Below are 55,195 nucleotides of genomic sequence, written 5' to 3'. Positions count from 1 at the left end.
CCGCGATGAAGGCTGTCCAAAAATCAACAGGTCAAAAGGGGAAAAACCTGTTTATGCCAATACGAGCAGCTGTTACCGGGCAAACCCATGGACCAGATTTGCCAAAATCGATTGAACTTTTAGGCCGCGAGAAAGTTCAAAATAGAATTAAGCAAATTATTAGTTAACATTCAAGAAAAAATGTAATATAGTATAAGTATTATAAAACGAGCTAAAGCTTTGATGAGGAAAAGTAGAAAAATGATGCTTGAAAGAGAGAACCATCACCGGCTGAAAGTGGTTTAAGCCGCTCATTTTTTGAAAATGCACCTCTGAGCCCCGCTTCGAAACAGATTGCCTCTGGAGTAGATTTGGGCGGAACCTTTCCGTTAACAGGTAGAGTGAGGCCATATAAAATGCGCACACAGTTTCTGTGTTAGTATTCATTGTGACCTAATCAGAGTGGAACCACGTTAAAATCAAGCGTCTCTGTCTTTATGACAGAGGCGTTTTTTATTTTATAAAAAGGGGTATAAAACAAAGGGGGGAATATCAATGTTCAAAACATTGAAGGAGGATATTGATGTAATATTTGACCAGGATCCGGCAGCAAGAAGCTATTTGGAAGTAATTCTAACTTATTCAGGTCTGCATGCCATTTGGGCTCACCGCTTGGCGCATGGGTTCTATAAGAGAAAATTGTTTTTCATTGCTCGAGTTATTTCACAAGTAAGCCGCTTCTTCACAGGAATTGAAATTCATCCAGGGGCAAAAATAGGCAGGAGATTTTTTATCGACCATGGAATGGGTGTTGTTGTTGGGGAAACCTGTGAAATTGGCGATAATGTTACGATTTATCAAGGGGTCACACTAGGCGGTACAGGGAAAGAAAAAGGAAAGCGTCATCCGACTATTAAGGATAATGTTCTCATCTCCACTGGTGCCAAGGTTTTAGGCTCGATTACCATCGGCGAAAATTCCAAAATCGGCGGCGGATCGGTAGTTTTAAAGGAAGTTCCGCCAAACTCCACGGTCGTGGGAATTCCGGGAAGAGTTGTCATGAAGGACGGCATTCGTGTTGGTAAAGATTTAAACCACTCCGACTTGCCAGACCCGGTTGCGGATCGCTTTAAAGATTTGCAAATGGAACTGGATCATATGAAAAAGGAACTGGCAGAATTAAAAGAGGAAAGGACAAAAGTCAATGGCCATTCAACTGTATAATACACTTACCCGCAAGAAAGAGAACTTTGTACCGCTTGAAGAAGGCAAGGTCAAAATGTATGTTTGCGGGCCAACTGTCTATAATTATATCCATATCGGAAATGCGCGCCCGGCAATTGTATTTGATACGGTCCGCCGTTATTTAGAATACCGCGGTTACGACGTCAAATATGTATCCAACTTTACGGATGTCGATGATAAATTGATCCGCGCTGCTAATCAGCTCGGAGAAGATGTTCCAACGATTGCGAATCGGTTTATCGAGGCCTATTTTGAAGATGTTTTGGCACTAGGCTGCAAAAAGGCAGATGTCCATCCGCGTGTCATGGAAAACATGGATATCATTATCGACTTTATCAGCCAATTAATTAAGAAGGGCTACGCCTATGAGTCTGAGGGGGATGTTTATTACCGGACGCGCCACTTTGAGGAGTACGGCAAGCTTTCCCACCAGCCAATTGATGAACTGCAGGCAGGGGCTAGAATTGAAGTAGGCGAGAAAAAAGAAGATAACCTGGACTTTGCTTTATGGAAAGCAGCCAAGGAAGGGGAAATTTTTTGGGAGAGCCCGTGGGGTCCGGGAAGACCGGGCTGGCATATCGAATGCTCAGCGATGGCGAAAAAATATCTTGGTGAGACCATTGATATCCACGCTGGCGGACAGGATTTAACCTTCCCGCACCATGAAAATGAAATTGCCCAATCCGAGGCATTAAGCGGAAAAACCTTTTCCCGTTATTGGATGCATAATGGCTATATTAATATTGATAATGAAAAAATGTCAAAGTCACTTGGCAACTTTGTGCTGGTCCATGACATTATTAAGCAAATAAATCCGCAGGTGTTGCGATTCTTTATGCTGTCCGTTCACTATCGCAATCCAATCAATTACAGTCAGGAGCTATTGGAGAGCACAACGGCAGCCCTTGAGCGGTTAACCACCTCCTATCAAAATTTAAAACACCGCCGTGAGAAAAGCGCAAACTTGACGGAAAATAATCAAGAGTGGCTTGATAAAATCAGCAGACACCGCGATGAATTCATCGAAGCGATGGACGATGATTTTAATACAGCCAAGGCCATTTCAGTTTTATTTGAGTTATCGAAACTGGCAAATTATTACCTCATGGAAAAAAATACAGCGGTAGAAGTCATTGATGCGTTTACAGCGCAATTCGAAGAGCTGTTTGCTGTTCTTGGTCTAACTTTTGAACAAGAAGAGTTACTGGATGAAGAAATTGATGCCCTAATTGAACAGCGGATTCAGGCCAGAAAGGACCGTAACTTCCAATTAGCTGACCAAATTCGTGACCAGTTAAAGGAAATGAATATCATTTTAGAGGATACCCCACAAGGTACAAGGTGGAAAAGAGGCTAATTTAAATGCTTGATTACGATAAAACAGTCGATGCCAGCCAATTGAATAGTCTCGCACTTGCTTACATGGGTGACGCTGTTTATGAAACATATGTAAGGCGTCACCTCTTGTTCAGCGGGCGAGTCCGGCCTCATCAGCTGCACAGAGAAGGGACGAGGTATGTTTCTGCAAAAGCACAATGCCAGATTCTTTTTCAAATGATGGATGAAGGGCTTTTGCTAGAGGAGGAGATGGCGGTTGTTATGCGCGGCAGAAATGCGAAATCAGGAACTGTCCCGAAAAATACCGATGTTCAAACCTACCGATATAGCACTGCCTTTGAAGCCTTAATCGGCTATTTATATTTAACAGGAAGGAAGGACCGCTTAGAAGAACTCGTCCGTCAGTCGTTTTTCTATGTGGAAAATAAGAAAGGAGGAACGCCAACATGAATCAGGAACTAGAATACATCGTAGGTAAAAATCCGGTGATTGAGGCGCTAAAATCAAAACGGGATATCAATAAAATTTTAATTGCAGAAGGGTCACAGCGCGGGCAAATGCAGCAGATTACCCAATTGGCCAAAGAAGGAAATGTCCTCGTGCAATTTGTCCCAAAGAAAAAAATTGACCAGATTAGTGACCAGAACCATCAGGGTGTCCTTGCCTATGTCGCAGCCTATCAGTATGCCGAATTGGATGATTTGTTTGCGGCAGCGGAAAAGAAAAACGAGCCTCCTTTCTTTTTACTGCTGGATGAGATTGAGGATCCTCATAACCTCGGCTCGATTATGAGAACTGCGGATGCAGTCGGAGCGCACGGAATCATTATTCCAAAGCGAAGGGCGGTTGGCTTAACGGCAACAGTCGCCAAAGCTTCGACAGGCGCCATTGAATATATACCGGTTGTCCGGGTAACAAACATGGCGCGTACTATTGATGAACTAAAGGAACGGGGAGTCTGGATTGCCGGGACAGATGCGAAGGGAAAACAGGATTACCGGCAAATGGACGGAACGCTTCCGCTTGGCCTTGTGATTGGCAGCGAAGGAAAAGGAATGGGGCGGTTAATCCGTGATAAGTGTGATTTTCTCATTCATCTGCCAATGGCGGGTCATGTTACATCCTTAAATGCTTCTGTTGCGGCGGCACTGCTGATGTATGAGGTATACCGGAAACGGCACACTTTAGAGGGATAGTATATGGATATCCTGCTAGTCGATGGCTATAACATTATCGGGGCGTGGCCGGAGCTTAAAGCATTAAAGGACCGGGACCTTCCGGCAGCAAGGGACCGATTGGTGGAAAAAATGGCCGAATACCAGGCCTTTTCCGGCTTTCGGGTAATCGTTGTCTTTGATGCCCATTATGTAAAAGGAACGGAAAAAAAGTATAAAAATCACATGGTCGAAGTCATTTTTACGAAGGAAAATGAATCAGCGGATGAACGGATTGAAAAAATGGCGATCAGCCTGAGTAATCGAAGAACACAAGTTCACGTGGCCACTTCTGATTTTACAGAGCAATGGCAAATTTTTGGACAGGGTGCTTTAAGAAAATCTGCCCGTGAATTAGAAATAGAAATGTCTTCCATTGAAAAAGGCATTGAGAAAAAGGTAAAAAAAATTCAAGAGAAAAAACCTTTCTACAAAATACCGATTAGCGAGGAAATGGCAGAAATTTTTGAAAAATGGCGTCGAGGACAGAAGTGAGCTCTCGACTTCAAAATTTTTCTAATGTATAATAATACTATCTATGCTTGTTCGGTGGAGGGGATCTTAAGTTGAGTGCGGACTTCGGGACAAATGTTAACGAGCAGTTTTTCGTAATGGAAGACGAGGAAATTGTCGATTTGGTTCACCAAGGCGACAGCGAAGCATTGGATTTTTTAATCCATAAGTATCGAAATTTTGTACGTGCGAAAGCAAGATCCTATTTTTTAATTGGCGCGGATAAGGAAGATATTGTTCAAGAAGGAATGATTGGTCTGTATAAGGCGATTCGCGATTTTAGGGAGGACAAGCTGACCTCCTTTAAAGCATTCGCCGAATTATGCATTACACGGCAAATCATCACAGCCATCAAAACGGCAACAAGGCAGAAGCATATTCCGTTAAATTCCTATGTTTCTTTGGACAAGCCTATTTACGATGAAGAATCAGACCGAACGTTGATGGATGTATTATCGGGTGCAAAGGTTCTCGACCCGGAAGAGCTAATCATTAACCAGGAAGAGTTTGACCATATAGAAGTAAAAATGACGGAATTACTAAGTGATTTAGAACGAAAGGTATTGGCCCTGTATTTGGACGGGCAATCGTACCAGGAAATTTCTGAAGAACTTAACCGTCATGTGAAATCGATCGATAATGCCCTGCAGCGTGTAAAAAGAAAGCTAGAGCGGTACCTGGAGTTTCGTGAATTTTCACTATAAAGTTTGTATGCGCTCCCAGAATTATGTCAGTTCATTGAATCTCCTGTCGAATGTTATTGACAATAAATAGGTGTCATGTTACATTTTTAAGGATATATTGAGGGTGTCTAAGAATGAGTAAAAAGAGAGTTCTTGCCTGCACAGTCTGCGGCTCAAGAAATTATTCCACTGTCAGTAAGGATACACAAACTGAGAGATTGGAATTAAATAAATATTGTAAAACCTGTGGTGAGCATACTGTCCATCGTGAAACGAAATAAAAGATTAACATTCTAGCATTGCTATTTACGATAGTTGGGGGTTTACTAAATGTCTCGCATAAAGAATTTCTTCAGTGACGTAGTTCGTGAAATGAGAAAGGTCAGCTGGCCAAAACGCGGAGAACTGACTCGCTCTACTGTTACCGTTATAACAACTGTTGCTTTTTTCGCCGTTTTCTTTGCTGTTTTAGATTTGGGAATTTCAAAATTGATTCGTTTAATTCTTGAATAATAACTTGTACTTCATGGTATAATGGAAAACACAAGGAATTTTTAGCAGAAAACCCGTCATTAGCGGGTTTTTTAATTTGCTCAAAAAAATAATTGAATTTAAATTAGGGAGGGACGGACGCACAAGTCCTCTTAAATGGAAAAGAATTGGTATGTTGTTCATACTTACTCAGGCTATGAGAATAAGGTAAAGGCTAATTTAGAAAAACGTGTGGAATCCATGGGCATGGCAGATAAAATCTTTCGTGTCGTAGTTCCGGAAGAAGAAGAAACAGAAATTAAAAACGGTAAGAAAAAGGTTGTCAAACGTAAGGTATTCCCTGGTTATGTGTTGGTTGAGCTAGTGATGACCGACGATTCTTGGTATGTCGTACGGAATACACCGGGTGTAACAGGGTTCGTTGGTTCTGCTGGATCAGGTTCAAAACCGACGCCGCTGCTTCCGGAAGAAGTGACCGGTTTGCTAAAACGTATGGGCGTAGAAGAAAAACGTGTTGACGTTAACTACGAAATCGGCGAAACCGTCAAAGTTAAAGAAGGCCCATTCGCCAACTTCACAGGAGTCGTCGAAGAAATGGACAAGGACAAAGCCAAACTTAAAGTACTAGTCAACATGTTCGGCCGCGACACCCCAGTAGAACTTGAATTCACACAAATTGATAAGCTTTAAATAAAAATAATAATAAAAAGTTGAAGATAGGTTTTCTCCCCTGTTGATTGGAGTGGAGGGCACGAAGACTCCTGCGGGAGTACGGTTCAGGGGAGACCCCGCAGGCGCGATAGCGCCGAGGAGGCTCCCCGAAACGCCCGCGGAAAGCGAAGTGCCCGGAGCTCCAATCAACAGCCCTTTTTCGGAGCAGTAAAAAGCCAATTTTAAAGAAATATTATCTGATATTGTAAAAAAACTTGAAATCAGTTTTAAAAAATGATAATATTTCATAGGTCAGTATGTCTAAGGAAAACTCCTTGGACAAGACTTTTGTCAAGCTCTTTGTATTCATATAAAGACTTCAGATGAGTGGGAGGGTTAATACCCTATTAACCACATCACGGACTTTAAGGAGGTGTGTCTCGTGGCTAAAAAAGTAATTAAAGTTGTTAAATTACAAATCCCTGCTGGTAAAGCAAACCCTGCGCCGCCAGTTGGTCCTGCACTAGGTCAAGCCGGTGTAAACATCATGGGATTCTGTAAGGAATTTAACGCTCGTACAGCAGATCAAGCTGGATTGATTATTCCTGTTGAAATCACGGTGTTTGAAGACCGTTCATTTACATTTATTACGAAAACTCCTCCTGCTGCCGTTCTTTTGAAAGTAGCAGCTGGAATCCAGTCTGGTTCAGGCCAGCCTAACCGTAATAAAGTAGCAACAGTAAAGCGTGATAAAGTACGCGAGATTGCGGAACAAAAAATGCCTGACCTAAACGCAGCTAGCGTTGAAGCAGCAATGCGCATGGTTGAAGGTACTGCACGCAGCATGGGTATCGTTATCGAAGACTAATCCATGTAAGTAACTGTTATGTTGTAATGAAGGGGTTGCGCAGTTTTAAAACACTCGCAACCTTTTTCGTGGGAGTTATACGACGTTAAAACCACAATTTAGGAGGAAATAAAAATGGCTAAAAAAGGTAAGAAGTACCTAGAAGCTGCAAAGCTTGTAGATCGCTCAAAAGCTTACCCAATTGCAGAAGCAATTGAACTTGCTAAGCAAACAAATTTTGCAAAATTCGATGCAACTCTTGAAGTTGCCTTCCGCTTAGGCGTAGATCCTAAGAAAGCTGACCAGCAAATCCGTGGAGCAGTTGTGCTTCCAAACGGAACTGGTAAAACTCAACGCGTATTAGTATTCGCGAAGGGTGAAAAAGTGAAAGAAGCAGAAGCAGCTGGCGCTGATTATGTTGGCGATGCAGAATACATCAACAAAATCCAACAAGGTTGGTTCGAGTTCGATGTAATCGTAGCAACACCTGACATGATGGGTGAAGTTGGTAAATTAGGTCGTACTTTAGGACCTAAAGGCTTAATGCCAAACCCTAAAACAGGCACAGTTACATTTGATGTAACAAAAGCAATCAATGAAATTAAAGCAGGTAAAGTTGAATACCGTGTTGACAAAGCTGGAAATATCCACGTGCCTATCGGTAAATCTTCTTTCGAAAACGAAAAGCTTGTTGAGAACTTCACTACTGTGTTCGAAACAATGTTAAAAGTAAAGCCATCTGCTGCTAAAGGTACTTACATGAAGAACGTAACTGTTACTTCAACAATGGGACCTGGAATCAAGGTAGATCCTTCTACTGTTGCAGCAAAATAAGGTAACTAATTTTACCAATTGACAATCGAAATTAGATTTTATATAATCAATTTTGTTGTTTAATATAACAAACATTTGTACCGTAGACAGCAGGGGCTTATGTGCTTAATAATCCTGCCGAGGTTATGCGATAAATTAAGCTATCTTTTTAGCTGATTATGCTGCCTCTATGTCTAATTTATGATATAGAGGCATTTTACTGACAGGTATAAATGTAGACATTCTACAGGAGGTGTTAAGATGAGCAGTGCAATCGAAGCTAAAAAACAGGTTGTCGAAGAAATTGCTGAAAAACTAAAAGCTAGCGTATCAACAATTGTTGTTGACTACCGTGGTCTTACAGTTGGTCAAGTGACTGAACTTCGTAAACAGCTTCGCGAAGCTGGCGTTGAGTTCAAGGTTTATAAAAACTCTATGACTCGCCGTGCGGCTGAAGAAGCAGGTCTTGCTGGCTTAAACGATGCATTAACAGGTCCTAACGCAATCGCGTTCAGTACTGAAGATGTAGTAGCACCAGCGAAAATCTTAAACGATTTTGCTAAAAAGAACGAAGCGTTAGAATTAAAAGCGGGTGTTATCGAAGGTAACGTCGCAACTGTTGAAGAGGTTAAAGCTCTTGCTGAACTTCCTTCACGCGAAGGCTTGCTTTCTATGTTACTCAGCGTGCTTCAAGCACCAATCCGCAACCTTGCTCTTGCAGCAAAAGCAGTTGCAGATCAAAAAGAAGAACAAGGCGCGTAAGTTAAAACTTATCGCTTAACCAATAACGGAATGAAAATTAAGGAGGAAAATTAAAATGACTAAAGAACAAATCATTGAAGCAGTTAAATCTATGACTGTTTTAGAACTTAACGATCTTGTAAAAGCAATCGAAGAAGAATTCGGCGTAACTGCTGCTGCTCCTGTAGCAATGGTTGGCGGCGCAGGTGCTGCTGCTGTTGAAGAGCAAACTGAGTTTGATGTAATCCTAGCTTCTGCTGGCGATCAAAAAATCAAAGTTATCAAAGTTGTTCGTGAAATCACTGGTCTTGGACTTAAAGAAGCAAAAGACCTTGTTGACAACACTCCAAAGCCTGTTAAAGAAGGCGTCTCTAAAGAAGAAGCTGAAGAAATCAAAGGCAAACTTGACGAAGTTGGAGCAAACGTTGAAGTTAAGTAATCTTAACGTTATAAAAAAGTCCGCTGCATAAGCGGGCTTTTTTTGGCTATCTTAAAAAAGGTCCTGGTACCTCATTGTCTTCTATCCTATATCCTCGGGAGGTGAGTCGTTTGACTGAACACTACTATTCTCGTACCCAAAAGGTTGAAAGTGACCCGAAATATTGGGACTTCACCTTAAAAAACCATCAATTTCGGTTTAAAACGGATAACGGAGTTTTTTCAAAAAGAGAGGTAGATTTTGGCTCACGTCTATTAATTGAATCTTTTACGATTCCGGAAATAAACGGTCCCATTCTAGATGTTGGCTGCGGATATGGCCCCATTGGTTTATCTATTGCAAAGGCCAACCCTGACCGGATTATTCATATGGTTGATGTGAATGAACGGGCTCTTGAATTGGCGGGGGAAAATGCCCTTCTCAACAAAATACAGAATGTAAAAATCTATGAAAGTGACCGGCTGCTTAGTGTAAAGGAAGATTCTTTTTCCGCTATTTTAACTAATCCCCCCATTCGTGCCGGGAAAAAGACTGTTCATGATATTTTTGAACAAGCTTATGAGCGTCTTGCGGTTGAAGGTGAATTATGGGTAGTCATTCAAAAGAAGCAGGGAGCTCCCTCAGCGATGGAGAAAATGAAAGAACTGTTTTCTAATGCTGAAGTAATTGACAAATCAAAAGGATATTTCATAATAAGGGCTAAAAAACAGTTGACTTGATATTGTCGTTGTGATAGCATTATAAAATGCCATCATAATATTTACCGAATTATTCCTATAAATACATTTTGTCAGTATAAAATAGGGATAAAAAGGAAATGATGACAAAATAATACTCAAAATGTGAAAATGTGGTTTTTGGGAAAAAACCCTTTTTCTTTTTGTCTTTTGGATAGGGCTTTAAAGCGCTGCTCAAAAGATGTGCATAGATTTTTAAATTACGCTTGATTTGAGGGGTGAATCAGTTGACAGGTCAACTAGTTCAGTATGGACGCCACCGGAAGCGGAGGAGTTACGCACGAATCAGTGAAGTTTTAGAGTTACCAAATCTTATTGAAATCCAAACCGCTTCTTATCAGTGGTTTCTTGATGAGGGATTGCGTGAAATGTTCCAGGATATTTCACCGATTGAAGATTTTACAGGTAACCTATCACTGGAATTTATTGATTACAGTCTTGGCGATCCAAAGTATTCTGTAGAAGAATCAAAAGAACGGGACGTTACATATTCTGCTCCATTGCGTGTCAAAGTACGTCTTGTAAACAAAGAAACAGGCGAAGTGAAGGATCAAGATGTATTCATGGGTGATTTTCCGTTAATGACGGAAACCGGCACGTTTGTTATTAATGGTGCAGAACGCGTTATTGTTTCGCAGCTGGTGCGCTCACCGAGCGTTTATTTCAGCGGAAAGACCGATAAAAACGGAAAAAAGGGCTACACAGCTACTGTCATTCCGAACCGCGGCGCATGGCTTGAATATGAAACAGATGCCAAGGATGTCGTATATGTCAGAATCGATCGTACTCGGAAACTGCCCGTTACGGTTCTTTTGCGTTCGCTTGGCTTCGGCTCTGATCAAGAAATTCTTGAATTGATTGGTGATAACGAATACCTCCGCAACACGCTTGAAAAAGATAATACGGAAGGTATTGATAAAGCGTTACTTGAGATTTACGAACGTCTTCGTCCAGGTGAACCTCCGACTGTTGAAAATGCGAAGAATTTATTAATTTCTCGTTTCTTTGATCCGAAACGATATGACCTGGCTAATGTAGGCCGATATAAAATTAATAAAAAGCTTCACATTAAAAACCGCCTTTTCAATCAGCGCTTGGCGGAAACGCTGGCAGACCCTGAAACAGGTGAAATTATTGCAGAAAAGGGAACTCTTTTGGACAGAAGAAACCTCGACAGGATCCTGCCTGCACTTGAGAAAAATGTCAATTTCAGAAGCTACAACCCTGTTGGTGGTGTGGTGGAAGAAGAAATCATTATGCAGGGCATCAAGATTTATGCTCCTGGCGATGAAAATGAAAAGGTTATTAATGTCTTAGGCAATGCCTATGTGGCAGAACCGATTAAAAATATCACTCCTGCCGATATTATTGCGTCAATCAGCTACTTCTTTGATTTGCTGCACGGAGTAGGCGATACAGATGATATCGACCATTTGGGGAACAGACGTCTTCGTTCTGTTGGTGAGCTTTTGCAGAACCAATTTCGAATTGGATTGTCCCGGATGGAGCGTGTTGTTCGTGAGAGAATGTCTATTCAAGACACAGCAACGATAACGCCGCAACAGTTAATCAATATTCGTCCAGTTATTGCTTCCATCAAAGAGTTCTTCGGAAGTTCACAGTTATCACAGTTCATGGATCAGACAAACCCGCTTGCGGAATTAACCCATAAGCGTCGTTTATCTGCGCTTGGACCAGGTGGTTTAACACGTGAACGTGCCGGTATGGAAGTTCGTGACGTTCACTACTCTCACTATGGCCGGATGTGTCCGATTGAAACACCGGAAGGTCCGAACATTGGCTTGATTAACTCATTATCAAGCTATGCAAAAGTTAATCGCTTTGGATTTATAGAAACACCTTACCGCCGTGTTGATCCTGATACAGGTAATGTGACAGACCGAATTGATTATTTAACAGCCGATGAAGAGGACAATTATGTTGTCGCTCAGGCGAATGCCCGTCTTGGTGATGATGGCTCCTTCCTTGATGAAGATGTTATTGCCCGCTTCCGTGGTGAGAACACGGTTGTTAGACGCGACCGGGTCGATTATATGGACGTATCACCAAAGCAGGTTGTTTCAGCTGCAACGGCATGTATTCCGTTCCTTGAAAATGACGACTCCAACCGTGCACTGATGGGTGCAAACATGCAGCGTCAGGCGGTCCCGTTAATGCAGCCTGAGGCGCCAAGAGTTGGTACCGGCATGGAATATGTCTCCGGAAAAGACTCCGGTGCAGCGGTTGTTTGTAAGCATGATGGTATTGTGGAACACGTTGAAGCCCGTCAGGTATGGGTGCGTCGTGTGAAAGAGATAGATGGTCAAGAGGTTAAAGGTGACCTCGATAAATACCGGATGTTGAAATTTATCCGTTCCAACCAAGGAACATGCTATAACCAGCGTCCGATTGTGGCTGTTGGCAACCGTGTCAAAAAAGGTGAAATTCTTGCTGATGGTCCATCTATGGAGCTTGGCGAATTAGCGTTAGGAAGAAACGTTCTTGTTGCATTCATAAATTGGGATGGATACAACTATGAAGATGCGATTATCATGAGTGAACGTCTTGTAAAAGACGATGTCTATACTTCTATTCATATCGAGGAATATGAATCTGAATCTCGTGATACAAAGCTTGGACCAGAGGAAATTACTCGTGATATTCCTAACGTTGGTGAAGATGCCCTTCGCAATCTTGATGAGCGCGGTATTATCCGCATTGGTGCAGAAGTAAAAGACGGAGACCTTTTAGTGGGTAAGGTTACACCAAAAGGGGTAACAGAATTGACCGCTGAAGAACGTCTCTTACATGCTATTTTCGGTGAAAAGGCTCGTGAAGTCCGTGATACTTCTCTTCGTGTTCCACACGGCGGAGGCGGTATTGTTCTGGATGTAAAAGTCTTTAACCGTGAAGATGGCGATGAACTGCCTCCAGGCGTTAATCAGTTAGTCCGTGTCTATATCGTTCAAAAGCGGAAAATCTCCGCAGGCGATAAAATGGCGGGACGCCACGGGAATAAAGGGGTTATCTCAAGAATTTTACCGGAAGAGGATATGCCATTCCTTCCAGATGGCACACCGGTTGATATTATGTTAAATCCATTAGGGGTACCTTCTCGGATGAATATCGGGCAGGTTCTTGAGCTTCACTTAGGTATGGCTGCCAGAGCTCTTGATATTCATGTTGCAACGCCAGTTTTTGACGGTGCACGTGAGGAAGATGTATGGGCAACGATTGAGGAAGCCGGCATGGCCCGCGATGCCAAAACGGTTCTTTATGACGGCCGTTCGGGTGAACCATTTGATAACCGTGTATCAGTCGGGGTCATGTATATGATCAAGCTTGCCCACATGGTTGACGATAAATTGCATGCACGTTCAACAGGTCCTTACTCACTTGTTACACAGCAGCCGCTTGGCGGTAAAGCCCAGTTTGGCGGACAGCGTTTCGGTGAGATGGAGGTATGGGCGCTTGAAGCATATGGTGCTGCATACACGCTGCAGGAAATTCTTACAGTTAAATCGGATGACGTGGTTGGCCGGGTAAAAACATATGAAGCCATTGTAAAAGGCGAAAATGTTCCAGAACCGGGCGTTCCTGAGTCATTTAAAGTATTAATCAAAGAACTTCAAAGTTTAGGTATGGATGTCAAAATCTTATCCGGTGATGAAGAAGAGATTGAAATGCGCGATATGGAAGATGAAGAGGACATACAACAAGTTGACACATTAAACATCGTTCCTGACGCACCAAGCTTTGAATCCGAAAAAGTAGGTTCAAAAGAGTAATCCATTCTTAGTTTAAGCGCACTTAAGAGAATAGCTCCTGCTGTGAACAAGCTATTGCTGTTCCTTGGTGCGCTTTTAAGCTTTTATATAAGGGTAAAACCTGGACATAAATAGGGAGGTAGGCCCCTTGCTGGACGTTAATAATTTTGAGTACATGAAAATAGGTCTTGCTTCACCGGATAAAATCCGTTCTTGGTCATTCGGTGAGGTTAAAAAACCTGAAACCATTAACTATCGTACGTTAAAGCCAGAAAAGGACGGTTTATTCTGTGAAAGAATTTTTGGTCCTACAAAGGATTGGGAATGTCATTGCGGAAAGTACAAGCGTGTCCGTTATAAAGGTGTTGTCTGTGACCGATGCGGTGTTGAAGTTACTCGTGCAAAGGTCCGCCGCGAACGAATGGGGCATATTGAACTTGCCGCACCTGTTTCGCATATCTGGTATTTTAAAGGCATTCCAAGCCGAATGGGGCTTGTTTTAGACATGTCTCCAAGGGCGCTTGAAGAAGTCATTTACTTTGCTTCATATGTAGTGACAGAATCAGGTGACACTGCACTTGAAAAGAAACAGCTTTTATCAGAAAAAGAATATCGTGCCTATCGTGAAAAGTACGGTAATAAATTCCAAGCATCTATGGGTGCAGAAGCCATCAAGAAGCTGCTATCAGATATCGATTTAGACAAAGATGTTGATGGTTTAAAAGAGGAGCTTAAAACAGCTCAAGGCCAACGCCGTACACGTGCGATTAAACGTCTTGAGGTTCTCGAAGCATTCCGTAATTCCGGGAACGAACCATCTTGGATGGTGTTAGACGTTCTTCCGGTCATTCCACCGGAGCTGCGTCCAATGGTTCAATTGGATGGCGGAAGATTTGCGACTTCTGACTTAAACGATTTATATCGCCGTGTGATTAACCGCAACAACCGTTTAAAGCGTTTATTAGACTTGGGTGCGCCTAGCATTATCGTTCAAAACGAAAAGCGGATGCTCCAGGAAGCAGTCGACGCTTTAATTGACAACGGCCGCCGCGGCCGCCCAGTTACAGGTCCTGGTAACCGTCCATTAAAGTCACTGTCCCATATGTTGAAAGGTAAGCAAGGGCGTTTCCGTCAAAACTTGCTTGGAAAACGGGTTGACTATTCCGGACGTTCGGTTATCGTCGTAGGTCCTAATCTAAAAATGTATCAATGCGGGCTTCCGAAAGAAATGGCACTTGAATTATTTAAGCCATTTGTGATGAAGGAGCTTGTTGAAAAGGGATTAGCCCATAATATTAAATCAGCTAAGCGCAAAATTGAAAGAGTGTCCCCAGATGTTTGGGATGTGCTTGAAGATGTCATTAGGGAGCATCCGGTTCTATTAAACCGCGCCCCAACTCTTCACCGTTTAGGGATTCAGGCGTTTGAGCCGACATTGGTTGAAGGACGCGCGATTCGTCTTCACCCGCTTGTATGTACTGCATACAATGCCGATTTTGACGGAGACCAAATGGCTGTGCACGTACCGCTTTCTTCAGAAGCGCAGGCGGAAGCCCGTCTTTTAATGCTTGCTGCACAAAACATTCTTAACCCGAAAGATGGTAAACCGGTTGTTACTCCTTCACAGGACATGGTATTAGGAAACTATTATCTAACTCTTGAAAGAGAAGGTGCCGTCGGTGAGGGCATGGTGTTTAATGATACGGACGAAGCCCTTCTTGCCTATCAAAACGGCTATGTTCACCTGCATACAAGGGTTGCTGTTAATGCCGGTAAATTAGGAAATGAGACTTTTACAGAAGAACAAAACAACAAGCTGTTAATCACAACCGTTGGTAAGCTTGTGTTTAATGAGATTCTTCCTAAATCATTCCCTTATATCAATGAACCAACTAAACACAATTTAGAGGTTGAAACTCCTGCTAAGTACTTTGTTGAAAAAGGCGAGGATATCAAAGAAAAGATTAAAAATATGCCTTTGATTGATCCGTTTAAGAAGAAAATTCTTGGTAATATCATTGCGGAAGTATTCAAGCGTTTCAAAATTACCGAAACATCCAAAATGCTCGACCGCATGAAGGATTTAGGTTTCAAATATTCAACTAAAGCCGGTATTACTGTTGGTGTTGCCGATATCGTCGTACTTAAAGAGAAAGAGCAAATTCTTCATGATGCGCAGGCTAAGGTTGATAATGTTACTAAACAGTTTAGACGTGGTTTAATTACAGAGGATGAGCGTTATGACCGTGTCATCTCTATTTGGAGCCAGGCGAAGGATACTATTCAAGGTAAATTGATGAAATCTTTGAATAAGACTAACCCAATTTTCATGATGAGTGACTCTGGTGCCCGTGGTAACGCCTCTAACTTTACACAGTTAGCTGGTATGCGTGGTCTGATGGCCAACCCGGCAGGACGTATCATCGAGTTGCCAATCAAATCAAGTTTCCGTGAAGGATTAACAGTATTAGAGTACTTTATCTCCACTCACGGTGCCCGTAAAGGTCTTGCTGATACGGCGCTTAAGACAGCTGACTCAGGTTACTTAACCCGTCGTCTCGTTGACGTTGCTCAGGACGTTATTGTCCGTGAAGATGACTGTGGAACAGACCGCGGCTTTACTATCAGCGCTTTAAAAGATGGTACAGAGGTTATTGAAACACTTGAAGAGCGTCTAATTGGCCGATATGCCCGTACGCCTATTAAACATCCTGAAACAAAGGAAATCCTTGTTCCGGAAAATGGCCTAATTACAGAAGACATTGCCACTGTCATTGTGGAGGCTGGAATCGAAGAGGTTAAAATCCGTTCGGCATTTACATGTAACACCCGCCATGGTGTTTGTAAAAAATGTTACGGCCGTAACCTAGCGACTGGTCAAGAGGTTGAAGTGGGTGAAGCGGTTGGTATTATTGCCGCCCAGTCTATCGGTGAGCCAGGAACTCAGTTAACGATGCGTACATTCCATACAGGCGGTGTTGCGGGGAACGATATTACGCAAGGTTTGCCACGTATTCAGGAAATTTTCGAAGCGCGTAACCCTAAAGGGCAGGCTGTTATTTCGGAAATTGATGGTGTGGTCATCAGCATTAACGAAGGCCGCGACCGCCAGCATGAAATTACTGTTCAAGGTGAAGTTGAGCAGCGCAATTACACTGCTCCGTATACTGGACGTCTGAAGGTTGCTGTCGGAGACCGGATTGAACGAGGTCAGGAATTAACCGAAGGATCAATTGATCCAAAAGAACTGATTAAGGTGAAAGATGTAATTTCCGTTCAGGAATACCTCCTTCGTGAAGTGCAAAAGGTTTACCGGATGCAAGGTGTTGAAATTGGCGATAAGCACGTTGAGGTTATGGTCCGCCAAATGCTCCGCAAAGTGCGTGTAAGTGAGGCTGGAGATACAGATGTATTACCGGGTACACTACTAGACATTCACCAGTTTACGGATGCCAATGAATCAGCTTTACTAAATGGCAAAATTCCGGCTACAGGGCGTCCTGTATTACTTGGTATTACCAAAGCATCTCTTGAAACTGATTCGTTCTTGTCTGCAGCATCCTTCCAAGAAACAACAAGAGTTCTTACCGATGCAGCAATTAAGGGCAAGCGCGATGAATTGCTTGGTTTAAAAGAGAATGTTATCATCGGGAAACTGGTTCCTGCCGGAACAGGTATGCAGCGCTACCGCAAAGCTGAGCCAGTCCTTCGGGATACAACTTCAGAAGAACCGGTAACAATTGATTAAATAAATGTCAGAGGCTGACCTTAGTCAGCCTCTATTTTAAGAAAAAATTTAAATGTTGTGTTGACATCTATTTTCTAAGATGTTACTATATCAAAGGTGCTCCTATACACCTGATACTTTGGAGGATAGCAATCATGTCTTATGAAAAAGTATTGCAGGCGAAGAGTTTTATTATAGGGACAAAACAAGCAGTGAAGGCACTAAAGGAAGGAAAAGTCGAAGAGCTGATTATCGCGGCAGATGCTGACCAAAAAGTTACGGCACTTGTGGTCACAACAGCTCAAGACTTAGATGTTCCTGTTCAGTATGTCGATTCCATGAAAAAACTTGGTAAAGCATGCGGAATACAAGTTGGTGCGGCCGCTGTTGCAATTATCCGTTAAAAACTGTTTTTGTAGATAGAGTAGTCTGCAAAAACTTTGTTTTTGCAAAAAAATGAACCACCTGGATGTGTGGGCTTACAATAAATGAAGGGAGGAAAATAACATGCCTACAATTAACCAATTAGTGCGCAAACCACGTCAGTCAACGACTGAGAAGTCAAAATCACCTGCGCTAAATAAAGGTTATAACAGCTTCAAAAAATCACAAACAAATGTATCTTCACCACAAAAACGCGGGGTATGTACTCGTGTTGGTACAATGACTCCAAAGAAACCAAACTCAGCGTTACGTAAATATGCTCGTGTACGCTTGACAAATGGTATCGAGGTGACTGCATACATTCCTGGTATCGGCCACAACCTTCAAGAGCACAGTGTTGTTCTTATCCGTGGCGGACGTGTAAAAGACTTACCAGGGGTACGTTATCACATCGTACGCGGAGCACTTGATACAGCTGGAGTTAACAACCGTATGCAAGGCCGCTCAAAATATGGTACTAAGAGACCAAAAGCAGCTAAGAAATAATCATACTAAATAGAAGCTTCTTTGAAAGGAGGAAAAAGCATGCCACGTAAAGGTCCTGTAGCAAAGAGAGACGTGTTACCAGATCCACTTTACAATTCAAAATTAGTTACTCGTCTTATCAACAAAATGATGATTGACGGTAAAAGAGGTAAATCTCAAGAAATTCTTTACTCTGCATTTAATACAATCCGTGAGCGTTCTGGGAAAGAACCTATGGAAGTATTCGAAGCAGCAATGAAAAATATCATGCCAGTTCTAGAAGTAAGAGCGCGCCGTGTCGGTGGTGCTAACTACCAAGTTCCAGTTGAGGTGCGTCCTGACCGCCGTACAACTCTTGGTCTTCGCTGGTTGGTAAACTATGCGCGTCTTCGCGGTGAAAAAACAATGGAAGAGCGCTTAGCGAATGAAATCATGGATGCAGCAAACAACAGTGGTGCGTCTGTTAAGAAACGTGAAGATACACACAAAATGGCTGAAGCAAACAAAGCGTTTGCTCACTATCGTTGGTAATCTAACCTTCAAATATAAAAACTTTCTACTAGGAAGGAGAAAGACCCAATGGCAAGAGAGTTCTCCTTAGAAAATACTCGTAATATCGGCATCATGGCTCACATCGATGCCGGTAAAACGACTACCACTGAGCGTGTCCTTTATTACACTGGTAAGATTCATAAAATCGGTGAAACACATGAAGGTGCGTCTCAGATGGACTGGATGGAGCAAGAACAAGAACGCGGAATCACAATCACTTCCGCTGCAACAACTGCACAATGGAAAGGCCACCGTGTTAACATCATCGACACTCCAGGACACGTAGACTTCACTGTTGAAGTAGAACGTTCCCTTCGTGTACTTGATGGTGCGGTAGCTGTACTGGATGCTCAGTCAGGTGTTGAACCACAAACTGAAACAGTTTGGCGTCAAGCAACTACTTACGGAGTACCACGTGTAGTATTCGTAAACAAGATGGACAAAATCGGCGCAGACTTCCTGTACTCTGTGAAAACATTACATGAGCGTCTGCAAGCGAATGCTCATCCAATTCAGTTACCAATCGGTGCTGAAGATCAATTCTCAGCCATCATTGACCTTGTGGAAATGAACGCTGTATTCTACGGAAACGACTTAGGAACTGATATTGAAGTTCGTGAGATTCCAGAAGAACACCGTGCACAAGCTGAAGAATATCGTGAAAAATTAGTTGAGGCAGTAGCTGAACTTGATGAAGAGTTAATGGAAAAATACCTTGGCGGAGAGGAAATCTCAAAAGAAGAGTTAAAAGCCGCAATCCGTAAAGGTACTGTTAACGTTGAATTCTACCCAGTTATCTGTGGATCAGCTTTCAAAAACAAAGGTGTTCAGTTAATGTTAGATGCAGTTATCGATTACCTTCCATCTCCATTAGATGTACCTGCCATCAAAGGTCATGCTGTGGATGATGAAGAGGAAATCGTTGAGCGTCACTCAAGTGACGAAGAGCCATTCTCAGCTCTTGCATTTAAAGTTATGACAGACCCTTATGTTGGTAAATTAACGTTCTTCCGCGTTTATTCTGGTACTTTAGAGTCTGGATCATATGTTCAGAACTCAACTAAAGGAAAACGCGAACGTATCGGACGTATCCTGCAAATGCACGCAAACAGCCGTCAAGAAATCTCAAAGGTTTATGCCGGTGATATTGCTGCTGCTGTAGGTTTGAAAGATACAACTACTGGTGATACTCTATGTGACGACAAAAACCCTGTTATCCTAGAGTCTATGCAATTCCCAGAGCCAGTAATCCAGCTTTCAGTTGAACCTAAATCAAAAGCTGACCAAGATAAAATGACAACTGCTCTACAAAAGCTGCAAGAAGAAGATCCGACTTTCCGTGCACATACTGACCAGGAAACTGGACAAGTAATCATCGCTGGTATGGGTGAGCTTCACCTAGATATCATCGTTGACCGTATGCGTCGTGAATTCAAAGTTGAAGCTAATGTAGGTGCACCGCAGGTTGCTTACCGTGAAACATTCCGTGCTTCTGCACAAGTTGAAGGTAAGTTCGCTCGTCAGTCTGGTGGACGCGGTCAATACGGACACGTTTGGATCGAATTCTCACCTAACGAAGAAGGAAAAGGATTCGAGTTCGAAAACGGTATCGTCGGTGGTGTTGTTCCTCGTGAATACATCGCTCCAGTCCAAGCTGGACTTGAAGATGCTCTACAACGCGGTGTTCTTGCTGGATATCCATTAGTTGATATTAAAGCAAGATTATTCGATGGATCTTACCATGATGTTGACTCCTCCGAAATGGCGTTTAAGATTGCCGCTTCACTGGCTCTTAAAAATGCTGCTTCTAAGTGTCAGCCTGTAATTCTTGAGCCTATGATGAGAGTTGAAGTTGTTATCCCTGAAGAATATCTAGGTGATATCATGGGACAAATTACTGCTCGTCGTGGACGCGTAGAGGGTATGGAAGCTCGTGGTAATGCACAAGTTGTTCGTGCTATGGTACCTCTATCAGAAATGTTTGGTTATGCAACTGCACTTCGTTCTAGCACACAAGGTCGTGGAGTATTCTCTATGCACTTTGATCACTACGAAGAAGTACCTAAATCAGTTTCTGAAGAAATCATCAAAAAAAATAAAGGTGAGTAATTGATTTTCACCTGTCTTTAAAGTATAACTACTTATGTAAGAATGGAAACTGTGAAATGAGGATAACCTCTTTACAGTTTCCGCTTAAATATACTTAATTTTTATAATCCAAAGGAGGATTTTCCAAATGGCAAAAGCTAAATTCGACCGTTCAAAGCCACACGTTAACATTGGTACAATCGGACACGTTGACCATGGTAAAACTACTTTAACTGCTGCAATCACTTCTGTACTTGCTAAACAAGGTAAAGCAGAAGCTCGTGCATACGATCAAATCGATGGTGCTCCAGAAGAAAGAGAACGTGGTATCACAATCTCTACTGCACACGTTGAGTATGAAACTGATGCACGTCACTATGCACACGTTGACTGCCCAGGACACGCTGACTATGTTAAAAACATGATCACTGGTGCTGCACAAATGGACGGCGGTATCTTAGTTGTATCTGCAACTGATGGTCCAATGCCACAAACTCGTGAGCACATCCTTCTTTCTCGTCAGGTAGGCGTACCTTACCTTGTTGTATTCATGAACAAGTGTGACATGGTTGACGACGAAGAATTACTTGAATTAGTAGAAATGGAAATTCGTGATCTTCTTTCTGAATATGATTTCCCTGGCGATGACACTCCAGTTATCAAAGGTTCTGCTCTTAAAGCATTAGAAGGCGATGCTGCATGGGAAGAAAAAATTATCGAACTTATGGATGCTGTTGACAGCTACATTCCAAACCCAACTCGTGACACTGACAAGCCATTCATGATGCCAGTTGAGGACGTATTCTCGATCACTGGTCGTGGTACAGTAGCTACAGGACGCGTTGAGCGTGGCGTAGTTAAAGTTGGTGACGTAGTTGAAATCGTTGGTTTCACTGAAGAGCCAAAATCTACAACTGTAACAGGTGTAGAAATGTTCCGTAAGCTTCTTGACTTTGCTGAAGCTGGTGACAACATTGGTGCCCTTCTTCGTGGTGTAGCACGTGAAGAAATCGAGCGTGGACAAGTTTTGGCTAAGCCAAAGTCCATCACTCCACACACAAAGTTCAAAGCACAAGTTTACGTATTATCTAAAGAAGAAGGTGGACGTCATACTCCATTCTTCTCAAACTATCGTCCACAATTCTATTTCCGTACTTCTGATATCACTGGTATCATCATTCTTCCAGAAGGTACTGAAATGATCATGCCTGGCGATAACACAGAAATGACTGTTGAGCTTATCGCTCCAGTTGCGATTGAAGAAGGAACTAAGTTCTCTATCCGTGAAGGTGGACGTACTGTAGGTTCAGGTTCAATCACTACAATCGTTGAGTAATCAAACAATAACGGAAGCAGCTGGGTGACGATCCAGCTGCTTTTTTATATTATTCATTTAAAAATATTCCGTGTTTCTTCTATATAATTATGAATGTCTAAATGTAATTAAATTAGGAGATTACTGGAGATTAATATTATGTGTTGAAATCATGTATATCAGCCGTTATAATAATAAAAGTGTTTAGGACATAAGACTAAAAAAAATCGTAATAAATGTTGCGTTTGCTTTATGTTTTATGTATAATAGACAATGTTGGTCTTTGACTGCGATGATGTGAGAGGTTGCTGACACACCCGGCCGCTTTGCCATGGCGCTGTGTTAGGGAAATTCTCACTGAGAAATGTCTATTTTAAAAATAGGCGAATAAAGGAGGGAAAATAATGGCAAAACAAAAAATTCGTATCCGCTTAAAAGCATATGATCACAGAATCCTTGATCAATCTGCAGAAAAAATCGTTGAAACAGCAAAACGTTCAGGTGCAGCAGTGTCTGGTCCGATTCCGCTTCCAACTGAAAAATCTGTATATACGATTCTTCGTGCGGTTCACAAGTACAAAGATTCTCGTGAGCAATTTGAAATGCGGACACATAAGCGTCTAATCGACATCGTTAATCCAACTCCACAAACAGTTGATGCATTAATGAGATTAGATTTACCATCCGGTGTAGATATCGAAATCAAATTATAATCAAATAAATTTATACAAAATTAGGAGGTGTGACTTACATGACCAAAGGAATCTTAGGAAGAAAGATTGGTATGACTCAAGTATTTGCTGAGAACGGAAACTTAATTCCTGTAACAGTAGTTGAGGTAGCTCCAAACGTTATTCTTCAAAAGAAATCTGCGGAAACTGATGGCTACGAGGCTATTCAGGTGGGTTTCGAAGATAAACGTGAAAAGTTAGCTAACAAACCTGAAAAGGGACATGTTGCAAAAGCGAATACTGCTCCTAAGCGCTTCGTTCGCGAATTCCGCGGAGATGACTTAGCAGGCTATGAAGTTGGTCAAGAAGTCAATGTTGATATTTTCGCTGCAGGCGATTTAGTAGATGTAACAGGAATCTCAAAGGGTAAAGGTTTCCAAGGCTCTATCAAGCGCCACGGACAATCTCGCGGCCCAATGGCTCACGGCTCTCGTTACCATCGTCGTCCTGGTTCAATGGGACCAGTTGCTCCAAACCGTGTATTCAAAGGTAAATTATTACCTGGACGTATGGGCGGAGAGCAAGTTACTGTTCAAAACCTTGAAGTCGTTAAGGTTGACACTGAGCGTAATCTTCTTTTAATCAAAGGTAACGTTCCAGGTGCGAAAAAAGCATTACTAAAAATCAAAGGTGCGGTTAAAGCATAATCACTTCATAAGAAAGGAGGAACATAGGAATGCCGAAAGTAGCATTATTTAACCAAAGCGGTTCACAAGTTGGTGAAATCGAGTTAAACGAATCCGTATTTGGTATTGAACCTAACCAACACGTATTATTTGAAGCGATCATTATGCAAAGAGCTTCTTTACGTCAGGGAACTCATAAAGTTAAAAATCGTTCTGAGGTAGCCGGCGGTGGTCGTAAACCATGGCGCCAAAAGGGAACAGGTCGTGCTCGTCAAGGGTCTATCCGTTCTCCACAATGGCGCGGAGGTGGTACTGTATTTGGTCCACAACCACGCAGCTACAGCTATAAATTACCGAAAAAAGTTCGTCGTTTAGCAATCAAATCTGCATTATCTTCTAAAGTTCTAGAAGAAAAAGTGTTAGTACTTGAAAGCTTAGCTTTCGATGCACCAAAAACAAAAGACTTCAAAGCTGTTTTAAATGGTCTTTCTGTTGAGAAAAAAGCATTAATCGTTACAGCTGACCTTGATGAAAACGTAGCATTATCTGCTCGCAACATTCCTGGTGTGACAGTTGTAACTGCTGATGGAATCAACGTATTAGACGTTGTAAATCATGATAAATTAATCATGACAAAAGCAGCGGTTGAAAAAGTAGAGGAGGTGCTTGCATAATGGATGCACGCGATATCATTAAGCGCCCCGTTATCACTGAACGTTCTACTGACCTAATGGCTGAAAAGAAATATACTTTTGAAGTAGATGTTAAGGCTAATAAAACTCAAGTTAAAGATGCTGTCGAAGAAATCTTTGGCGTAGAAGTTGATAAAGTCAACATCATGAACTACAAAGGTAAGTTCAAGCGTATGGGTAAATTTGGCGGTTACACAAACAAACGCCGCAAGGCAATCGTTAAACTAACTGCTGACAGCAAAGAAATCGAATTCTTTGAAAGCTAAAATCTAATATAAGAGGAGGGAAATAAAATGGCGATTAAAAAGTACAAACCTACCTCTAACGGACGTCGTGGGATGACTGTTTCTGATTTCGCTGAAATCACAACAAGCACACCTGAAAAATCACTTTTAGCTCCTTTAAAGAGCAAAGGCGGCCGTAACAACCAAGGTAAGTTAACTGTTCGTCATCAAGGTGGCGGCCATAAGCGTCAATATCGTTTAATCGACTTTAAACGTAACAAAGATGGCATTCCTGGACGCGTTGCCACTATCGAATACGATCCAAACCGTTCTGCAAACATTGCACTAATCAACTATGCTGATGGTGAAAAGCGTTATATCTTAGCTCCAAAAAATCTTGAAGTAGGCATGGAAGTAATGTCGGGCCCTGAGGCAGATATTAAAGTAGGTAACTCACTTCCATTAGCAAATATTCCTGTTGGTACAGTAGTACACAACATCGAATTAAAACCAGGTAAAGGCGGCCAGTTAGTTCGTTCTGCTGGAACAAGCGCTCAAGTACTTGGTAAAGAAGGTAAATACGTACTTGTACGTTTAACTTCTGGTGAAACACGCATGATTCTTTCTGAATGCCGTGCATCTATCGGTCAAGTAGGAAACGAACAGCATGAACTTATTAAAATTGGTAAAGCTGGTCGTTCTCGCTGGTTAGGCAAGCGCCCAACTGTCCGCGGATCTGTTATGAACCCTAACGATCACCCACACGGTGGTGGTGAAGGACGTTCACCAATCGGACGTAAGTCTCCAATGACTCCTTGGGGCAAACCGACTCTTGGTTACAAAACTCGCAAGAAGAAAAACAAATCCGACAAACTTATTATTCGTCGTCGTAAAAAATAACGTGATTGAACTACGGTTCAAAGACAGAGCCGTAGACCACTCACGAAGGGAGGTTCATTCATGGGTCGCAGCTTAAAAAAAGGACCATTCGTTGATGATCATTTAATGGTTAAGGTTGAAAAGTTAAATGAATCCGATAAGAAGCAAGTGATTAAAACTTGGTCTCGTCGTTCTACGATTTTCCCACAATTTATCGGTCATACGATCGCCGTTTATGATGGCCGTAAACATGTGCCTGTGTATGTTACTGAAGACATGGTAGGACACAAGCTTGGAGAATTCGCTCCAACACGTGCTTACAAAGGTCATGGTAACGATGATAAGAAAACAAGACGTTAAGAGAGGAGGGCATCCCAATGCAAGCTAAAGCTGTTGCAAGAACAGTCCGTATTGCTCCTCGTAAAGTCCGCTTAGTCGTCGATTTAATTCGAGGAAAGCAAGTTGGTGAAGCGGTGGCGATTTTAAATCTGACTCCGAAGGCTGCTTCTCCAGTTGTTGAAAAGGTTTTAAAATCCGCTATGGCAAATGCTGAGCACAATTATGAAATGGACGTAAATAACTTGGTTGTATCCCAAGCATTCGTTGATGAAGGTCCAACCCTAAAACGTTTCCGTCCACGCGCTATGGGCCGTGCAAGTCAAATCAACAAGCGCACAAGTCACATTACAATCGTTTTATCAGAGAAGAAGGAGGGATAAGCTGTGGGTCAAAAAGTAAATCCAGTCGGTTTGCGTATCGGAATCATCCGTGATTGGGAATCTAAATGGTACGCAGGTAAAGACTTTGCTGATCTTTTACACGAAGACATTAAGGTTCGTGAATACATCACGAAGCGCTTAAAAGATGCTTCTGTGTCTAAAGTTGAAATCGAACGTGCTGCGAACCGTGTTAACGTCACAATCCATACAGCGAAGCCTGGTATGGTAATCGGTAAAGGCGGTACTGAAGTGGAATCACTTCGTAAAGCATTAAACCAATTAACTGGCAAACGCGTTCATATCAACATTCTTGAAATCAAGAAGGCTGATGTTGATGCGAAGTTAGTTGCTGAAAACATTGCTCGTCAATTAGAAAACCGCGTATCTTTCCGCCGCGCACAAAAGCAAGCAATTCAACGTGCTATGCGTGCTGGTGCAAAAGGTATTAAAACAATGGTATCCGGTCGTCTTGGTGGTGCCGATATCGCTCGTTCAGAACATTACAGCGAAGGAACTGTTCCACTTCATACACTTCGCGCTGATATCGACTATGCTACAGCAGAAGCAGATACTACTTACGGTAAACTTGGTGTAAAAGTATGGATCTATCGTGGAGAGATCCTTCCTACTAAGAAGAAAACTGGGGAAGGAGGCAAATAATCATGTTATTGCCAAAACGCGTAAAATTCCGCCGTCAACATCGTGGTAACATGCGTGGAAACGCAAAAGGCGGTACTGAAGTATCATTCGGTGAATTCGGTCTGCAATCAATGGAAGCTTCCTGGGTAACAAACCGTCAAATCGAAGCTGCTCGTCGTGCGATGACTCGTTATATGAAACGTGGCGGTAAAGTTTGGATTAAGATTTTCCCTCACAAGCCATTTACTGCAAAGCCTCTAGAAGTACGGATGGGTTCCGGTAAAGGTTCACCTGAAGGCTGGGTGGCAGTAGTTAAGCCAGGAAAAATCATGTTTGAAATTGCCGGCGTTTCTGAGGAAATTGCCCGTGAAGCTCTTCGTCTTGCAGCACACAAACTTCCTGTAAAGTGCAAGTTTGTAAAACGTGAAGAAATTGGTGGTGAATCAAATGAAAGCTAATGAAATTCGTGACCTTACCACTGCTGAAATTGAACAAAAAGTAAAATCTTTAAAAGAAGAGCTTTTCAACCTTCGCTTTCAATTGGCGACTGGACAACTTGAAAATACAGCTCGTATCCGTGAAGTACGCAAATCGCTCGCTCGCATGAAAACTGTGATTCGCGAGAGAGAAATCAGCGTTAATAAGTAAAATCCGAGAGGAGGTTCACGAGTGATGAGTGAACGTAACCAGCGCAAGGTTTACACTGGACGCGTTGTTTCTGACAAAATGGATAAGACTGTAACTGTTCTTGTCGAAACATACAAAAAGCATCCCCTTTACGGTAAACGCGTAAAGTACTCAAAAAAGTACAAAGCTCATGATGAGCAAAACCAAGCAAAAGTTGGCGACATCGTACGTATTATGGAAACTCGCCCGCTTTCAGCTACAAAACGCTTCCGTTTAGTTGAAGTAGTAGAAAAAGCAGTTATTATTTAATTGTTCGGAGATAGTTTTTCCGAAGGGAGGTTACACACATGATTCAACAAGAATCACGTTTGAAAGTTGCTGACAACTCTGGTGCTCGTGAAGTGCTTACCATTAAAGTTCTTGGTGGTTCTGGCCGCAAAACGGCTAACATCGGCGATATTATCGTTTGTACAGTGAAACAAGCAACACCTGGTGGCGTTGTTAAAAAAGGTGATGTTGTTAAGGCTGTTGTTGTTCGTACAAAGAGCGGTGTCCGCCGTCCTGACGGTTCCTACATCCGTTTTGATGAAAATGCATGTGTAATTGTAAAAGAAGATAAGAGCCCACGTGGAACTCGTATCTTTGGACCAGTTGCCCGCGAACTTCGCGACAATAACTTTATGAAAATTGTTTCTCTAGCTCCAGAAGTACTATAATTATAAATTCCAATTGCCTTTAAGGAGGTGCTTACGGATGCATGTAAAAAAAGGTGATAAGGTCAGAGTCATCTCTGGTAAGGATAAAGGCAAGACAGGTACAATCCTGGCTGCTTATCCTAAAGAAAGCCGTGTTCTTGTAGAAGGCGTGAACATCGTGAAAAAACACGCTAAACCTTCACAAGCAAACCCACAGGGCGGCATTATCAGCTTCGAGGCTCCAATTCATGTATCAAATGTAATGCCTATCGATCCTAAAACAGGTAACCCTACACGTGTAGGTTACAAATCGGTTGATGGCAAAAAAGTCCGAGTAGCAAAATCCGGTGAATTATTAGATAAATAGTCTAAAGAAGAAGGGAGGTACACTCAATGAACCGCCTAAAAGAAAAGTATGTAAAAGAAATCACTCCTGCTCTTATGAGCAAGTTCAACTATAAATCCATTATGCAAGTACCTAAGATTGAAAAAATCGTTATAAACATGGGTGTTGGTGACGCAGTTCAAAATGCTAAAGCCCTTGATAATGCAGTTGAAGAATTAGCAATGATCACTGGTCAGAAGCCTTTAGTAACTCGTGCGAAAAAGTCTATCGCTGGTTTCCGTCTTCGTGAGGGAATGCCGATTGGTGCAAAAGTCACTCTTCGCGGTGAGCGTATGTATCAATTCCTTGATAAGTTAGTTTCTGTTTCCTTACCACGTGTACGTGACTTCCGTGGTGTTTCTAAAAAAGCATTTGATGGTCGCGGCAACTACACATTGGGTATTAAAGAACAGCTAATTTTCCCTGAGATTGATTACGATAAGGTAAGTAAGGTTCGTGGTATGGATATCGTTATCGTAACAACTGCAAATTCCGATGAAGAGTCTCGTGAATTGTTAACTCAAGTCGGAATGCCGTTCCAAAAGTAATCGCTAAATAAGGAGGCGAAAACGTGGCTAAGAAGTCAATGATTGCGAAACAAAAGCGCACGCCTAAATACAAAGTACAAGAGTACACACGCTGCGAACGCTGTGGCCGTCCACACTCTGTATATCGTAAATTTAAGCTTTGCCGTATTTGTTTCCGTGAATTAGCATACAAAGGACAAATTCCTGGTGTTAAAAAAGCTAGCTGGTAAAACTAGAGTTTGTGGAAGGAGGTAAAAAACAATGGTCATGACAGATCCAATTGCTGATTTGCTCACTCGCATTCGTAATGCGAATATGGTGCGTCACGAGAAATTAGAAGTACCTGCTTCTAATATCAAAAAAGAAATCGCTGAAATTCTAAAGCGTGAAGGTTTCATCCGTGACGTGGAATATATCGAAGACAATAAACAAGGTATCATCCGTATCTTCTTAAAATACGGTGCAAATAACGAACGTGTTATTACTGGATTGAAGCGTATAAGCAAGCCTGGTCTTCGCGTTTATGCAAAATCTAACGAAGTACCGCGTGTTTTAAATGGTCTTGGTATTGCGCTAGTTTCTACTTCAACAGGCGTGATCACTGATAAGGAAGCTCGTGCTAAACAAATCGGCGGAGAAGTTTTAGCATACGTTTGGTAAGAGATTTTTTGAATGAATGGAGGTGCACTAAATGTCTCGCATAGGAAAAAAACCTATTGAAATCCCAGCAGGTGTAACAGTTGCTGTAAACAACAACACTGTTACTGTTAAAGGACCAAAAGGCGAGCTTTCTCGTTCTTTTAATCCAGATATTACAATCAATGTTGAAGAGAATCTTGTAACCATCTCTCGTCCATCAGATGTGAAAGAACACCGCGCATTGCACGGTACAACTCGTGCGGTACTCGCAAATATGGTCGAAGGTGTTTCTAAAGGCTTCGAAAAGAAATTAGAGTTGATCGGGGTTGGTTACCGTGCCCAAAAGCAAGGTACCAAGCTTGTACTAAACGTTGGATACTCTCATCCAGTTGAAATCGAACCTGAAACAGGCCTTGAAATCGAAGTTCCTGCAAATACAAAAATTACTGTAAAAGGTACTGACAAAGAACGTGTTGGTGCATTAGCAGCAAATATCCGTCAAGTTCGTCCTCCAGAGCCGTATAAAGGCAAAGGAATCCGTTACGAAGGCGAATTTGTTCGTCGCAAAGAAGGTAAAACAGGTAAGTAATGCCGCATAAGTAAACGAAAGGAGTGACGTAAATGATTACGAAGCAAGATAAAAACGCTACTCGCCGTAAAAGACACGCTCGTGTTCGTGCGAAGCTTAGCGGTACCTCTGCTCGTCCACGTCTAAACGTGTTTCGTTCTAACCAGCATATTTATGCACAGGTAATCGATGACACTAAGGGAGTTACTTTAGCAAGTGCTTCTACATTAGATAAAGAACTTAGCCTTGAGTCAACTAGCAACACTGAAGCTGCACAAAAGGTTGGAGAATTAGTCGCTAAACGTGCGGTAGAAAAAGGAGTCTCTGTAGTCGTATTTGACCGTGGAGGATACCTTTACCATGGACGTATTCAAGCATTAGCTGATGCTGCCCGCGAAAACGGCTTACAATTTTAATAGACAAAGGAGGGACAAATTAGATGCGTCGCATTGATCCAAACAAACTTGAACTTGAAGAACGCGTAGTTACGGTTAACCGTGTTGCGAAGGTTGTTAAAGGTGGACGTCGCTTCCGTTTCTCTGCACTTGTCGTAGTGGGAGATAAAAACGGCCATGTCGGTTTCGGTACTGGTAAAGCGCAGGAAGTACCTGATGCAATCCGCAAAGCTATCGAAGATGCAAAGAAAAACTTAGTAGAAGTGCCAATGGTTGGAACAACTGTTCCTCACCAAGTAATTGGACGTTTTGGTGCTGGTGAAATACTTCTAAAGCCTGCTTCTGAAGGTACAGGAGTTATCGCCGGCGGTCCTGTTCGTGCAGTACTAGAATTAGCAGGTGTTCAGGATATCCTATCAAAATCATTAGGGACTAACACACCAATTAACATGGTACGTGCTACTGTAGAAGGATTAAAACAACTAAAACGTGCTGAAGACGTAGCAAAATTACGTGGTAAATCAGTAGAAGAACTGTTAGGATAAGGAGGGAAATCAAATGGCGAATAAACTTTTAGTTACCCTCAGCCGCAGCGTAATCGGTCGTCCACAAGACCAACGCGAAACAGTTAAAGCGCTAGGTTTACGTAAATTAAATCAAACAGTTGAGCATCAAGATAACGCTGCTATTCGCGGTATGATTACTAAAGTTGCTCACCTTGTAACAGTAAAAGAACAATAATTCATTGTTTTCTTTCATAAGGAGGTGCCAATATGAAACTTCATGAATTAAAGCCTACCGAAGGTTCTCGTCATGAGCGTAAGCGTTTAGGCCGTGGTATAGGATCTGGCCAAGGTAAGACTGCGGGTAAAGGTCATAAAGGTCAAAATGCTCGTTCAGGCGGCGGTGTCCGTATCGGTTTTGAAGGTGGTCAAACACCATTATTCCGTCGTTTACCAAAACGCGGTTTCACAAATTTCAACCGTAAAGAGTATGCCGTTGTTAATCTTGATGCATTGAACCGCTTTGAAGAAGGTACAGAAGTTACTCCAGAACTTCTTATCGAATCAGGTGTGGTAAGTAACGAAAAAGCAGGAATCAAGGTTCTTGCTAAAGGGAACGTAGAGAAAAAGCTTACAGTTAAAGCTCATAAATTCTCCTCTGCTGCTAAGGAAGCGATCGAAGCTGCCGGTGGAACTACTGAGGTGATCTAATGTTCCAGACAATCTCCAATTTTATGCGCGTGGGTGATATACGTCGAAAGATCATATTCACCCTTTTAATGTTAGTCGTATTTCGAATCGGCACTTTCATTCCAGTTCCGAATGTAAATGCTGAAGCACTAGCTGCACAAGATAAGCTAAGTGTCTTCGGTGTTTTAAATACATTCGGCGGAGGCGCATTAAAGCAATTCTCTATTTTTGCAATGGGGATTATGCCTTACATCACTGCTTCAATTATTATACAGCTCCTGCAGATGGACGTTGTTCCAAAGTTTACGGAGTGGTCAAAGCAAGGTGAAGCAGGGCGCCGGAAGATTGCCCAATTCACTCGATATTTCACCGTCGTGCTTGGGTTTATCCAAGCATTAGGTATGTCATACGGCTTTAACAATTTGTCCCAAGGACAATTGATTGAAAACCCTGGAATTGGAACGTATTTATTAATTGCCGTTGTGCTGACTGCCGGTACATCGTTCTTAATGTGGTTAGGGGAGCAAATTACCGCTAAAGGTGTTGGTAATGGTATTTCTATTCTCATCTTTGCAGGTATTGCTGCAGGTATCCCTAATGTGCTAAATCAGATATATGTTCAGCAGTTTGAAAATGCCGGCGAGCAATTATTCTTACGTATTGTGACTGTTGTTCTAATTGCATTAGCAGTAATTGCAATTATCGTGGGTGTAATTTTCATCCAACAGGCAACACGGAAAATTCCAATTCAATATGCGAAACGTATGGCAGTCGGACGTAATCCGGTGGGCGGCCAATCTACCCATATGCCATTAAAAGTAAATGCAGCTGGAGTAATCCCTGTCATCTTTGCCGTTTCGTTTATTGTTACGCCAAGAACGATTGCATCCTTCTTTCCAACGAATGATGTAACGCTTTGGATTATGAAAGTGTTTGATTATTCTCATCCAATCGGGATGACACTTTATGCAGCGTTAATTATCGCGTTTACTTATTTTTATGCCTTTATTCAAGTTAACCCTGAACAAGCAGCGGAAAACTTACAAAAGCAGAGCGGCTATATCCCTGGAATTCGTCCTGGTAAGAGCACGCAGGAATATTTAACACGCGTCCTATATCGGTTGACTTTTATCGGTGCCATTTTCCTTGCTATTATTGCAGTACTTCCGGTTTTATTTATTAAAATTGCGAATCTGCCACAATCGGCACAAATTGGCGGAACAAGCTTGCTGATCGTCGTCGGTGTTGCACTTGAAACGTATAAGCAGCTTGAAGCACAATTAGTTAAACGTCACTATAAAGGATTTATTAAATAAAAGGGTTTTGCGGGACCCTTTAATGGGCCCCAATAAACCTCACATATAGCACGAGGGGGAATATGTGTGAATTTAGTATTAATGGGGCTACCTGGTGCAGGTAAAGGCACTCAGGCTGAAAAAATTGTTGAACAATACCGCATCCCTCATATCTCAACTGGAGATATGTTCCGTGCAGCAATGAAGGAAGGAACTGAACTGGGTTTAAAAGCTAAATCATTCATGGACAAAGGTGAGCTTGTTCCTGATGAAGTAACAATCGGCATCGTTCGTGAACGGTTAAGTAAAGAAGACTGTCAAAATGGCTTTTTACTTGATGGCTTTCCTAGAACAGTACCTCAAGCAGATGCATTAGAAAACTTACTAGTAGATTTAAATAAAAAAATCGACTACGTAATCAATATAAATGTTGATAAAAGCATTTTAATGGAGCGTTTGACTGGACGCCGTATCTGTAAGGAATGTGGATCAACCTATCATCTAGTATTCAATCCTCCTGCAAAAGAGGGTGTATGCGACCGTTGCGGCGGAGAGCTATATCAGAGAGCAGATGATAACGCTGAAACAGTTCAAAATAGATTAGATGTCAATATCAAACAGCAAGAACCATTATTATCTTTTTATGAAGAGAAAGGGTACTTGCGTACTCTTGATGGTCAGCAGGATATTAACAAAGTATTTGCTGATATTGAAGAACTTTTGCGGGGTCTTCGTTAATGCCCATCATTCCAAATTGGCACGCGACTCTCGCTTTTCTCTCATAGAATTCATTTGTATGTGCAAGTAACTGGCTTTTCTATTGTACCGGGTATGCAGAACCGATAGTTGGGCAAGAATGACTGAGGAAATTATTCTTCTTTTATGCAGAAATTACTTGCGGACAAAGACACAACAATATGTTAAAATTGTAGGGTTGCTAACTACGTACGAACGAGAAGACTCGCTTAACATTACTAGTCTTACGAACGATAATTCTTTAAAGAGAAGGGGGACGAGACTGTGGCCAAAGATGATGTAATTGAAATTGAAGGTAAAGTCATTGAAACTTTGCCAAATGCAATGTTTAAGGTAGAATTGGAAAATGGTCATACTGTGCTGGCTCACGTTTCCGGGAAAATCCGCATGCACTTTATCAGGATTCTGCCAGGTGACAAAGTGACTGTTGAGCTTTCTCCATATGACTTAACGCGCGGTAGAATTACGTACCGTTTCAAATAATTGTTTGCACTCCGAAACTCAAGGAGGTTAGGATAATGAAAGTAAGACCATCTGTTAAACCGATCTGCGAAAAGTGCAAAGTTATCCGCAGACGCGGCAAAGTAATGGTTATCTGTGAAAACCCTAAACATAAACAAAAACAAGGTTAATCGACAAGGAGGTGCACATATATGGCACGTATTGCTGGTGTAGATATTCCACGTGAAAAACGTGTAGTTATCTCTTTAACTTACATTTATGGTATTGGCAAAAAAACTGCACAAAAAATCTTAGCAGAAGCTGCTGTTTCTGAAGATACTCGTGTACGTGATTTAACAGAAGATGAATTAAACAAAATCCGTGATATCGTTGACAAGCTAAAGGTTGAAGGTGACCTTCGCCGTGAAATTTCACTTAACATTAAGCGTCTAATGGAAATTGGCTGCTACCGCGGATTGCGTCATCGTCGCGGCTTACCGGTTCGTGGACAAAATACGAAAAACAACGCCCGTACACGCAAAGGTCCTCGTAAGACTGTTGCGAACAAGAAGAAGTAATCGGCAAAGGAGGTTAAATTAAATGGCTCGTAAAACTAATACACGTAAGCGTCGTGTTAAAAAGAATATTGAAGCTGGTGTTGCTCATATCCGCTCAACATTTAACAATACGATCGTAACCATCACTGATGTTCATGGAAATGCAATTTCTTGGTCTAGTGCAGGTGCGCTTGGATTTAAAGGTTCTCGTAAATCTACTCCATTCGCAGCGCAAATGGCAGCTGAAACTGCAGCAAAAACATCAATGGAACATGGTATGAAAACTTTAGAGGTAACAGTTAAAGGCCCTGGTGCAGGCCGTGAAGCAGCAATTCGTGCTCTTCAAGCTGCTGGTCTTGAAGTTACGGCAATTAAAGACGTTACTCCTGTTCCACATAACGGATGCCGTCCGCCAAAACGCCGTCGTGTGTAATTTTTCTGTATAGAATTTATATCATCTGTCTATAATGGGATATGATATGAATTTATTGCCTTTTATACAGAAATTTTATTCCAGTTGTTGTGCACAAAACGGGAACGTATACATGGGGGAATTTCGATTAGAACTCTAATCGAGGTTTCGACGTTTTGAAGGAGGGTTATTGGATGATCGAAATAGAAAAACCAAAAATCGAAACGGTTGAGATCAGCGAAAATGCCAAATACGGCAAATTCGTCGTAGAGCCACTTGAGCGTGGATATGGTACCACTTTGGGTAACTCCTTACGTCGTATCCTATTATCTTCACTCCCAGGTGCCGCTGTTACTTCGATTCAGGTCGATGGGGTACTTCATGAGTTCTCAACAATTGAAGGCGTCGTAGAGGATGTAACATCCATCATTTTAAACATTAAAAAATTAGCTTTAAAAATCTATTCTGATGAAGAAAAAACACTTGAAATTGATGTTCAAGGTGAAGGGCCTGTTACTGCTGGCAACATTACGCATGACAGTGATGTGGAGATTTTAAATCCAGACCTTCATATTGCAACATTATCTGCAAATGGACATCTTCATATGCGTTTAACTGCTAAACGCGGCCGCGGATATACGCCTGCTGACCAAAACAAAAGAGAGGATCAGCCGATTGGTGTCATTCCGATTGATTCCATTTACACTCCTGTTGCTCGTGTTTCTTATCAGGTAGAAAACACCCGTGTAGGTCAATTATCAAACTATGACAAGCTAACGCTTGATGTTTGGACAGATGGAAGCACTGGGCCAAAAGAAGCGATTGCTCTTGGTTCGAAAATTTTGACTGAGCATTTAAATATCTTTGTTGGTCTTACTGATGAAGCACAAAATGCTGAAATCATGATTGAAAAAGAAGAAGATCAGAAAGAAAAAGTTCTTGAAATGACCATTGAAGAACTCGATCTATCCGTTCGTTCTTATAATTGCTTAAAGCGTGCTGGCATCAACACTGTTCAGGAATTAGCGAATAAGACTGAAGAAGATATGATGAAGGTACGTAACTTAGGCCGCAAATCACTTGAAGAAGTGAAGGCAAAACTAGAAGAGCTTGGATTAGGCTTACGTAAAGACGACTAGTCTAAATCCGTTCAACGACTTCAAAAAGGAGGGAACCCTTCATGGCATACAGAAAGTTAGGACGCACAAGCGCACAGCGTAAAGCTATGCTTCGTGATTTAACAACAGATTTAATCATCAACGAGCGCATTGAAACAACTGAAACTCGCGCGAAAGAACTTCGCTCAACTGTTGAGAAAATGATCACTCTTGGCAAACGCGGTGACCTACATGCCCGTCGTCAAGCTGCTGCATTCGTTCGTAACGAAGTAGCAAATGTTGAAACAGGTACAGATGCATTACAAAAGCTTTTCACTGACATTGCTCCACGTTACCAAGAGCGCCAAGGCGGCTATACCCGCATTATGAAACTTGGACCACGCCGCGGTGATGGTGCACCAATGGTTATTATCGAGTTAGTTTAATATTATCTAACAGACAACAAGGGTATTGGACAGTTTAAGAACAAACTTGTTCTTGCCCTTTTTCTGTAAAAACAAGTATATACGTACGAACCAAGCCAAAAAGAGCGTTACGATGAGCGTGACTCCACTAGTTGGAGCGAAATAAGCAAGATCCATTTGCTTCCGGAAAGATTAACTCTAAGTGATCTTTTTTACGACTCGTCTAGCTCATGCACCTCCTCCTATTTCCTTTATGGAAATGTCTTGTAAAGGCAGTTGAAAATCGTTCCTGCCTGGGGATGAGGTGCAGGCTTTTTTTGTATATATAGGTTTTTTATAATAGATTGAGAAGAGTTGAGGCGAGGGGGGAAGCAGGATGAAAAAGTCAATCGTATCGCTGAAGGAAGTTTCATTTCAATATGATGATCAGGAACGGTATGCTTTAAATAATGTTACATTTGATATTTTTGAAGGTGAATGGCTGGCAATCGTCGGTCATAATGGTTCCGGTAAGTCTACGATGGCCAAGCTTCTTAATGGGCTACAGTTTCCTAAGTCCGGTGAAATAACCGTTTGCGGCTTACCTCTGAATGAAGAGACAATCTGGGATATCCGAAAACAACTGGGAATGGTTTTTCAAAATCCAGATAATCAATTCGTCGGAACCACAGTCCAAGATGATGTGGCTTTTGGTTTAGAAAATATGGGGGTACCACGGATTGAAATGGTTCATCGTGTTGAGGATGCCTTAAAAAAGGTAAAGATGGATCAATTTCTATATCAAGAGCCCCACCATCTCTCGGGCGGTCAAAAGCAGCGTGTCGCGATTGCGGGTGTTCTGGCATTACGACCGGCAATCATTATTTTAGACGAAGCAACATCTATGCTGGACCCTAGAGGAAGAGAAGAGGTATTAGCAACGGTCAGAGATTTAAAGGCGGAAAAACAGTTGACGGTTATCTCGATTACTCATGATTTAGATGAGGCGGCGAAAGCGGACCGAATTATTGTGATGAATAAAGGAGAGGTTTACCGGGAGGGCACTCCTGAAGAAATCTTCTCACTTGATGAGGAATTAATTGAACTGGGGTTAGATATTCCATTCTCAGTGAAAATGACAAAGGCATTTCGTCAAATGGGTCTTACGTTTACAAAGAATTATTTATCGGAAGAAGAGTTGGTGACAGAGTTATGGACATCTCGCTTAAATCTGTAGAGTACCGTTATCAAGCTAATACCCCATTTGAAAGACTTGCTATTTCCGATGTTTCGATTGATATTCCATCCGGAACTTATCTCGCTTTAATCGGCCATACCGGCTCAGGTAAATCCACTGTTTTGCAGCATTTAAATGCTCTTTTGCAGCCGACAGAAGGAACAGTGCTAATTGGCAGCCAGGAAATAAAGGCTCATCAAAAAAATAAAAATTTAAAGGCAGTCCGGCAAAAGGTCGGAATTGTATTCCAATTCCCTGAACATCAATTATTTGAGGAAACAGTGGAAAAGGATATTATTTTTGGCCCGATGAATTTTGGTGTTTCCGAATCAGAGGCAAAAAGGCGGGCACGAGTTGCTTTAAAACAGGTTGGACTCGGTGAGGAAATCTTAGAAAAATCACCATTCGATCTCTCCGGCGGACAAATGCGACGGGTTGCAATTGCCGGTGTATTGGCAATGGGTCCTGATGTCATCGTTTTGGACGAGCCTACCGCTGGTCTGGACCCGCGCGGCCGAAAAGAGATTATGGATATGTTCTACTCGCTTCATAAGGAGAGGGGCCTCTCGACTATTCTTGTCACTCACAGTATGGAGGACGCGGCAAGGTATGCTGACCAAATCGTCATTATGCAGCAGGGCAGGGTCGCCAAAAAGGGCACTCCGGAAGAGATTTTCTCAGAGACCGCTGAATTAATTCAAATGGGATTGGATGTACCTGAGGTCGTTCGTTTTCAGCTCAAGCTTGAAGAAAAATTAGGCAGTAAGCTGGATAAAATCTACCTTTCCATTGAAGAGCTATCGGCTGCCGTTTCAGAACGTTTAAAGAGAGGTGTCCGCTCATGATGGAAAAAATGATTTTTGGACGCTATGTACCGGCTGATTCTGTTATTCATAAAATGGACCCTCGTTCCAAACTGATTATTATTTTCTTCTTTGTCTGCGTAATCTTTTTGGCAAACAATGGGGTAACTTATGCACTTATTGGTATATATACTTTTTTAATGCTTGGATTTTCAAAAATTCCTATTCGGTTTTTATATGGCGGTCTGAAGCCGATCATATGGCTTGTCCTGTTTACCTTTATTCTGCAATTGTTTTTTACTAAAGGAGGCAGTCTTATTTTTCACTGGGGGCCCGTGAAGATCTACGAAGAAGGCCTCAAGATGGGAATTTTTATTTCCTTGCGATTTTTCTTTTTGATTTTAATGACCTCCTTGTTGACGTTAACGACGACTCCGATTGAGATAACGGATGGATTAGAAACATTATTAAATCCTTTAAAGAAAGTCCGTTTTCCTGTTCATGAAATGGCACTAATGATGTCGATTTCATTACGGTTTATTCCAACTCTGATGCAGGAAACCGACAAAATTATGAAAGCGCAAATTGCCCGCGGTGTGGAATTTGCGAGCGGTCCTCTAAAGGAGCGGATCAAGGCTGTTATCCCGCTTCTCATTCCGCTGTTTGTCAGTTCCTTTAAGCGTGCCGAGGAGCTGGCTGTCGCCATGGAAGCTAGGGGCTATCGCGGCGGAGAAGGACGGACGAAATACCGCCAGTTAAGCTGGGCTGCGGCAGATACCGTACAAATCGTTTTACTAGTGGTATTAACGATTTTGTTGGTCTTATTACGTTCATAATGGAGAAAGACTGATGCAGAGGTATAAAGCGATTATTGCATATGATGGCACCGAATTTTTCGGTTATCAGGTTCAGCCTAAGGGGCGGACGGTACAGGCAGAGCTTGAAGCAGCCCTGGCGAAAATTCATAAGGGCGTCTCTGTTAAAGTAACTGCCTCCGGCCGTACGGATGCAGGGGTCCATGCCAAGGGCCAGGTGATTCATTTTGATTCACCGCTGGCAATTCCTGAGGATCGCTGGGGAGTTGCCTTTAATTCTTTGCTTCCAGAGGATTTGGCCGTTTTATCTGTTAAGAAGGCAGATAACGCGTTTCATGCACGTTTTGATGCTGCGGGAAAGGAATACCGTTATCAATTGCAATTATCCGGTTTTAGGGATCCGTTTCAGCGGAATTATGTGTACCGCTATCCCTATGCTTTGAACTTGGAGACAATGCGCGAGGCAAGCAGGTATTTGCTTGGAACCCATGATTTTACCAGCTTTTGCGCCGCTAAGACGGAGGTTCAGGACAAGGTCAGGACAATTAAGGAGATTGACTTTTTATTGGATGGCAATCTTTTGACTATCCGCTTTGTCGGCAATGGTTTTTTATATAATATGGTGCGGATTCTTGTGGGGACTTTGTTGGCGGTCGGATCTGGTGACCTGTCGCCTGAAGAAATTCCTTCCATTTTGGAAAAGAAGGACCGGTCTGCTGCCGGAAAAACCGCTCCAGCACGTGGGTTGTACCTGTGGGAAGTGTTTTATTAACCCTTTTTAGCTAATAAGGGAGTATAAAATTTTTCCAAATTTTACACTCCCTTAACGCATAAATTCAACTACGCCTCATGAACCGGCCTAACGGACTTGCCAATCGGCGAGTTTTCATTTAAAAACAACCCATCCAGGTGTAACATCTTCTTGACAATTTCACCTCAAGTATTTATTATATTATATGTGTGTGTTTTTAATCCCACGATAAAGCCCCGGAAAGTCTTCATCGTGATTGAAAATATAGCTTTTGAAAATGACTGCACAAGTCGGCGTTTCCTGTTCATTCCCGGAACAGAATCGAACGGAAATAGCCAATGAAGGTGCGAAAATATTATTTTTACGATTTAATAGGAGGGAAACTCATGCGTACAACGTTTATGGCAAATGCCAACAATATCGAGCGCAAATGGTACGTAGTTGATGCTGAGGGCAAAACTCTTGGACGTCTTGCTTCTGAAGTAGCATCTATCCTACGTGGTAAACATAAGCCAACTTATACACCACATGTTGACACTGGTGATCATGTCATCATTCTTAATGCTTCTAAGATTGAATTAACTGGTAACAAAATAAACGACAAAATCTACTACCGTCACACAAATCACCCAGGCGGTTTAAAGCAGAGAACTGCTCTTGAAATGCGTACGAACTATGCTGAGAAAATGCTTGAGCAAGCTATTAAAGGCATGCTTCCAAAGAATTCTCTTGGCCGTCAAATGTTCAAAAAATTACACGTTTATGCTGGTGCAGAACATAAACACCAAGCACAACAACCTGAAGTTTACGAACTTCGCGGTTAATTAAGAGGAGGGAATTAACTTGGCACAAGTTCAATATATCGGTACTGGCCGTCGTAAGAGCTCAGTTGCTCGTGTACGCTTAGTTCCAGGCACAGGTAAAATTGTTATTAACGATCGTGACATCGACACTTATATCCCATTCGAAGCTTTACGTGTTGTTGTAAGACAACCATTAGTAGCTACTGAAACTGTTGGCAGCTACGATGTTCTTGTAAACGTAAGCGGCGGCGGCTACACTGGTCAAGCTGGCGCAATCCGCCACGGTATTGCTCGCGCATTACTTCAAGCTGACCCAGAGTACCGTCCAACATTAAAGCGCGCTGGTCTATTAACTCGCGATGCACGTATGAAAGAGCGTAAGAAATACGGTCTTAAAGGTGCTCGTCGTGCGCCTCAGTTCTCAAAGCGTTAATCTTTTGCGAACGTTCAAAGACTCTCAACCATATTGGTTGGGGGTCTTTTTTGTATTCATTTTTAATGTTTTAAAATTCTTTTCCTACTCCTTTATCTAAATTTCAAAATAGGGAAGCATAAGAAGCGTCCCCGTGCTTCAAATTAGTATATAATTAGAAGTGAATTAGTTTAGGAGGTAAACAAATTGGAGCATATGCAGCCGAAGTTGGAAGTTAGAGTAAAGAATCTGATTGAAGTCGATGGATTAAAATTTAAAGATTTAAATAATAGTGGGAAATTAGAGCCTTATAAGGATTGGCGTTTGAGTCCGAAAGAACGTGCCGAAAACCTAGTGTCATTGATGAATCTCGATGAAAAGGTCGGTATGATGCTGATTAATACCCGTCAGATGGGGCTTACTCAAAAAGATAAGAGTAAGACCAGTCATGATGGTGTATTGGATGAAGGGATTGTTGAAAAAGGCGAAAATATCTTTGCTGCTTCGAAAATATATGGAACAACCCATACTCTTGAAAATATGCACTTAAGGCACTTCATTCTGCGCGACAACTGGAGCCCGGCTGAAATGGCCGATTGGATTAATAAAATGAATGAATTATGTGAGGGTACACGTCTTGGTATTCCATGTTTGATCACATCGAATTCAAGAAATGAAAATGGGGAATCCATCTTTGGGATGAATGATGCAGTCGGGATCTTTTCCACTTGGCCAGGAACGTTAGGACTAGCCGCCGCAGCTAAAGGTGATATAAAAAATGGCGGGGATGCCTCGTTGATTAGCCAATTTGCCCACATCGCGCATGATGAGTGGGATGCAACGGGAATTAGAAAAGGCTATATGTATATGGCTGATACTGCCACAGACCCTAGATGGCAGCGGACGTATGGCACGTTTGGTGAAGACCCGGAGTTTATTTCCGATGCGATTGGCCGCATTATTGACGCATTTCAAGGAGAGACATTAGGAAATCATAGTATTGCGATGACCACTAAGCATTTTCCAGGCGGCGGTGCACGGGAAAATGGATTTGATCCACATTATAAAGAAGGAAAGTGGAATCTATACCCAACTCCAGGCAGCTTAGAAAAATATCACCTGCCGCCATTCCGGACAGCGGTAGAGCATAGCACATCATCGATCATGCCTTATTATTCCATCCCTAGTATCAAAAAGAGTGTGGTTCAAGAATTTGAGGGTGAAGATATTCCGTTCGAAGAAGTTGGCTTTACCTTTAATCATTATTTCTTGCAGTACATTCTAAGAGGAAAATTAGGATTCAAGGGCTATATCAATAGCGACAGCGGCGTTACAAATAAGATGAGCTGGGGCGTTGAAAATAAGACTGAGGCTGAGCGATTTGCCAAAGCCGTAAATGCTGGTACAGATCTTGTTGCTGATACAAATGATATTGAAAACCTTAAATTAGCTATCCAAAATGGATGGATTAGTGAAAAACGTATTGATGAAGCAAATGTACGGCTCCTTACAGAAATGTTTGCTTTAGGATTATTTGATGATCGTACATATGTTTCACCAGAAAATGCAACTAAAGTGATTAGTAATCCAACTCATTGGGAAGCTGCTTACGAAGCTCATAAAAAGTCAGTAACAGTCCTAAAAAATAGTAATCAGACATTACCTTTAACTGCTGACAAGCTTGAGGGTAAAAAGGTTTATGTGGAAGCTTTCCATAAGGAACCAGAGCGGGCAGCTACTTACACGGAACAAGCAAGGAAAGAATGCGAAGAACTAGTACAGTTTACGTTGACTGATAACTATGAGGAAGCCGACATAGCTATTTTGTTATTAAGTCCAAAATCCGGAGCGTATTTTAATGCGACACCGGGTCTTTTAGAGCTTGAGCTTTGCGAGAAGAAAACACTAACTGCTTTGGATGGTTCAACGTATGAAGAAACTACTTTAAGCAATATCGATCATCTAAAGGAAGTGGCTGATAAAGTCCATATCCGAGGCGGAAAAGTCATTATGACTGTTAATTTTGTTCTGCCGTGGATTCTTGGAAATGTTGAGCCTTTGGCAGATGCTTTAATCGCAGGATACGATACGTTCTATAAGGCACAGTTTGAGGTAATTGCGGGTAATTTCAAACCAGTTGGCGTTCTGCCATTAACCTTGCCAGCAAGCGAAGCAGTTATTGCAGTCGATGAAAGTGGCGATTGCGTATCCAGAAATGATGTGCCGGGCTATGACAAAGACAAATATATGCCTGAAGGACTCCAATATGCCTATAAAGACAAAGATGGGAATGTTTATAAACTTGGTCATGGACTGACATATTAATTTTGCAAACACTCAAGGGCTCCCAACCGATTTGGTTAGGGGCTTTTTTTCCATAAAAAACGAATGTGATTCTACACCACATTCGTCCTTAGTCTACTAAGTGATTCCTGACCGCATATAAAGCAGCCTGTGTCCGATCTGCGAGTTCGAGCTTTGCAAGCAGGTTTGAAACATGAGTTTTAACTGTCTTTTCGGTAATAAAAAGAGCAGCCGCAATTTCTTTATTGCTTTTTCCCTTGGCAATTTCTTTTAATACATCAAGCTCTCTTTTTGTTAATTCCTCGATTAAATCCCGTTCAGTTTTATTTTTAGAGGACAAATTAGCCAATAAATGCGAAGTCGCTTTCGGATGAAGCTGGTTTTCTCCGCTCATGATTCTTTTAATGGACATTACCAATTCATCTGGCTGAATGTCCTTTAATTGGAAGCCTGATGCACCTGCCTCCAGAGCGGGAATCACATGGTCCTGGTCGGAAAAGCTAGTCAACATCATGATTTTGATTTCCGGCTGTTCCTTTTTAATGATGCTTGTTGCCTGAATTCCGTCCATTTCCGGCATGACCAAATCCATTAAAATAAGATCCGGCTTCAATGATTTCGCAAGTTCAACCGCTTCTTTTCCGTTTGCCGCTTCCCCAATCACATCAAGGTCGTTTTGCGTCCGCAGGAAAAAAGCCAATCCCCGTCTAACAACATGATGGTCGTCTGCGATTAGTATCCGTATACTCACTGAATTCTCCCCCTACAACGGAATTTCAATTTTGATTTCTGTCCCGCTGTCCGTTTTGCTTTTTAAATGAAAGGTTCCATTTAATGCTTCTGTCCGTGTTTTCATACTTTTTAACCCTAATGAGGGAATTTCAAGATTTTCATCATAATGGAAGCCGCAGCCGCCATCCTTTATGACCAAAAGAACTTTATCGCTGGACATCTGAAAAAATAACTGGACGGCAGTTGCTTGGGCATGCTTTTTACAATTGGCCAGTGCCTCTTGACCAATTCGCCACAATGCTTCCTCAACACTACCGGGAATGCTGGCGGCGCCTGTTACCTTAGTTTCAATCGACAACCCCAGCATTTCAGCATAGCTTCTCAAGGCGCTGACAATCCCATTTTCCAGTCCATGCGGCCGCAACTGCCAAATCAATGCCCGCATTTCACCGAGTGCTTCCTGGGCCAAATCCTGAATGTAGCCGAACGTTTGCTTTACATCATCTGTTTTTGCCATTTCCTCACCGGCTCTTGCGGTAAGACTGAGGGAAAATAACAGCTGGTTCACAGAATCGTGAAGATCCCTCGCCAGCCGGTTCCGCTCTGCAACAAGCGCCGTTTCTTGTTCCCTCTGGGTTAATTTAATTCGTTTTAAGGCCGTTCCAATTTGATAGGCAACTGCTTCAAGCAGGGCAAGTTCATTTTTTTCGAAATGGGTTTTATATGGTGAGCCTACATTTAAGATGCCGAACCGTTCTGCTCCTGCCCTTAGTGGAACGGTTGCATGGTGGGTCAATCCGCAAGTTTCTCCGGCATTTTCTTCGATGGCATCTTCAATTCGTTTACATTCCATAATATTTGTGGCCTTATTCAGTTGCCCGTTATTGTACTTGTTTACACACCAGCACTTGCCTTGGCACATCCGCCGCTTTCCATCCTGGGCTAAAGCAGGCGGGAGGGCTTTATCAGCTGCGAGCTGATACATACCATTTTCGTCCATTAAGAATATCCAGCCAGTTTGCAAGCCCGTTACATGGAGGAGTTTTTTCAATACCCCGGACAATATATCCCTTATATCTGTTCCTTCGTTTAAAAGCTCAGCGATTTCTTTTAAAATGCTGATTTCTTCGTACCCAGCCGCAGCAGACATCGAATTCTCACCCCACCGTCATTATCTCCTGTCATTATAACGTATTAGATGTTCAAAAAGTCTGTAAAAATTCAATAATTTCTTGATTTGGCCCCTCATAAAACACTGTCTCCCAGCCATTCGGAAGCTTGTAGGGACCCTCAATCCTTGTCCTGTCATCCAACTTTTTCATTACATCGGGCAGGTCGTCTACTTCAAAACAAAGGTGAGTGGTCCCTTCGTTCTGCTGGGGCCCGAAAATTAACTCAAGCCGGAAATTCTTAGATATAAGAAACACAATCTCTTCGTCCATATATGACAGTCTGCCTTCTTCCTGAAAACCACAATAGTTTTTATAAAAAGCAATGGCTTCCTCAAGTTCGTGCACTTCCAAGGCATAATGGTGAAATCGCACGCCATACCCATCCTCTCCATTAGATAATAAGGTTCATATCGCCAAACTCATGCCATAAATAACCGCAGGCTACCGCTTGCTCATAAGCTTGAAGCAAATGCTGTTCCGAAATAAAGGCCGAAAGCATGTCAAGGTGGCTTGCTTTTGGCTCATGAAAACCAGTAATGATACCATCGGCAATGTTTAAAGGAAATTGTTGGTCAATATAGAGATTTGTTACACCCGAAAGGGCATCGTTTCGGGCGGCAGTCTCGAGAGCGCGGACAACCGTTGTTCCAACCGCGATGACCCTTTTTCCGGAAGCTTTTGTCTGCCGAATTCTCTCCATTGTTTTTTTAGAAATGCGATATTCTTCCTCGTTTTCTTCTGGTGTCTGGTGCCACTGTTCGTCAAGGAGATAGCTTAATCCCGTATGCAGCTGAATAAAATCGAGTTGAATCTTTTTGCGTTTTAGTTGAAAAATTAGTTCCCAGCTGAATGCTCTTCCTGCCGAGGGCATCTCCACTGAGCCTGGATGACTCGCAAACACAGTTTGGTAGTAGTCCAGTTCCCAAGGATACTCAATATATTCGTAGCGGATCGGCTCTCCAAGAGCATAGATGATATTAAATAAGTCCGTTCCTTTCTTTGAAAACTGAATGATCTTTAACGGTGAATGTGCTTTTTCACCTATCACCATTGCGGTTAATTCAGGTGAAAATTGAAGTGCATCGCCAATTTTTACGGGATTGGCAACAATAAGAGCTTCCCATGAGTCTTCGTTTCGGCGTCTCGCCAGCCGGATTTCCACCCTTGGTGAGATTTGCCCTGTATTTCGCAACCATTCAGCTTGTAGTATTGCAGGTATCGTCCGACTGTTATTTAAAATGACGAGGTCACCGGACTCGAGGTAATCTGCAAGGCGGAAGAAATGGTCATGCCTGATTCCGCCGGTATTGCGGTCAAGAACCATCATCCGGACATGATCTCTTCTTAAGCCGCGTTTTTCAGGAGGATGGGAAGCATTTAATTCATTAGGAAGATAGAAATCCAACGCTTTTGCAGGCATTTACAATTCCTCCTCTGACTGTGCTTCAAACCGTTTGCCGGTAATACCTGCAGACTTATCGGAAGCAAGGTATAAAAATATGTCCACGACATCCTCCGGCCTTGCCAGCGGGTAATCGCAATCTGGAACGGCCAAGCGATGCATGTCGGTATCCATTTCTCCTGGATCCACCATATTGACCCGGATATTTGTTTCGCTTAACTCATCTGCCCATGTTTGTGTCAGTCCTTCAACCGCAAATTTGGAAATTCCGTATGCTCCCCACCCCGCGTAGCCGACATGGCCCGCTTCAGAGGTCACATTGATAATGGAGCCTATATTGCGCTGAAGCATTCCGGGGAGGACTCTTCTTGTTACGGAAAAGGTAGAAACCGCATTTACCCTAAGTACCTCCGCAAAATCATCTTCTGGGTAATCGAGCAAGAGTGGCATTGGACTCGGCCCCAGCATGGAGGCATTATTAATCAGCACATCAATCTGGCCGTAGGCTACCTCCGCCTGCGCAACAAACCGCTCCAAATCACGCGCTTTGGATATATCAGCGGTAATAGCCAGCACCTCAGCCCCAAACCTTTGAGCTTCCTCCTTTACTTTGAATAGAGCTTCTGCTGACCTTGCACAGATTGCAAGTCTTGCCCCATTTGCGGCAAAAGCCAAAGCTAATGCTCTCCCCAATCCCTTTGATGCTCCAGTAATCATCACCACTTGATTTTCCATAACGGTTTCTCCCCTTTGTTCTTGATGTGTTAAGCATAACTATTTCTAGAAAATCTTCCGTCAGAAAAAAGCTTGAACTTTTCTACGACTTTTGGCTGAAATCCGAAAGGGGGAACTGTAAGACATAATAAAACCCCCGCATTGGGGGGAGCTGTTTTATGTTAAATTTCTTAAGTATCCATTCCTCTTTTTTATAAACCAGAGCATAAAATCTTTTTCCCCATCGAAAATTTCCCTCTGTTCCTCATTTGTAAAGAGAAGATATGGACTGATAGATTCGGTTAGTGAAGTGATGATTGGTTCAAAATAGTCAGGAGTAAATAATGTATCAAGAAGTTCTTCCATCAAAGCCCGGTACTGCTTACGAAAAGCAGGGCATTCCAACAGTTTCTTTGTTAAATGATTTTTACCATTGATGGATAAGGAATCAGGTTTAATAATGTCGGCATCCCAATCCCGGCCAAATGTCCCATCATAGTCCCAGGGGAGGATTTCAAATAATTTAGTTTCTGGGTTTCGGTATAAGGCATAGTTTTTTTTAAAACCATCATAGTTTTGGGTACAGACGGCGACAGCCAGCCAGCGGAGATACTTTTCGACATCGAGGTGCCTCGAAATTACTTCCTCAAATTTGTCATGGGGAGTGTTATTAATTATATTGATAAAATCAATTAATTTGATATCATCAGAAGTCGTTCCCAATTTACGTTGGTATCCGAGAAGAAGCGACTCTTTCAATTCTTCGGATTTATAGCGGTAGAGTGAAAAATCGGCATCAGGCTTGACCGCATAATAAATGGACTCGACTTGAAGGCCTCTTTTTTTAAAAAATAAATCATCGACAGATTCCAAATGCAAGTAGACGCCCTCATATTGGCCATTCAGGTACAAACGAACATGCTGGGATCGGGGTGAAAGAACCCCAAAGACCCGGAATAAATCGAGGGAAAGCTTATTACGGATGGAGGAGGGGTCCTTGTATTCAGCGTTGAGATGCAACTCGCGGGCCCCATTAAGGAGTTGTGGACGCAGCAATTGAACGAAATAGGATCTTTTTGGGAGTTTTTTTGTATAGTTTCCTCTGAATTGGGTGGCAATTGAAAATTTCATATCCTCAATATATAAATTTCCGGGAACTGGATCACCGTAGGGTCTTAGAGGCAACGAAAGTTCCTGAAGATCCCAACGATGAATGGATAACATGTACACTGGTAATTCTCGTTTTTGGTCCATTAGTAAGTTACTCCTTTCTACTGTATTTGACTTCATTGGAAAAAGAGTTTTAACTGCGTCAAATAATTCGCCGAAAAATACCAAGGAAAACCAAGGGGCAAAGTCCCTTGGTTTTCCATCGTTTTCATTCATTAGCATCTAATGAAGATCGCTCTGTTGCCAACGCTTCCTACAAAGCGGAAGCCATTTTGGGATAAGCATCTTACGGCATCTGCCAAAGGAGTTGCATTTGCTCCAGTTGTAGTGATTGTACAACCTTGTAAAACGATAGTATTGGGGGCAAAGTCAACGTCTTGAATACGTCCATTTCCAGGATTCACATCAAGAACGGCTACATCGTTAGCACAAACAGCAGGGAAAGGTGTGTTTGTTGAGCTATCAGTATTGCTTGGGCTGCTGTTAGAACCACTTGGGGGCATCTAAGAATCACCTCCTTTCAATGGCTTGTACTGTATTTTATAAATAAAGGGGTACTTTAGAGACGGCAATTGAACTAATACAGGAACTTTTTTCATTAAAAAGGGCGAATAGCATTTTGGAAGAAGAGGTTTTGCCCATTTGTCCAGTTAGGATAAAAATTGGCAATGAAAACGGCGGGGACTTTTGCATTTCTTCGTAAGGAAGGATGAAGAATAGTCCTAAGAGGTGAAAAGAAGTGACTGTTATTACAACCTTTAAAGAAAAAAGACGTGAAAAGCAGATTAAATACGAACGGTCCGTGCTTCGGGACCTATCCATTAATACATTAAAAGAAAGAGTGCGGCAATATTTTGGATCGACCAAGATTGCCTCAAGCCTGATTATGAATTCTGGGGTGGAAGAGGCCTGTTATGATATTGCCCTTGAAGCTTTTCTATTGGGAGCTAAATTTAGCAAATTTGGCTACCATGGGGAAAATATAGAACAGGTAAGAATGCGCTGCTTTAATGAAGAAAAGCATTTAATTGATACGTTATTTAATTTCCTCCTTTATTGGGGAAATGGTGAAGAGGGCGTCATGAGTGAATCGCTCTATTATCACTGTGAACAATATGTCCATGTCTGGTGGAGAGAGGGCTATGAAAAAGGGCAAAGACGCCATAAGCTTCGGCTTCATTAATTCAATGCCTTCATTCCTGTTCTAAAGTCCCGCCTTGTCCCATATAAATTATTGAACAAGGGACGAGCGGGAAGGAATGATTTGGTTGGTAACAAAAAGAATAAAAATCATTTTTTTTTCAGTTGGCTTATTAGCACTATTTTTAATTTTACAGTATGATTTTGCAGAGGATGATTCCTGGAAAGATTGGAGTCTTCCGCTTTCCGGAAAAATTATTCTGCTTGATGCTGGCCACGGCGGCCCGGATGGCGGGGCCGGTACGGGCGAGACGCTTGAAAAAGACATTGCTCTTAACATCACTTTAAAGGTCAGAGATTATCTGCAGCAGCAGGGTGCACTTGTTGTGATGACAAGAGAAACCGATACCGATTTGGCAGATGCTGATACTAGAGGCTACAGCAGGAGAAAAGTGGAGGATCTGAAAAACAGATTAAAGATGATTAATGAAGAGGATAATGACTTCTTTGTCAGCATTCACTTAAATGCTATACCTTCGTCAAGATGGAGCGGCGCCCAAACCTTTTACGCCCCTCATTTTAAGGAAAACGCCAGGGCGGCCAAGTTTATTCAAGAGGAGCTCAGGGAAAACTTAGAAAATACTAATCGAAAAGCCAAGCCAATAGGTGGGGTTTATATTTTAAAACATTCAAAAAAACCGGGCGTTCTGGTCGAGGTTGGTTTTCTCTCCAATCCTGCTGAAAAGGCAAAATTAAAGCGGGAGGACTATCAAGAGAAGGTTGCAGCCTCTATATATAAAGGGATCATAAGATATTTCACGAATGAAAAGGAATTAAAAGAAACAGATTAAGGGAAGGCGGGAATTAACACCTTCTCTTTTTAGCTAATAAGAACGTATAAAATTTTCCCGAATTTCACACGTTCTTAACGCATAAATTCAACTACGCCTCATGAACCGTCCTAACGGACTCGCCAATCGGCGAGTTTACATTTATTTGAGGTTATTCCTATGGCGGTGGTTTTAATGTGTGATTCAATTAACTGTATATTGCCATAGTTATGATATACTGTTAGATGGAAACGAATTCAATTGGTGAGGTGTTTTTCAATGTTAACTGAAGCAAGAATCCGCGAGGTTGTTGGCAGCCTCAAAGAGCCATTTTTACATAAAACTTTAGCAGAATTAAATGCTGTAGAAGAAATAAAAATTAAAGAAGAAAAAAGCCATGTCAGTGTCAAGGTAGCGATTGCTAGAACAGGAACGAGTGAGCAGCTGCAGCTGCAAACGCAAATTGTGAACTTGTTGAAGGAAGCGGGTGCCGCAACAGTAGGAATCCGCTTCAGCCAGCTTCCTGATGAGGTGCTTGCTGCCCATCGTCACGCTGAACCAGAAAAGGAAAAAAATCTCCTTAATTCCCAGTCCACTACCTTTATCGCAATTGCCAGCGGAAAAGGCGGAGTAGGAAAATCGACGGTATCTGTTAACCTCGCTGTTGCTCTGGCGCGCTTAGGTAAAAAGGTCGGGCTTATCGATGCCGACATTTACGGTTTCAGCGTACCGGATATGATGGGAATTACGAATCGGCCGGTTGTCCGAGGCGAAAAGATTATTCCTGTTGAGCGTTTTGGTGTTCAAGTAATTTCAATGGGATTTTTCGTAGAGGATAATTCACCAATTATCTGGCGCGGCCCAATGCTCGGAAAAATGCTCAACAGCTTTTTCAATGAGGTAGAGTGGGGAGACATAGATTATTTACTCCTGGACTTACCGCCAGGAACAGGCGACGTTGCCTTAGATGTTCATAGCATGCTGCCGGCATGTAAAGAAATTATCGTTACAACCCCGCATCCAACCGCTGCCTTTGTAGCTGCCCGCGCAGGTGCGATGGCGATGAAAACCGATCATGAAGTGCTTGGAGTTATTGAGAACATGGCCTATTTTGAAAGCAAGCTGACAGGTGAAAAGGAATATGTGTTTGGTCGCGGCGGCGGAGATAAATTGGCCGACGAGTTAAATACGGAAGTGCTTGGACGCCTGCCGCTTAACCAGCCTGATTGGAACGATGAAGACTTTGCGCCGTCCATCTATCAGGAAGACCATCAGTTAGGAAAAATTTATTTGGAAATTGCCGAAAAAGTCGCGGACCGGCTTGGAAAGTAATTTTTCGGATCTGCAGTTTTGCTGGGGTTTGAGTAGTAAAAAAGAACTGCAGCCAAAATAAAACCTCTTCCGTTTGGAGGAGGTTTTTATTTTGGGTAGTGGAATTATGAACCTTGCTCACTGCCGCTTTTGTTGTCTTTTGAGGTTTCTTTGGTATTTGCCTGCTCAGCGGCTTTTAAGAGCAATTCCTGAATTTTTGCTTTATAAAGCGGGCTGTCAATAGTCTCGGTTATTACATTTTGAAGCTGTTCACGATACTCCTTGCTTTTCAGGGCATCGGCCATTTGCTTTTGAATTTCCGGTTCCTTGAACACTTCGATCATCATGGCTCTATATTCAGGGTCATTCATTAAATCCTTAAGTAGTTTTTCATTTTCTGCCCGCATGTTCTTGGCAACGCCTTGAGCAAATTTCGCGTCGCTAAAGGTTTTTTTCCAAAACTCTGTTGCTTTATCAGAGGTTAATGTTTGTTCAATCGTCTGAGCCACGACATTTTGGTCCATCACCAGTTTTTCCTTCATTTTGTCATCGGACATGACATCTTGGATGGCTTTCTTTCCATCATCCGTCTTTAAAATATCCACGACCATTTTTTTGGTCTGATCATAATCAGGCTGCAACCCGGCGCTAAGATCGTTGTTACCGGAACAGCTAGTCAAAAAAACAAAAACAGGCAGGAGGAGCACAGTAAATTTTGCTCTCATTTTGAAGCTCCTTTCACATAAGAATCCTTAATTTTATAATGAAGAAAATGTCGAAAGATTATACGCGGTTCACTCATTTTATGGATTTTTCAAATTTTGCTTGGTACAATCAGAATGTATTATTTTTTTATGGGGGTTTATAGTGTGACAAGCCGTAACTGGGTAAGACTGTTTATGACCACATTATTAGTCGGAGGAATCACGACGGCTGTTGTAGGTTTTATTGTTCGCTGGAATGAATTTGAGTCATATTTTATTGATTTTCAAATAATCGACATCGTTTCCACAGCGGTATGGCTGCTTTTCATGGGCTTTTTATTCAGCTTGATCAGCCAAATGGGCTTTTTTGCCTATTTAACGGTCCATCGCTTCGGATTAGGTATATTTAAATCCGTCACCCTTTGGAATGGGGTTCAGGTCATTCTGCTACTGTTTGCCCTGTTTGATTTAGTTTATTTTCGCTATGTCAATTTTGCAAAAGAGGGAGATTCGCTGCTTCCTTATGTAGGGTTGGCGGTCTTTGTTTTGGCTGTAGGATTAATTGCTGCCTGGTATAAAATGAAACAAACCAACCGGGAGGCGTTTGTTCCTGCTCTTTTCTTTATGGTTGTTGTTACCCTTGTGGAGTGGATGCCAGCCCTTCAGGAAAATGAAAGAAGCTGGCTCTATTTAATGGTGGCAGCGTTACTTGCCTGCAATGCCTACCAACTGCTGGTTCTTCATAAATTAAATGCAAAGTCAGTAAAGGAACGTCAGCAACGCATAAGCGAATCAACCGATAATCGTAGAAAAAATAAAGCAGGTAAAAAATTAACAAAAAAACCGTCCGTTTAATTTTTCGGGCGGTTTTTTTATGGTTATTTTATTTCTTTAGATTGGACATCTCCGTTTGCAATCATTTCGGATACGGTTACGAATTTTAGGCCTTTTTGCCTAAGGTCCTGCAGAATTAGCGGTAAAGCCTCTGCTGTTTGTTTGGCAGAATCGGAGGCATGCAGAAGAATAATATCACCTTTTTCTGCATTCTCCACATTTTCTACAATCTTCGCTACACCTGGATTTTGCCAGTCCTTTGAATCCAAACGCCAATGTACGACTGTGTAGCCGTAACGCTTCGCAATCGATAATGTGCGTTTATCAAAATGTCCTGTTGGAGCCCTTAGAAGTTTAATCCCCTTTACATTTAACTTTTTAAAAACCTCCTGGGCCTTTAAAATGTCTTTGCTGATTTTTCCATCCTCTTCGTCCTGATAGTCTACATAGTTATAACCAAGCAGGCCGATTTCATAGCCGTCCTTGACAATCCGGCTGACAATATCCGGATGTCGCTCCGCCCAGGAACCGGATAAAAAGAATGTGGCCGACTTCACATTTTCCTTTTTCAACGTATCCAAAATAGGCTCTGCTTTAACGTCGCCCCAGCCAATATTAAATGTTAGGGCCACATCTTTTTCACCTCGGAAAACGGCTTTTGGACCATCCTTGGTTGAGAATACAGGGATTTGCGTCAGGTTCTCCATATAGAGAAACCAAGCTGTAAAGAAAGCGGCAACCATAATTAATACAACACTTTTTAACGCTTTACCATTAACAATAAAAAAGAAATTCATCGCTTCCACCTCGTCCACTGCTATCCTTGTCTCAAACATATGATGTGATTTTTAAAAATATGATGAAAGATTTTTATTATAAAAGTAAACAAAATGGAAAAGACTACTATAACATACCATTTATTGGAGGTTATCTATGTACGGGCTTTTAATCAACGAGAAGGAAGTAAAAGAAATAGAATACTTAATAAAGAGAGAAATGGATGAAATTCTTTTTGACTTAAGGGATGATCGTATTGATCATATTGTGAAAAGAGCAATGGAAGAAAGATACAAAATTCTATTTGATTTATTTAGAAGAGTCGCTTCACCAAATGAGTGTTTTAAATACATACGCAGAGGTAAGAAAGAACAAAAAAAGGGGTAAACTATGTTTTTTTGAAAAGACTGTTGACATTCGATTATTATCTTGTTATATTAATAAACGTCGCTGCTGACAAAAAAACAACTTGAAAAAAGTTGTTGACTTTTAAGTTAGCGGATGATATATTAATAAAGTCGCTCTTAAGTGGCACGGTAAGATGGTTCTTTGAAAACTAAACAAACAAAAACGTCAACAAACAATAATATTCGTTTCATTTGAAACGAAGCCAACGTAACATTTTTGAGCTAATCAACTCAACTTTATTGGAGAGTTTGATCCTGGCTCAGGACGAACGCTGGCGGCGTGCCTAATACATGCAAGTCGAGCGAATCACTGGGAGCTTGCTTCC

General features: G+C 42.1%; 71 protein-coding genes, 1 rRNA gene and 2 other annotated features (1 of these 74 cut by a window edge). Of the genes, 64 read left to right on the top strand and 8 right to left on the bottom strand.

Translation table 11 applies throughout. The features are described 5' to 3' along the window. From gltX to KHA99_RS29465, 58 genes are all read left to right on the top strand, one after another. Positions 1-167: the 3' portion of a glutamate--tRNA ligase gene (gene gltX, locus KHA99_RS29750; protein ID WP_213121104.1), read on the top strand. 1,294 nt of this gene lie to the left of the window's left edge; 167 of the gene's 1,461 nt are visible here — the last part of the coding sequence; the start codon falls outside the window, past its left edge; its stop codon occupies positions 165-167. Between the two features lie 43 nt (positions 168-210). Next, positions 211-473: a binding site (T-box leader), on the top strand. A gap of 61 nt (positions 474-534) precedes the next feature. Beyond that, entirely contained in the window at positions 535-1,203 is a 669-nt protein-coding gene (cysE, locus tag KHA99_RS29745; RefSeq protein ID WP_213121103.1) for a serine O-acetyltransferase, read from the top strand. Further along, positions 1,184-2,581: a cysteine--tRNA ligase gene (cysS, locus tag KHA99_RS29740; protein ID WP_213121102.1), complete on the top strand. Its 1,398-nt coding sequence runs from the start codon at positions 1,184-1,186 to the stop codon at positions 2,579-2,581. Before cysE ends, cysS begins: the two co-directional genes overlap by 20 nt. A 5-nt stretch (positions 2,582-2,586) precedes the next feature. Then, positions 2,587-3,012: a Mini-ribonuclease 3 gene (locus tag KHA99_RS29735; protein ID WP_213121101.1), complete on the top strand. Its 426-nt coding sequence runs from the start codon at positions 2,587-2,589 to the stop codon at positions 3,010-3,012. Beyond that, a complete protein-coding gene (gene rlmB, locus KHA99_RS29730; protein ID WP_213121100.1) occupies positions 3,009-3,758 on the top strand; it encodes a 23S rRNA (guanosine(2251)-2'-O)-methyltransferase RlmB in 750 nt (249 codons plus the stop codon). The genes KHA99_RS29735 and rlmB overlap by 4 nt, the downstream gene beginning before the upstream one ends. A 3-nt stretch (positions 3,759-3,761) precedes the next feature. Next, positions 3,762-4,271, top strand: coding sequence for an NYN domain-containing protein (locus tag KHA99_RS29725; RefSeq protein WP_213121099.1), 510 nt, complete (start codon positions 3,762-3,764; stop codon positions 4,269-4,271). 71 nt (positions 4,272-4,342) lie between these two features. Beyond that, positions 4,343-4,993, top strand: coding sequence for an RNA polymerase sporulation sigma factor SigH (sigH, locus tag KHA99_RS29720; RefSeq protein ID WP_213121098.1), 651 nt, complete (start codon positions 4,343-4,345; stop codon positions 4,991-4,993). Positions 4,994-5,106: 113 nt separating this feature from the next. After that, complete coding sequence (gene rpmG, locus KHA99_RS29715; protein WP_213121097.1) at positions 5,107-5,253, top strand: 50S ribosomal protein L33; 147 nt, start codon at positions 5,107-5,109, stop codon at positions 5,251-5,253. 49 nt (positions 5,254-5,302) lie between these two features. Continuing rightward, positions 5,303-5,485, top strand: a complete 183-nt coding sequence (secE, locus tag KHA99_RS29710) for a preprotein translocase subunit SecE (protein ID WP_213121096.1) — start codon at positions 5,303-5,305, stop codon at positions 5,483-5,485. A 135-nt stretch (positions 5,486-5,620) separates the two neighbouring features. After that, entirely contained in the window at positions 5,621-6,154 is a 534-nt protein-coding gene (gene nusG / locus KHA99_RS29705; protein ID WP_213121095.1) for a transcription termination/antitermination protein NusG, read from the top strand. Positions 6,155-6,557: 403 nt separating this feature from the next. Next, positions 6,558-6,983, top strand: a complete 426-nt coding sequence (gene rplK, locus KHA99_RS29700; protein WP_042453928.1) for a 50S ribosomal protein L11 — start codon at positions 6,558-6,560, stop codon at positions 6,981-6,983. Between the two features lie 114 nt (positions 6,984-7,097). Next, positions 7,098-7,796 carry a 50S ribosomal protein L1 gene (gene rplA, locus KHA99_RS29695; RefSeq protein WP_213121094.1) on the top strand — a complete coding sequence of 233 codons (699 nt, stop codon included), beginning with the start codon at positions 7,098-7,100 and terminating at the stop codon, positions 7,794-7,796. Between the two features lie 62 nt (positions 7,797-7,858). Further along, positions 7,859-8,003 (top strand) — a sequence feature (ribosomal protein L10 leader region). Between the two features lie 33 nt (positions 8,004-8,036). Further along, on the top strand, positions 8,037-8,537 hold the full coding sequence (gene rplJ, locus KHA99_RS29690; protein ID WP_213121093.1) for a 50S ribosomal protein L10: 501 nt from the start codon (positions 8,037-8,039) through the stop codon (positions 8,535-8,537). A gap of 55 nt (positions 8,538-8,592) precedes the next feature. Beyond that, complete coding sequence (gene rplL, locus KHA99_RS29685; RefSeq protein ID WP_213121092.1) at positions 8,593-8,955, top strand: 50S ribosomal protein L7/L12; 363 nt, start codon at positions 8,593-8,595, stop codon at positions 8,953-8,955. A gap of 110 nt (positions 8,956-9,065) precedes the next feature. Further along, on the top strand, positions 9,066-9,674 hold the full coding sequence (locus tag KHA99_RS29680; protein WP_213121091.1) for a class I SAM-dependent methyltransferase: 609 nt from the start codon (positions 9,066-9,068) through the stop codon (positions 9,672-9,674). A 245-nt stretch (positions 9,675-9,919) separates the two neighbouring features. Beyond that, positions 9,920-13,480 (top strand): DNA-directed RNA polymerase subunit beta, encoded by a 3,561-nt coding sequence (rpoB, locus tag KHA99_RS29675; protein ID WP_213121090.1) that lies wholly within the window; start codon positions 9,920-9,922, stop codon positions 13,478-13,480. 127 nt (positions 13,481-13,607) lie between these two features. Continuing rightward, positions 13,608-17,207, top strand: a complete 3,600-nt coding sequence (gene rpoC, locus KHA99_RS29670) for a DNA-directed RNA polymerase subunit beta' (RefSeq protein WP_213121089.1) — start codon at positions 13,608-13,610, stop codon at positions 17,205-17,207. Positions 17,208-17,341: 134 nt separating this feature from the next. Then, positions 17,342-17,590, top strand: coding sequence for a 50S ribosomal protein L7ae-like protein (locus KHA99_RS29665; RefSeq protein ID WP_213121088.1), 249 nt, complete (start codon positions 17,342-17,344; stop codon positions 17,588-17,590). Positions 17,591-17,693: 103 nt separating this feature from the next. Beyond that, the gene (gene rpsL / locus KHA99_RS29660) at positions 17,694-18,116 is read left to right on the top strand and encodes a 30S ribosomal protein S12 (protein WP_213121087.1); all 423 of its coding nucleotides are present in this window, start codon (positions 17,694-17,696) and stop codon (positions 18,114-18,116) included. A gap of 39 nt (positions 18,117-18,155) precedes the next feature. Further along, positions 18,156-18,626, top strand: a complete 471-nt coding sequence (gene rpsG / locus KHA99_RS29655; protein ID WP_213121086.1) for a 30S ribosomal protein S7 — start codon at positions 18,156-18,158, stop codon at positions 18,624-18,626. Positions 18,627-18,674: 48 nt separating this feature from the next. After that, on the top strand, positions 18,675-20,756 hold the full coding sequence (gene fusA / locus KHA99_RS29650; protein WP_213121085.1) for an elongation factor G: 2,082 nt from the start codon (positions 18,675-18,677) through the stop codon (positions 20,754-20,756). Between the two features lie 127 nt (positions 20,757-20,883). Next, positions 20,884-22,071, top strand: a complete 1,188-nt coding sequence (tuf, locus tag KHA99_RS29645; RefSeq protein WP_213121084.1) for an elongation factor Tu — start codon at positions 20,884-20,886, stop codon at positions 22,069-22,071. 383 nt (positions 22,072-22,454) lie between these two features. Further along, positions 22,455-22,763, top strand: a complete 309-nt coding sequence (gene rpsJ, locus KHA99_RS29640; RefSeq protein ID WP_007085291.1) for a 30S ribosomal protein S10 — start codon at positions 22,455-22,457, stop codon at positions 22,761-22,763. 38 nt (positions 22,764-22,801) lie between these two features. Continuing rightward, positions 22,802-23,428, top strand: coding sequence for a 50S ribosomal protein L3 (gene rplC, locus KHA99_RS29635; protein WP_213121083.1), 627 nt, complete (start codon positions 22,802-22,804; stop codon positions 23,426-23,428). 29 nt (positions 23,429-23,457) lie between these two features. Next, positions 23,458-24,081: a 50S ribosomal protein L4 gene (gene rplD, locus KHA99_RS29630; protein WP_213121082.1), complete on the top strand. Its 624-nt coding sequence runs from the start codon at positions 23,458-23,460 to the stop codon at positions 24,079-24,081. After that, positions 24,081-24,365, top strand: a complete 285-nt coding sequence (gene rplW / locus KHA99_RS29625; RefSeq protein ID WP_249367016.1) for a 50S ribosomal protein L23 — start codon at positions 24,081-24,083, stop codon at positions 24,363-24,365. The genes rplD and rplW overlap by 1 nt, the downstream gene beginning before the upstream one ends. 27 nt (positions 24,366-24,392) lie before the next feature. Next, positions 24,393-25,223 (top strand): 50S ribosomal protein L2, encoded by an 831-nt coding sequence (gene rplB / locus KHA99_RS29620; RefSeq protein ID WP_213121081.1) that lies wholly within the window; start codon positions 24,393-24,395, stop codon positions 25,221-25,223. Between the two features lie 60 nt (positions 25,224-25,283). Beyond that, complete coding sequence (gene rpsS / locus KHA99_RS29615) at positions 25,284-25,562, top strand: 30S ribosomal protein S19 (RefSeq protein WP_213121080.1); 279 nt, start codon at positions 25,284-25,286, stop codon at positions 25,560-25,562. Positions 25,563-25,579: 17 nt separating this feature from the next. Continuing rightward, on the top strand, positions 25,580-25,921 hold the full coding sequence (rplV, locus tag KHA99_RS29610; protein ID WP_213121079.1) for a 50S ribosomal protein L22: 342 nt from the start codon (positions 25,580-25,582) through the stop codon (positions 25,919-25,921). 3 nt (positions 25,922-25,924) lie between these two features. Next, on the top strand, positions 25,925-26,581 hold the full coding sequence (gene rpsC / locus KHA99_RS29605) for a 30S ribosomal protein S3 (RefSeq protein WP_213121078.1): 657 nt from the start codon (positions 25,925-25,927) through the stop codon (positions 26,579-26,581). 2 nt (positions 26,582-26,583) lie between these two features. Beyond that, complete coding sequence (gene rplP / locus KHA99_RS29600; protein WP_213121077.1) at positions 26,584-27,018, top strand: 50S ribosomal protein L16; 435 nt, start codon at positions 26,584-26,586, stop codon at positions 27,016-27,018. After that, complete coding sequence (rpmC, locus tag KHA99_RS29595; RefSeq protein WP_213121076.1) at positions 27,008-27,208, top strand: 50S ribosomal protein L29; 201 nt, start codon at positions 27,008-27,010, stop codon at positions 27,206-27,208. The genes rplP and rpmC overlap by 11 nt, the downstream gene beginning before the upstream one ends. 24 nt (positions 27,209-27,232) lie before the next feature. After that, positions 27,233-27,496, top strand: a complete 264-nt coding sequence (gene rpsQ, locus KHA99_RS29590) for a 30S ribosomal protein S17 (protein ID WP_066321295.1) — start codon at positions 27,233-27,235, stop codon at positions 27,494-27,496. Between the two features lie 38 nt (positions 27,497-27,534). After that, positions 27,535-27,903, top strand: coding sequence for a 50S ribosomal protein L14 (rplN, locus tag KHA99_RS29585; RefSeq protein WP_038538479.1), 369 nt, complete (start codon positions 27,535-27,537; stop codon positions 27,901-27,903). Positions 27,904-27,940: 37 nt separating this feature from the next. Further along, a complete protein-coding gene (gene rplX / locus KHA99_RS29580; protein WP_213121075.1) occupies positions 27,941-28,249 on the top strand; it encodes a 50S ribosomal protein L24 in 309 nt (102 codons plus the stop codon). Positions 28,250-28,275: 26 nt separating this feature from the next. Continuing rightward, positions 28,276-28,815, top strand: coding sequence for a 50S ribosomal protein L5 (gene rplE, locus KHA99_RS29575; protein WP_213121074.1), 540 nt, complete (start codon positions 28,276-28,278; stop codon positions 28,813-28,815). A gap of 23 nt (positions 28,816-28,838) precedes the next feature. Continuing rightward, the gene (rpsN, locus tag KHA99_RS29570) at positions 28,839-29,024 is read left to right on the top strand and encodes a 30S ribosomal protein S14 (protein WP_009499044.1); all 186 of its coding nucleotides are present in this window, start codon (positions 28,839-28,841) and stop codon (positions 29,022-29,024) included. 31 nt (positions 29,025-29,055) lie between these two features. Beyond that, positions 29,056-29,454: a 30S ribosomal protein S8 gene (gene rpsH, locus KHA99_RS29565; protein WP_213121073.1), complete on the top strand. Its 399-nt coding sequence runs from the start codon at positions 29,056-29,058 to the stop codon at positions 29,452-29,454. 31 nt (positions 29,455-29,485) lie between these two features. Then, complete coding sequence (rplF, locus tag KHA99_RS29560) at positions 29,486-30,022, top strand: 50S ribosomal protein L6 (RefSeq protein WP_213121072.1); 537 nt, start codon at positions 29,486-29,488, stop codon at positions 30,020-30,022. 32 nt (positions 30,023-30,054) lie between these two features. Further along, positions 30,055-30,417 (top strand): 50S ribosomal protein L18, encoded by a 363-nt coding sequence (rplR, locus tag KHA99_RS29555; RefSeq protein WP_213121071.1) that lies wholly within the window; start codon positions 30,055-30,057, stop codon positions 30,415-30,417. Positions 30,418-30,440: 23 nt separating this feature from the next. Further along, on the top strand, positions 30,441-30,941 hold the full coding sequence (gene rpsE, locus KHA99_RS29550) for a 30S ribosomal protein S5 (protein ID WP_213121070.1): 501 nt from the start codon (positions 30,441-30,443) through the stop codon (positions 30,939-30,941). Between the two features lie 13 nt (positions 30,942-30,954). Then, positions 30,955-31,137 carry a 50S ribosomal protein L30 gene (gene rpmD, locus KHA99_RS29545; protein WP_213121069.1) on the top strand — a complete coding sequence of 61 codons (183 nt, stop codon included), beginning with the start codon at positions 30,955-30,957 and terminating at the stop codon, positions 31,135-31,137. A gap of 32 nt (positions 31,138-31,169) precedes the next feature. Next, positions 31,170-31,610 (top strand): 50S ribosomal protein L15, encoded by a 441-nt coding sequence (gene rplO, locus KHA99_RS29540; protein WP_213121068.1) that lies wholly within the window; start codon positions 31,170-31,172, stop codon positions 31,608-31,610. After that, on the top strand, positions 31,610-32,905 hold the full coding sequence (gene secY, locus KHA99_RS29535; protein ID WP_213121067.1) for a preprotein translocase subunit SecY: 1,296 nt from the start codon (positions 31,610-31,612) through the stop codon (positions 32,903-32,905). The genes rplO and secY overlap by 1 nt, the downstream gene beginning before the upstream one ends. Positions 32,906-32,971: 66 nt before the next feature. Continuing rightward, positions 32,972-33,622, top strand: coding sequence for an adenylate kinase (locus KHA99_RS29530; RefSeq protein WP_213121066.1), 651 nt, complete (start codon positions 32,972-32,974; stop codon positions 33,620-33,622). A 282-nt stretch (positions 33,623-33,904) separates the two neighbouring features. Beyond that, the gene (gene infA, locus KHA99_RS29525) at positions 33,905-34,123 is read left to right on the top strand and encodes a translation initiation factor IF-1 (RefSeq protein ID WP_007085268.1); all 219 of its coding nucleotides are present in this window, start codon (positions 33,905-33,907) and stop codon (positions 34,121-34,123) included. A gap of 35 nt (positions 34,124-34,158) precedes the next feature. Beyond that, positions 34,159-34,272 (top strand): 50S ribosomal protein L36, encoded by a 114-nt coding sequence (gene rpmJ, locus KHA99_RS29520; protein ID WP_000868344.1) that lies wholly within the window; start codon positions 34,159-34,161, stop codon positions 34,270-34,272. Between the two features lie 21 nt (positions 34,273-34,293). After that, a complete protein-coding gene (gene rpsM / locus KHA99_RS29515) occupies positions 34,294-34,659 on the top strand; it encodes a 30S ribosomal protein S13 (protein ID WP_213121065.1) in 366 nt (121 codons plus the stop codon). A 22-nt stretch (positions 34,660-34,681) separates the two neighbouring features. Next, complete coding sequence (rpsK, locus tag KHA99_RS29510; protein ID WP_046524788.1) at positions 34,682-35,071, top strand: 30S ribosomal protein S11; 390 nt, start codon at positions 34,682-34,684, stop codon at positions 35,069-35,071. Between the two features lie 173 nt (positions 35,072-35,244). Further along, positions 35,245-36,189 (top strand): DNA-directed RNA polymerase subunit alpha, encoded by a 945-nt coding sequence (locus KHA99_RS29505; protein ID WP_213121064.1) that lies wholly within the window; start codon positions 35,245-35,247, stop codon positions 36,187-36,189. Positions 36,190-36,230: 41 nt separating this feature from the next. Further along, positions 36,231-36,593, top strand: coding sequence for a 50S ribosomal protein L17 (gene rplQ, locus KHA99_RS29500; RefSeq protein WP_213121063.1), 363 nt, complete (start codon positions 36,231-36,233; stop codon positions 36,591-36,593). Between the two features lie 355 nt (positions 36,594-36,948). Continuing rightward, positions 36,949-37,788 (top strand): energy-coupling factor ABC transporter ATP-binding protein, encoded by an 840-nt coding sequence (locus KHA99_RS29495; protein ID WP_213121062.1) that lies wholly within the window; start codon positions 36,949-36,951, stop codon positions 37,786-37,788. Next, on the top strand, positions 37,764-38,633 hold the full coding sequence (locus tag KHA99_RS29490) for an energy-coupling factor ABC transporter ATP-binding protein (RefSeq protein ID WP_213121061.1): 870 nt from the start codon (positions 37,764-37,766) through the stop codon (positions 38,631-38,633). The genes KHA99_RS29495 and KHA99_RS29490 overlap by 25 nt, the downstream gene beginning before the upstream one ends. After that, positions 38,630-39,427, top strand: coding sequence for an energy-coupling factor transporter transmembrane component T family protein (locus KHA99_RS29485; RefSeq protein WP_213121060.1), 798 nt, complete (start codon positions 38,630-38,632; stop codon positions 39,425-39,427). The genes KHA99_RS29490 and KHA99_RS29485 overlap by 4 nt, the downstream gene beginning before the upstream one ends. A 13-nt stretch (positions 39,428-39,440) precedes the next feature. Next, on the top strand, positions 39,441-40,178 hold the full coding sequence (gene truA / locus KHA99_RS29480; RefSeq protein ID WP_213121059.1) for a tRNA pseudouridine(38-40) synthase TruA: 738 nt from the start codon (positions 39,441-39,443) through the stop codon (positions 40,176-40,178). A 365-nt stretch (positions 40,179-40,543) separates the two neighbouring features. After that, complete coding sequence (rplM, locus tag KHA99_RS29475) at positions 40,544-40,981, top strand: 50S ribosomal protein L13 (protein WP_213121058.1); 438 nt, start codon at positions 40,544-40,546, stop codon at positions 40,979-40,981. Between the two features lie 19 nt (positions 40,982-41,000). Further along, entirely contained in the window at positions 41,001-41,393 is a 393-nt protein-coding gene (gene rpsI, locus KHA99_RS29470) for a 30S ribosomal protein S9 (protein ID WP_127484434.1), read from the top strand. A 195-nt stretch (positions 41,394-41,588) separates the two neighbouring features. Continuing rightward, a complete protein-coding gene (locus KHA99_RS29465; protein ID WP_213121115.1) occupies positions 41,589-43,697 on the top strand; it encodes a glycoside hydrolase family 3 protein in 2,109 nt (702 codons plus the stop codon). 88 nt (positions 43,698-43,785) lie between these two features. Here KHA99_RS29465 and KHA99_RS29460 read toward each other — a convergent pair whose 3' ends face one another. The 6 genes from KHA99_RS29460 to KHA99_RS29435 all read right to left on the bottom strand — a co-directional run bounded on the left by KHA99_RS29460 (position 43,786) and on the right by KHA99_RS29435 (position 48,950). Then, positions 43,786-44,427 (bottom strand): response regulator, encoded by a 642-nt coding sequence (locus KHA99_RS29460; protein WP_284036754.1) that lies wholly within the window; start codon positions 44,425-44,427, stop codon positions 43,786-43,788. 12 nt (positions 44,428-44,439) lie between these two features. Next, positions 44,440-45,558 carry a GAF domain-containing sensor histidine kinase gene (locus KHA99_RS29455; RefSeq protein ID WP_213121057.1) on the bottom strand — a complete coding sequence of 373 codons (1,119 nt, stop codon included), beginning with the start codon at positions 45,556-45,558 and terminating at the stop codon, positions 44,440-44,442. Between the two features lie 52 nt (positions 45,559-45,610). Further along, positions 45,611-45,952, bottom strand: coding sequence for a VOC family protein (locus KHA99_RS29450; protein WP_213121056.1), 342 nt, complete (start codon positions 45,950-45,952; stop codon positions 45,611-45,613). Between the two features lie 19 nt (positions 45,953-45,971). Then, a complete protein-coding gene (locus KHA99_RS29445) occupies positions 45,972-47,000 on the bottom strand; it encodes an S-adenosylmethionine:tRNA ribosyltransferase-isomerase (protein ID WP_213121055.1) in 1,029 nt (342 codons plus the stop codon). Then, positions 47,001-47,717 carry an SDR family NAD(P)-dependent oxidoreductase gene (locus KHA99_RS29440; RefSeq protein ID WP_213121054.1) on the bottom strand — a complete coding sequence of 239 codons (717 nt, stop codon included), beginning with the start codon at positions 47,715-47,717 and terminating at the stop codon, positions 47,001-47,003. It abuts the gene before it with no gap. Between the two features lie 156 nt (positions 47,718-47,873). Further along, on the bottom strand, positions 47,874-48,950 hold the full coding sequence (locus tag KHA99_RS29435) for a CotH kinase family protein (protein WP_213121053.1): 1,077 nt from the start codon (positions 48,948-48,950) through the stop codon (positions 47,874-47,876). A 655-nt stretch (positions 48,951-49,605) separates the two neighbouring features. Between KHA99_RS29435 and KHA99_RS29430 the strand changes: the two genes are divergently transcribed. From KHA99_RS29430 to salA, 3 genes are all read left to right on the top strand, one after another. Then, on the top strand, positions 49,606-50,049 hold the full coding sequence (locus KHA99_RS29430; RefSeq protein WP_213121052.1) for a YbaK family protein: 444 nt from the start codon (positions 49,606-49,608) through the stop codon (positions 50,047-50,049). Between the two features lie 76 nt (positions 50,050-50,125). Further along, positions 50,126-50,857 carry an N-acetylmuramoyl-L-alanine amidase CwlD gene (gene cwlD / locus KHA99_RS29425; protein WP_213121051.1) on the top strand — a complete coding sequence of 244 codons (732 nt, stop codon included), beginning with the start codon at positions 50,126-50,128 and terminating at the stop codon, positions 50,855-50,857. 258 nt (positions 50,858-51,115) lie between these two features. Further along, a complete protein-coding gene (gene salA / locus KHA99_RS29420; protein ID WP_213121050.1) occupies positions 51,116-52,168 on the top strand; it encodes an iron-sulfur carrier protein/transcriptional regulator SalA in 1,053 nt (350 codons plus the stop codon). 104 nt (positions 52,169-52,272) lie between these two features. On the opposite strand, the gene gerD is transcribed toward salA, so the two are convergent. Continuing rightward, positions 52,273-52,872, bottom strand: coding sequence for a spore germination lipoprotein GerD (gerD, locus tag KHA99_RS29415; RefSeq protein ID WP_213121049.1), 600 nt, complete (start codon positions 52,870-52,872; stop codon positions 52,273-52,275). Positions 52,873-53,016: 144 nt separating this feature from the next. Here gerD and KHA99_RS29410 point away from each other — a divergent pair, with 144 nt between their 5' ends. Then, positions 53,017-53,706, top strand: coding sequence for a KinB-signaling pathway activation protein (locus KHA99_RS29410; protein WP_213121048.1), 690 nt, complete (start codon positions 53,017-53,019; stop codon positions 53,704-53,706). A gap of 23 nt (positions 53,707-53,729) precedes the next feature. On the opposite strand, the gene pdaB is transcribed toward KHA99_RS29410, so the two are convergent. After that, positions 53,730-54,482, bottom strand: coding sequence for a polysaccharide deacetylase family sporulation protein PdaB (pdaB, locus tag KHA99_RS29405; protein ID WP_213121047.1), 753 nt, complete (start codon positions 54,480-54,482; stop codon positions 53,730-53,732). 136 nt (positions 54,483-54,618) lie between these two features. On the opposite strand from pdaB, the gene KHA99_RS29400 reads away from it, so the two are divergent. Both KHA99_RS29400 and KHA99_RS29395 read left to right on the top strand, forming a co-directional pair. Then, positions 54,619-54,849 (top strand): hypothetical protein, encoded by a 231-nt coding sequence (locus KHA99_RS29400; protein WP_213121046.1) that lies wholly within the window; start codon positions 54,619-54,621, stop codon positions 54,847-54,849. A gap of 257 nt (positions 54,850-55,106) precedes the next feature. Next, positions 55,107-55,195, top strand: a 16S ribosomal RNA gene (locus tag KHA99_RS29395); the annotation flags it as partial.

Source organism: Neobacillus rhizophilus (assembly GCF_018343535.1).
GTDB classification, from domain to species: Bacteria; Bacillota; Bacilli; order Bacillales; family Cytobacillaceae; genus Neobacillus; species Neobacillus rhizophilus.
The sequence above is the reverse complement of the archived record's forward strand: the minus strand, read 5'-3'. Positions and strand labels throughout refer to the sequence as shown.

Excerpts from the sequence above, each read along its gene's own strand:
- cysE (WP_213121103.1), top strand. The coding sequence starts at position 535 with ATGTTCAAAACATTGAAGGAGGATATTGATGTAATATTTGACCAGGAT.
- cysS (WP_213121102.1), top strand. The coding sequence starts at position 1,184 with ATGGCCATTCAACTGTATAATACACTTACCCGCAAGAAAGAGAACTTT.
- KHA99_RS29735 (WP_213121101.1), top strand. The coding sequence starts at position 2,587 with ATGCTTGATTACGATAAAACAGTCGATGCCAGCCAATTGAATAGTCTC.
- rlmB (WP_213121100.1), top strand. The coding sequence starts at position 3,009 with ATGAATCAGGAACTAGAATACATCGTAGGTAAAAATCCGGTGATTGAG.
- KHA99_RS29725 (WP_213121099.1), top strand. The coding sequence starts at position 3,762 with ATGGATATCCTGCTAGTCGATGGCTATAACATTATCGGGGCGTGGCCG.
- rpmG (WP_213121097.1), top strand. The coding sequence starts at position 5,107 with ATGAGTAAAAAGAGAGTTCTTGCCTGCACAGTCTGCGGCTCAAGAAAT.
- secE (WP_213121096.1), top strand. The coding sequence starts at position 5,303 with ATGTCTCGCATAAAGAATTTCTTCAGTGACGTAGTTCGTGAAATGAGA.
- nusG (WP_213121095.1), top strand. The coding sequence starts at position 5,621 with ATGGAAAAGAATTGGTATGTTGTTCATACTTACTCAGGCTATGAGAAT.
- rplA (WP_213121094.1), top strand. The coding sequence starts at position 7,098 with ATGGCTAAAAAAGGTAAGAAGTACCTAGAAGCTGCAAAGCTTGTAGAT.
- rplJ (WP_213121093.1), top strand. The coding sequence starts at position 8,037 with ATGAGCAGTGCAATCGAAGCTAAAAAACAGGTTGTCGAAGAAATTGCT.
- rplL (WP_213121092.1), top strand. The coding sequence starts at position 8,593 with ATGACTAAAGAACAAATCATTGAAGCAGTTAAATCTATGACTGTTTTA.
- KHA99_RS29665 (WP_213121088.1), top strand. The coding sequence starts at position 17,342 with ATGTCTTATGAAAAAGTATTGCAGGCGAAGAGTTTTATTATAGGGACA.
- rpsL (WP_213121087.1), top strand. The coding sequence starts at position 17,694 with ATGCCTACAATTAACCAATTAGTGCGCAAACCACGTCAGTCAACGACT.
- rpsG (WP_213121086.1), top strand. The coding sequence starts at position 18,156 with ATGCCACGTAAAGGTCCTGTAGCAAAGAGAGACGTGTTACCAGATCCA.
- fusA (WP_213121085.1), top strand. The coding sequence starts at position 18,675 with ATGGCAAGAGAGTTCTCCTTAGAAAATACTCGTAATATCGGCATCATG.
- tuf (WP_213121084.1), top strand. The coding sequence starts at position 20,884 with ATGGCAAAAGCTAAATTCGACCGTTCAAAGCCACACGTTAACATTGGT.
- rpsJ (WP_007085291.1), top strand. The coding sequence starts at position 22,455 with ATGGCAAAACAAAAAATTCGTATCCGCTTAAAAGCATATGATCACAGA.
- rplC (WP_213121083.1), top strand. The coding sequence starts at position 22,802 with ATGACCAAAGGAATCTTAGGAAGAAAGATTGGTATGACTCAAGTATTT.
- rplD (WP_213121082.1), top strand. The coding sequence starts at position 23,458 with ATGCCGAAAGTAGCATTATTTAACCAAAGCGGTTCACAAGTTGGTGAA.
- rplW (WP_249367016.1), top strand. The coding sequence starts at position 24,081 with ATGGATGCACGCGATATCATTAAGCGCCCCGTTATCACTGAACGTTCT.
- rplB (WP_213121081.1), top strand. The coding sequence starts at position 24,393 with ATGGCGATTAAAAAGTACAAACCTACCTCTAACGGACGTCGTGGGATG.
- rpsS (WP_213121080.1), top strand. The coding sequence starts at position 25,284 with ATGGGTCGCAGCTTAAAAAAAGGACCATTCGTTGATGATCATTTAATG.
- rplV (WP_213121079.1), top strand. The coding sequence starts at position 25,580 with ATGCAAGCTAAAGCTGTTGCAAGAACAGTCCGTATTGCTCCTCGTAAA.
- rplP (WP_213121077.1), top strand. The coding sequence starts at position 26,584 with ATGTTATTGCCAAAACGCGTAAAATTCCGCCGTCAACATCGTGGTAAC.
- rpmC (WP_213121076.1), top strand. The coding sequence starts at position 27,008 with ATGAAAGCTAATGAAATTCGTGACCTTACCACTGCTGAAATTGAACAA.
- rpsQ (WP_066321295.1), top strand. The coding sequence starts at position 27,233 with ATGAGTGAACGTAACCAGCGCAAGGTTTACACTGGACGCGTTGTTTCT.
- rplN (WP_038538479.1), top strand. The coding sequence starts at position 27,535 with ATGATTCAACAAGAATCACGTTTGAAAGTTGCTGACAACTCTGGTGCT.
- rplX (WP_213121075.1), top strand. The coding sequence starts at position 27,941 with ATGCATGTAAAAAAAGGTGATAAGGTCAGAGTCATCTCTGGTAAGGAT.
- rplE (WP_213121074.1), top strand. The coding sequence starts at position 28,276 with ATGAACCGCCTAAAAGAAAAGTATGTAAAAGAAATCACTCCTGCTCTT.
- rpsH (WP_213121073.1), top strand. The coding sequence starts at position 29,056 with ATGGTCATGACAGATCCAATTGCTGATTTGCTCACTCGCATTCGTAAT.
- rplF (WP_213121072.1), top strand. The coding sequence starts at position 29,486 with ATGTCTCGCATAGGAAAAAAACCTATTGAAATCCCAGCAGGTGTAACA.
- rplR (WP_213121071.1), top strand. The coding sequence starts at position 30,055 with ATGATTACGAAGCAAGATAAAAACGCTACTCGCCGTAAAAGACACGCT.
- rpsE (WP_213121070.1), top strand. The coding sequence starts at position 30,441 with ATGCGTCGCATTGATCCAAACAAACTTGAACTTGAAGAACGCGTAGTT.
- rpmD (WP_213121069.1), top strand. The coding sequence starts at position 30,955 with ATGGCGAATAAACTTTTAGTTACCCTCAGCCGCAGCGTAATCGGTCGT.
- rplO (WP_213121068.1), top strand. The coding sequence starts at position 31,170 with ATGAAACTTCATGAATTAAAGCCTACCGAAGGTTCTCGTCATGAGCGT.
- secY (WP_213121067.1), top strand. The coding sequence starts at position 31,610 with ATGTTCCAGACAATCTCCAATTTTATGCGCGTGGGTGATATACGTCGA.
- rpmJ (WP_000868344.1), top strand. The coding sequence starts at position 34,159 with ATGAAAGTAAGACCATCTGTTAAACCGATCTGCGAAAAGTGCAAAGTT.
- rpsM (WP_213121065.1), top strand. The coding sequence starts at position 34,294 with ATGGCACGTATTGCTGGTGTAGATATTCCACGTGAAAAACGTGTAGTT.
- rpsK (WP_046524788.1), top strand. The coding sequence starts at position 34,682 with ATGGCTCGTAAAACTAATACACGTAAGCGTCGTGTTAAAAAGAATATT.
- KHA99_RS29505 (WP_213121064.1), top strand. The coding sequence starts at position 35,245 with ATGATCGAAATAGAAAAACCAAAAATCGAAACGGTTGAGATCAGCGAA.
- rplQ (WP_213121063.1), top strand. The coding sequence starts at position 36,231 with ATGGCATACAGAAAGTTAGGACGCACAAGCGCACAGCGTAAAGCTATG.
- KHA99_RS29495 (WP_213121062.1), top strand. The coding sequence starts at position 36,949 with ATGAAAAAGTCAATCGTATCGCTGAAGGAAGTTTCATTTCAATATGAT.
- KHA99_RS29490 (WP_213121061.1), top strand. The coding sequence starts at position 37,764 with ATGGACATCTCGCTTAAATCTGTAGAGTACCGTTATCAAGCTAATACC.
- KHA99_RS29485 (WP_213121060.1), top strand. The coding sequence starts at position 38,630 with ATGATGGAAAAAATGATTTTTGGACGCTATGTACCGGCTGATTCTGTT.
- truA (WP_213121059.1), top strand. The coding sequence starts at position 39,441 with ATGCAGAGGTATAAAGCGATTATTGCATATGATGGCACCGAATTTTTC.
- rplM (WP_213121058.1), top strand. The coding sequence starts at position 40,544 with ATGCGTACAACGTTTATGGCAAATGCCAACAATATCGAGCGCAAATGG.
- KHA99_RS29465 (WP_213121115.1), top strand. The coding sequence starts at position 41,589 with ATGCAGCCGAAGTTGGAAGTTAGAGTAAAGAATCTGATTGAAGTCGAT.
- KHA99_RS29455 (WP_213121057.1), bottom strand. The coding sequence starts at position 45,558 with ATGTCTGCTGCGGCTGGGTACGAAGAAATCAGCATTTTAAAAGAAATC.
- KHA99_RS29445 (WP_213121055.1), bottom strand. The coding sequence starts at position 47,000 with ATGCCTGCAAAAGCGTTGGATTTCTATCTTCCTAATGAATTAAATGCT.
- KHA99_RS29440 (WP_213121054.1), bottom strand. The coding sequence starts at position 47,717 with ATGGAAAATCAAGTGGTGATGATTACTGGAGCATCAAAGGGATTGGGG.
- KHA99_RS29435 (WP_213121053.1), bottom strand. The coding sequence starts at position 48,950 with ATGGACCAAAAACGAGAATTACCAGTGTACATGTTATCCATTCATCGT.
- cwlD (WP_213121051.1), top strand. The coding sequence starts at position 50,126 with ATGATTTGGTTGGTAACAAAAAGAATAAAAATCATTTTTTTTTCAGTT.
- salA (WP_213121050.1), top strand. The coding sequence starts at position 51,116 with ATGTTAACTGAAGCAAGAATCCGCGAGGTTGTTGGCAGCCTCAAAGAG.
- gerD (WP_213121049.1), bottom strand. The coding sequence starts at position 52,872 with ATGAGAGCAAAATTTACTGTGCTCCTCCTGCCTGTTTTTGTTTTTTTG.
- pdaB (WP_213121047.1), bottom strand. The coding sequence starts at position 54,482 with ATGAATTTCTTTTTTATTGTTAATGGTAAAGCGTTAAAAAGTGTTGTA.
- KHA99_RS29400 (WP_213121046.1), top strand. The coding sequence starts at position 54,619 with ATGTACGGGCTTTTAATCAACGAGAAGGAAGTAAAAGAAATAGAATAC.